The organism is Marinibactrum halimedae (genome assembly GCF_021234875.1).
GTDB lineage: Bacteria > Pseudomonadota > Gammaproteobacteria > Pseudomonadales > Cellvibrionaceae > Marinibactrum > Marinibactrum halimedae.
The window spans coordinates 1-57,671 of the sequence record NZ_JAJQVM010000032.1 but is presented as its reverse complement, the minus strand read 5'-3'; the positions used below and the strand labels follow the sequence as shown (position 1 = coordinate 57,671).

45 protein-coding genes and 1 pseudogene are annotated in these 57,671 nt (G+C 50.7%); 32 read left to right on the top strand and 14 right to left on the bottom strand.

The window, feature by feature from the left end:
• Positions 1-325 precede the first annotated feature (325 nt).
• A complete protein-coding gene (locus LU351_RS16655) occupies positions 326-829 on the top strand; it encodes a hypothetical protein (RefSeq protein WP_232595222.1) in 504 nt (167 codons plus the stop codon).
• A gap of 216 nt (positions 830-1,045) precedes the next feature.
• Here LU351_RS16655 and LU351_RS16650 read toward each other — a convergent pair whose 3' ends face one another.
• Both LU351_RS16650 and LU351_RS16645 read right to left on the bottom strand, forming a co-directional pair.
• On the bottom strand, positions 1,046-1,477 hold the full coding sequence (locus LU351_RS16650) for a TraR/DksA C4-type zinc finger protein (protein WP_232595221.1): 432 nt from the start codon (positions 1,475-1,477) through the stop codon (positions 1,046-1,048).
• Between the two features lie 221 nt (positions 1,478-1,698).
• The gene (locus LU351_RS16645) at positions 1,699-2,673 is read right to left on the bottom strand and encodes a hypothetical protein (protein WP_232595220.1); all 975 of its coding nucleotides are present in this window, start codon (positions 2,671-2,673) and stop codon (positions 1,699-1,701) included.
• Positions 2,674-3,199: 526 nt separating this feature from the next.
• On the opposite strand from LU351_RS16645, the gene LU351_RS16640 reads away from it, so the two are divergent.
• From LU351_RS16640 to LU351_RS16535, 22 genes are all read left to right on the top strand, one after another.
• Positions 3,200-3,796, top strand: coding sequence for a Pvc16 family protein (locus tag LU351_RS16640; protein WP_232595219.1), 597 nt, complete (start codon positions 3,200-3,202; stop codon positions 3,794-3,796).
• 12 nt (positions 3,797-3,808) lie between these two features.
• Complete coding sequence (locus LU351_RS16635; RefSeq protein WP_232595218.1) at positions 3,809-4,588, top strand: hypothetical protein; 780 nt, start codon at positions 3,809-3,811, stop codon at positions 4,586-4,588.
• A 22-nt stretch (positions 4,589-4,610) separates the two neighbouring features.
• Entirely contained in the window at positions 4,611-6,779 is a 2,169-nt protein-coding gene (locus LU351_RS16630; protein WP_232595217.1) for a phage tail sheath subtilisin-like domain-containing protein, read from the top strand.
• Between the two features lie 99 nt (positions 6,780-6,878).
• A complete protein-coding gene (locus LU351_RS16625; protein ID WP_232595216.1) occupies positions 6,879-7,337 on the top strand; it encodes a phage tail protein in 459 nt (152 codons plus the stop codon).
• Between the two features lie 110 nt (positions 7,338-7,447).
• On the top strand, positions 7,448-8,995 hold the full coding sequence (locus tag LU351_RS16620; RefSeq protein ID WP_232595215.1) for a hypothetical protein: 1,548 nt from the start codon (positions 7,448-7,450) through the stop codon (positions 8,993-8,995).
• A complete protein-coding gene (locus LU351_RS16615) occupies positions 8,988-9,533 on the top strand; it encodes a phage tail protein (RefSeq protein WP_232595214.1) in 546 nt (181 codons plus the stop codon). The genes LU351_RS16620 and LU351_RS16615 overlap by 8 nt, the downstream gene beginning before the upstream one ends.
• The gene (locus LU351_RS16610; RefSeq protein WP_232595213.1) at positions 9,530-10,801 is read left to right on the top strand and encodes a CIS tube protein; all 1,272 of its coding nucleotides are present in this window, start codon (positions 9,530-9,532) and stop codon (positions 10,799-10,801) included. The genes LU351_RS16615 and LU351_RS16610 overlap by 4 nt, the downstream gene beginning before the upstream one ends.
• Positions 10,802-10,889: 88 nt before the next feature.
• Positions 10,890-11,057, top strand: coding sequence for a hypothetical protein (locus tag LU351_RS16605; RefSeq protein WP_232595212.1), 168 nt, complete (start codon positions 10,890-10,892; stop codon positions 11,055-11,057).
• A 51-nt stretch (positions 11,058-11,108) separates the two neighbouring features.
• Complete coding sequence (locus LU351_RS16600; RefSeq protein ID WP_332840163.1) at positions 11,109-12,161, top strand: phage late control D family protein; 1,053 nt, start codon at positions 11,109-11,111, stop codon at positions 12,159-12,161.
• Positions 12,158-12,799, top strand: coding sequence for a phage baseplate assembly protein V (locus LU351_RS16595; protein WP_232595211.1), 642 nt, complete (start codon positions 12,158-12,160; stop codon positions 12,797-12,799). Before LU351_RS16600 ends, LU351_RS16595 begins: the two co-directional genes overlap by 4 nt.
• 4 nt (positions 12,800-12,803) lie before the next feature.
• Complete coding sequence (locus LU351_RS16590) at positions 12,804-14,636, top strand: hypothetical protein (protein ID WP_232595210.1); 1,833 nt, start codon at positions 12,804-12,806, stop codon at positions 14,634-14,636.
• 50 nt (positions 14,637-14,686) lie between these two features.
• Complete coding sequence (locus tag LU351_RS16585; protein WP_232595209.1) at positions 14,687-15,112, top strand: GPW/gp25 family protein; 426 nt, start codon at positions 14,687-14,689, stop codon at positions 15,110-15,112.
• Positions 15,113-15,129: 17 nt separating this feature from the next.
• Complete coding sequence (locus tag LU351_RS16580) at positions 15,130-17,463, top strand: baseplate J/gp47 family protein (RefSeq protein ID WP_232595208.1); 2,334 nt, start codon at positions 15,130-15,132, stop codon at positions 17,461-17,463.
• An 11-nt stretch (positions 17,464-17,474) separates the two neighbouring features.
• Positions 17,475-19,919 carry a phage tail protein gene (locus LU351_RS16575; protein WP_232595207.1) on the top strand — a complete coding sequence of 815 codons (2,445 nt, stop codon included), beginning with the start codon at positions 17,475-17,477 and terminating at the stop codon, positions 19,917-19,919.
• A 32-nt stretch (positions 19,920-19,951) separates the two neighbouring features.
• Positions 19,952-20,857, top strand: a complete 906-nt coding sequence (locus LU351_RS16570) for a hypothetical protein (RefSeq protein WP_232595206.1) — start codon at positions 19,952-19,954, stop codon at positions 20,855-20,857.
• Positions 20,858-21,091: 234 nt separating this feature from the next.
• Positions 21,092-22,816, top strand: a complete 1,725-nt coding sequence (locus LU351_RS16565) for a hypothetical protein (protein ID WP_232595205.1) — start codon at positions 21,092-21,094, stop codon at positions 22,814-22,816.
• 68 nt (positions 22,817-22,884) lie between these two features.
• On the top strand, positions 22,885-26,820 hold the full coding sequence (locus tag LU351_RS16560; protein ID WP_232595204.1) for a hypothetical protein: 3,936 nt from the start codon (positions 22,885-22,887) through the stop codon (positions 26,818-26,820).
• A 30-nt stretch (positions 26,821-26,850) separates the two neighbouring features.
• Complete coding sequence (locus LU351_RS16555; protein WP_232595203.1) at positions 26,851-28,641, top strand: hypothetical protein; 1,791 nt, start codon at positions 26,851-26,853, stop codon at positions 28,639-28,641.
• Positions 28,638-30,701 (top strand): ATP-binding protein, encoded by a 2,064-nt coding sequence (locus LU351_RS16550; RefSeq protein ID WP_232595202.1) that lies wholly within the window; start codon positions 28,638-28,640, stop codon positions 30,699-30,701. The genes LU351_RS16555 and LU351_RS16550 overlap by 4 nt, the downstream gene beginning before the upstream one ends.
• A gap of 54 nt (positions 30,702-30,755) precedes the next feature.
• The gene (locus LU351_RS16545) at positions 30,756-31,751 is read left to right on the top strand and encodes a hypothetical protein (protein WP_232595201.1); all 996 of its coding nucleotides are present in this window, start codon (positions 30,756-30,758) and stop codon (positions 31,749-31,751) included.
• Positions 31,673-40,789 carry an HNH endonuclease signature motif containing protein gene (locus tag LU351_RS16540; protein WP_232595200.1) on the top strand — a complete coding sequence of 3,039 codons (9,117 nt, stop codon included), beginning with the start codon at positions 31,673-31,675 and terminating at the stop codon, positions 40,787-40,789. Before LU351_RS16545 ends, LU351_RS16540 begins: the two co-directional genes overlap by 79 nt.
• A 51-nt stretch (positions 40,790-40,840) precedes the next feature.
• The gene (locus LU351_RS16535) at positions 40,841-41,236 is read left to right on the top strand and encodes a hypothetical protein (protein WP_232595199.1); all 396 of its coding nucleotides are present in this window, start codon (positions 40,841-40,843) and stop codon (positions 41,234-41,236) included.
• 64 nt (positions 41,237-41,300) lie between these two features.
• Here LU351_RS16535 and LU351_RS16530 read toward each other — a convergent pair whose 3' ends face one another.
• Genes LU351_RS16530 through LU351_RS16520 form a run of 3 tightly spaced genes read right to left on the bottom strand, consistent with a single transcriptional unit; the run spans position 41,301 to position 42,193 of the window.
• The gene (locus LU351_RS16530; RefSeq protein ID WP_232595198.1) at positions 41,301-41,705 is read right to left on the bottom strand and encodes a type II toxin-antitoxin system YafO family toxin; all 405 of its coding nucleotides are present in this window, start codon (positions 41,703-41,705) and stop codon (positions 41,301-41,303) included.
• Positions 41,706-41,708: 3 nt separating this feature from the next.
• Positions 41,709-41,888 (bottom strand): hypothetical protein, encoded by a 180-nt coding sequence (locus LU351_RS16525; RefSeq protein WP_232595197.1) that lies wholly within the window; start codon positions 41,886-41,888, stop codon positions 41,709-41,711.
• The gene (locus LU351_RS16520; RefSeq protein WP_232595196.1) at positions 41,879-42,193 is read right to left on the bottom strand and encodes a hypothetical protein; all 315 of its coding nucleotides are present in this window, start codon (positions 42,191-42,193) and stop codon (positions 41,879-41,881) included. The genes LU351_RS16525 and LU351_RS16520 overlap by 10 nt, the downstream gene beginning before the upstream one ends.
• 584 nt (positions 42,194-42,777) lie before the next feature.
• On the opposite strand from LU351_RS16520, the gene LU351_RS16515 reads away from it, so the two are divergent.
• Both LU351_RS16515 and LU351_RS16510 read left to right on the top strand, forming a co-directional pair.
• A complete protein-coding gene (locus LU351_RS16515) occupies positions 42,778-42,978 on the top strand; it encodes a hypothetical protein (RefSeq protein ID WP_232595195.1) in 201 nt (66 codons plus the stop codon).
• 363 nt (positions 42,979-43,341) lie between these two features.
• The gene (locus LU351_RS16510) at positions 43,342-43,623 is read left to right on the top strand and encodes a DUF427 domain-containing protein (protein WP_232595194.1); all 282 of its coding nucleotides are present in this window, start codon (positions 43,342-43,344) and stop codon (positions 43,621-43,623) included.
• Positions 43,624-43,708: 85 nt separating this feature from the next.
• On the opposite strand, the gene LU351_RS16505 is transcribed toward LU351_RS16510, so the two are convergent.
• The 9 genes from LU351_RS16505 to LU351_RS16465 form a co-directional block, all read right to left on the bottom strand.
• Entirely contained in the window at positions 43,709-44,077 is a 369-nt protein-coding gene (locus tag LU351_RS16505) for a GNAT family N-acetyltransferase (RefSeq protein WP_232595193.1), read from the bottom strand.
• A gap of 391 nt (positions 44,078-44,468) precedes the next feature.
• Positions 44,469-45,413 (bottom strand): leucine-rich repeat domain-containing protein, encoded by a 945-nt coding sequence (locus LU351_RS16500; RefSeq protein ID WP_232595192.1) that lies wholly within the window; start codon positions 45,411-45,413, stop codon positions 44,469-44,471.
• Between the two features lie 315 nt (positions 45,414-45,728).
• A complete protein-coding gene (locus tag LU351_RS16495; RefSeq protein ID WP_232595191.1) occupies positions 45,729-46,478 on the bottom strand; it encodes a polyamine aminopropyltransferase in 750 nt (249 codons plus the stop codon).
• 136 nt (positions 46,479-46,614) lie between these two features.
• Positions 46,615-47,406 carry a hypothetical protein gene (locus tag LU351_RS16490; RefSeq protein WP_232595190.1) on the bottom strand — a complete coding sequence of 264 codons (792 nt, stop codon included), beginning with the start codon at positions 47,404-47,406 and terminating at the stop codon, positions 46,615-46,617.
• A 172-nt stretch (positions 47,407-47,578) separates the two neighbouring features.
• Positions 47,579-49,288, bottom strand: coding sequence for an alpha/beta fold hydrolase (locus LU351_RS16485; protein ID WP_232595189.1), 1,710 nt, complete (start codon positions 49,286-49,288; stop codon positions 47,579-47,581).
• A complete protein-coding gene (locus LU351_RS16480; protein WP_232595188.1) occupies positions 49,285-49,965 on the bottom strand; it encodes a TIGR01621 family pseudouridine synthase in 681 nt (226 codons plus the stop codon). The genes LU351_RS16485 and LU351_RS16480 overlap by 4 nt, the downstream gene beginning before the upstream one ends.
• Before the next feature lie 54 nt (positions 49,966-50,019).
• The gene (gene egtD / locus LU351_RS16475; RefSeq protein WP_232595187.1) at positions 50,020-50,991 is read right to left on the bottom strand and encodes an L-histidine N(alpha)-methyltransferase; all 972 of its coding nucleotides are present in this window, start codon (positions 50,989-50,991) and stop codon (positions 50,020-50,022) included.
• A gap of 142 nt (positions 50,992-51,133) precedes the next feature.
• A complete protein-coding gene (egtB, locus tag LU351_RS16470; protein ID WP_232595186.1) occupies positions 51,134-52,783 on the bottom strand; it encodes an ergothioneine biosynthesis protein EgtB in 1,650 nt (549 codons plus the stop codon).
• A gap of 596 nt (positions 52,784-53,379) precedes the next feature.
• Complete coding sequence (locus LU351_RS16465) at positions 53,380-53,634, bottom strand: hypothetical protein (protein WP_232595185.1); 255 nt, start codon at positions 53,632-53,634, stop codon at positions 53,380-53,382.
• Here LU351_RS16465 and LU351_RS16460 point away from each other — a divergent pair.
• From LU351_RS16460 to LU351_RS16430, 7 genes and pseudogenes are all read left to right on the top strand, one after another.
• Positions 53,626-54,255, top strand: coding sequence for an acyltransferase (locus LU351_RS16460; RefSeq protein ID WP_232595184.1), 630 nt, complete (start codon positions 53,626-53,628; stop codon positions 54,253-54,255). The two genes, LU351_RS16465 and LU351_RS16460, sit on opposite strands and share 9 nt — an antisense overlap.
• A 98-nt stretch (positions 54,256-54,353) precedes the next feature.
• Positions 54,354-54,914, top strand: coding sequence for a DUF3806 domain-containing protein (locus LU351_RS16455; RefSeq protein ID WP_232595183.1), 561 nt, complete (start codon positions 54,354-54,356; stop codon positions 54,912-54,914).
• Positions 54,915-54,951: 37 nt separating this feature from the next.
• On the top strand, positions 54,952-55,782 hold the full coding sequence (locus LU351_RS16450; protein ID WP_232595182.1) for a mechanosensitive ion channel family protein: 831 nt from the start codon (positions 54,952-54,954) through the stop codon (positions 55,780-55,782).
• A 39-nt stretch (positions 55,783-55,821) separates the two neighbouring features.
• On the top strand, positions 55,822-56,067 hold the full coding sequence (locus LU351_RS16445) for a hypothetical protein (RefSeq protein ID WP_232595181.1): 246 nt from the start codon (positions 55,822-55,824) through the stop codon (positions 56,065-56,067).
• Positions 56,068-56,175: 108 nt separating this feature from the next.
• Positions 56,176-56,679: a hypothetical protein gene (locus LU351_RS16440; RefSeq protein ID WP_232595180.1), complete on the top strand. Its 504-nt coding sequence runs from the start codon at positions 56,176-56,178 to the stop codon at positions 56,677-56,679.
• 326 nt (positions 56,680-57,005) lie between these two features.
• Positions 57,006-57,371, top strand: coding sequence for a hypothetical protein (locus LU351_RS16435; protein ID WP_232595179.1), 366 nt, complete (start codon positions 57,006-57,008; stop codon positions 57,369-57,371).
• A gap of 140 nt (positions 57,372-57,511) precedes the next feature.
• Positions 57,512-57,671: pseudogene (locus LU351_RS16430) on the top strand (IS256 family transposase); the annotation flags it as partial.

Below are 57,671 nucleotides of genomic sequence, written 5' to 3'. Positions count from 1 at the left end.
CCAAATTACCAAAGCCTTTCGATTAGACAAAAGACATGTCTAGGCTCATGACGAGCATTACAACCAACGACGATTTCTTTTCTTTTTTTACGACCAGAAATAATATGACCAAAGCATATTGGCTCGTGATTTTTCCGTGATACTTTTTAAAAAAGTAAGCTTTATATTCTCTTGGTCAAAACCTGATAATTCTTAATAATAATTCTTACAATTCATATGGAACTTTAACAAGCCTTTACATTCAAGGAATATCCGAGAATGCTTTTTGATTTTTGTTCGGTGTTGACATATTGCCATCTTAAACATCTATCATGAGGAATTTACAATGAATAAAGTGACATCCATCTTTAGCTCTGTTTTATTTGCAATGTCTTTTGGTAATGCGGCGTTTGCAGAATACCCAGATGGGGTTGAAATCCCCCAAAATTTAAGATGCGCTGTTTTTGGCACTATTGAAGAAACTGCAACAGGTCAAAAAAGCACATTCGGTAGACGAGTTCAATCCAACGCTATTTGTTCAGATGTTCCCGTTATGCAAAGCCAGGTAATCAATGGCACTCAATATTTTTTCAAAGCAGATATAACTCCACGTATAGGCGAATTTGGTTTTTTTAATATACCCGTTCATGAATGCACAATGACCGTCGCCAAAGGAACCCCTGAAAATGTTGTTTTTGAGAATAAGGCTGATGCCACTTTTATTACCAGTAGTCCATTTGGTGGAAGACAATACTTTGCATGTGACACAGGTAACTCAAGCACTCGTCCACTCTTTGCAAATTCTGATTTCACCTTTTCATTTACGGTGTTTGTTAGAGAACGTCGTTAATAGTTAACAATAAATTGCGCCCCAGCAAGGGTCATCTGGGGCGCTACGAAAATCACTTCAGGTAAACCATTGTAAACTATGAAAGTAAAGCTCTTGTTTTATACCCAGAGCCAACACAAAAACCACCTTTATTTAAAAACTGATTTCATACTGGGGTGGCAATAATCAGTTTTTTTCAAACCCATCAAATCTTCATTGTTATCGTCCAGAAAAGACTCAGGCACGATAAGCATTTTCCTTGATCTCTTTTACCGCCTTTACCTCAGCACAATATTCTGCCGTCGGCCTCGCTAAGAGGCGTTGTATGCCAATAGGCTCACCGGACTCTAGACAGTACCCATAAGAGCCTGACCGAATCCTAGACAATGACTCCTTAATTTTTGGCAACAATTTTTGTTCTCGTTCTAAAATTCTTAACGACATATTAGACTGCTCTTCCCACGAGGCCCGATCATTTTCATCATTGACTTCAGGCGGGCTGGCCATCAGCTCTTTGGCGGCTTGAATGCGTTCGTTGGTTGTATTGTAGAGTTCAATCAATAAACCTCTAAAAAATTCCAGTTGTGCTGAATTCATATAGTCTGATTCAGGCGCTTCCAGAATTTGCTCGGTACTTAGTTGAACCAGATCAACATTAGGTTGTTCCATACAATTATTCTGCCTCGTAAAACGCTTTCTTAATAAATGTAATTTTACCGTAACGGTTTAGCCTGAAAGAACGGTTATAGGGGGTACCGGGCCATTATTGAGTATGCTTTAATTCTTGGCCTTAATGTTATGTTATAACATAATAAAACGGGAATGCAATAAAAATGCCCGCCTTGACGATCAAATCAGGGGCTTAAAGAGAACTAAATTACTCTACGTCTTTAGCGAAACTGAGCAGGAGGAAATGCACCCCCACCCATCGGTTTATCATAGTTATTCATCATATACTGTTTAATATCTTGAGCCATATCCTCCACCATTTTGTAATCTAATTTAGCTCCTATGTAACGGCTTGCTTGCCCAGCTTTACGGTACAATAGAGGTTCGGCCACAAGGTCACCGGTAGCGGCATCCACAAAGGAAACTCGCACCGTCATCCAAGATTCTCCTGCATGCCCTCCAATCATGACCCGTGCGGCGTTACCAATGAATTTTATTCTCTCGACGTTAGGTCTAATCACTAAAGCTCGATCAGAATTGCTATGGCGTTGCCATTGAGCAAGCTGCGGCATTAAAGTGTTGTCTAAATTGATGGTTAAATTCCGTGTTGCCCCATTATGTTGAGCTACATCGTTATACCCTTCGGAAAGCGTGGCCGCTTCTAGTTGAAATTTACCGAAAGCGGAGAACGATTCTTTTGGTTTTGCATTTTCAGTGGCATCATTAAAGGCCCTAGGTCGTGCAGGCGGTAAGGGCTTTGTTTCAAATTTAATCGGCGTGTATCCCTCCCCCATTGCTATATTTCTGGCGATTTGATCTGCCAAAGATTGCGTCCAGGGCATGTAATTTCTATGAATGTGTTTTTTCCCTTTCTTTTCTTTGTATTTCAAATTCACACTATCTTTGTATTCGAATTGTATCTGTGATGAAGTGTAGGAAATTGCCATCGTCAGTTTATGACTTCGTACTGAGTAGGACGCCTCAATCAATTGATCTATTTGATTTTCGACTTGCCAATTTTTTTCATCAATTGCCCCTTGAATGGCCGTTTGTATTTGTTCTATCGTGGTGCCTTCAGGAACAGTAATGGGTGATGGGTCCACTAACTTTGCTGCGTAGGCATTTAACCCGCACAGAACAATAAAAAGAGCTATTAAAAATTTATACTTAGAAAATACAGGTAATAAATTAACCATTTGCGTATCCTCGATACATTTTTGTACACCAAAGCATCTCAATGTTATCAAACAGCATTTTGTGTGACAGTTAAGACACACTCAATTAACCTAACATAAAGATAGGTTAATACTTATTGAGCAAAACCGTTAAGAATAAACTGGCTGATTTCTTTTCATGAAAAATCTTTCCTCCTTTTATCATTTTCTCATTAAAAAAGTGCCTCTCAATTCCGCTTGAGACTGACAAGAAATCCATGAACGTAATTAATCACTGAAAAAAAGCCAGAAAAAAATAGACAAGAAATTTAGGCGCCATATTCATAGATTTTCAAATTCCCTGTCCTGAAAAATCGATTTTGTCGGTACTTTAAGAATGTACTATTGTGAATCCTATTATTCGCATAAGCGAAAACAGGAACAATAAAATTAAAATAAATACGACAATTAGAAAAGGATGACATGACTCCACCAAACACACCGTCTATTTGAAATACCGTTATGTCTGATTGCGTCACAACAAAATAAATTTTGTTGAGGGAGTTTTATGGCCTCATATAAAGGGGTTCATGGTGCATTAATTGCGCTGGAAAATTTTTTTAAACAACGTTTGCCCGCAGAGTTAAGCGCTGAGCCCACCAATGCCACCGTTAAGTTGCTGGGCAGTAGCGATATTGCCGATACCCTTTCTGGGAATTTATTGGGTATTTATTTGCATCGCATTGCCATTGATGATCATGGTCGCACCCGCTTTTTTAAACAACAAGGCAGCGCGAGTAATGAAGGCCCGAGCCCGGAATTACCGGTGAATTTGCACTTTTTATTAATTGCCAATTCCAATAGTGCCACCGTCGAAGCCGACTTAATGGCCTGGGCGATGGTGGAAATTGCCAATCACAGTCAAATTGATATTTCACACGTACAAGATATAGACGATGAGTGGGGTCAAATGGAATTACTCAATATTACACCGGACGAGATGTCGATTGAGGATTTAATGCGTATTTGGGATGTATTCGAATCGCCCTACACCTCAACCATGCCTTACACCGCAAAAACCGTTCGCTTGCGTTTGAATCCACAGCGAACCGAAGGTGGCGATGTTAAAACCCGTGTTTTTCCTACCGGCCGATTAGGTAAGTGAGGCGTGAACGCAATGGACATTATTCCTCTAGAAACCAACGTGTTGCATGCCTCAGATGTGATTTATTGGTTGGACGGAAGCTCAGACGCGAACCCGGATAATATGCGCCGCCTAAATCACACCATTGAGTTGCAATTGGACACCCGCCCCTCGGATTTACGAGTGATCAATACCGCTGGAAAAACTGGCTTATTGCGTAACCCGGTAGGGGAAATCATTGAAGGCCGAGCGAGTGAAACCCAACGGAATTTCGTGGTGACGGCACCCTACCCGCTGTCTGGTCACATCCATGACCCCAGAGGACGTTATAACCCCCGTTCGTTTTCAATTAGTGTCGGTACGGCGGAGGGTCGTAGCCTTATTCTTTACCCCACCCCCATCGGGGCTCGTGTTACAGCGGTCGGTGGGCTGTTTGCCTCGCTGCGGTGGCAATCCAACAATGAGCCTGCCGTATGGGCGCTGGCCACATTGACTATCACCGTACCGGGCCTAGCTCAACCTCAGCAGTACATCGGACAAGCGGACTACCGTGGCGAACTGGTGATCCCCTGGCCACAGCTACCGCCGCTGGCGGAGGGCCAAACGCACTACAACGCCACTCTGTCTATTCAGGCACAAGATTCTATTGATGGCACAACGCCCATCGACCCAACCAGTTTGCCCGTCGCCCATATCGAAAGTCCGACCGACATTAACGATTTTATAGATCCCATCGGGTTAGAGGTGATTCCCGGTGACCGTTTGATTGTGCGATCTGCAATGCGAGATCACTTAACACTCAACCCCAGTTGACCCCAACTGAAAGGAGAAAATCATGCCTGAATATCTTGCACCGGGTGTGTACGTCGAGGAAGTCAGCTTCCGCTCAAAATCCATTGAAGGTGTCGGCACCAGTGTGGCAGGCATGGTGGGGCCAACCCGTTTTGGGCCGATTCGAGGGCGGCCTGAAGTAGTCACCAGTTTTAACGAATTTCAACGAATTTACGGGGATATCAGCAACCTCAACTACAGCGACAGCAGTCAGCCGGTGAATTACACCGCACTCGCCGCCAAAGCGTTTTTTGATGAAGGCGGTAAGCAGCTGTTTGTTGCTAGGGCGTTTGCCCCTGACGGCGGGTCAGATGGCCGATCTGCGGTGAGCGACAGCGATGGCCATGTAACGTTTCGTTCACGCTTCCCAGGCGCCATGGGCAATTTCACGCTAGAGGTGAACTGGGCCGACAGCGAAAATCTGTTGGTGTCGGTCATTACCAGTGCGCCAGCCGAAGACGATATCGTCTTCATTGATGCCACCGGGCTGCCTGCCAATGCCATTGCCAATGGGAGCGTCGATGGCGCACGCTTTCCCATGGGTATTCAGTGTATTGCCAGACGTGTTGGGGGGAATTTCCAAATTCTCGAAGATCTCGCTGAGATTACCGCCGCTGACGCCACGGCCACCACAGCGGCGGATATCGTCGATGGTGGCAATCATTTAGTGATCGCTAATATGGTGAACGGTGGTGGTACCTCAATTACTTATACACGCGTTACCGCACGACGCCCGTCGGTAGGTGAGCTTGTGTCTGACACAGCAGCAATGTTGACCTTTAGTGAACCGACGAATCTATCAAGCTTTTACGGAGGAGATAGTTGGGGTGCTTTAACCCATCTTTATGGGACCCTTAATAGCGCTGGAACAATATTCACCCTAGATCACAATGGTTTAAACGACGGCATAACGACTTCCAGTACCTTGTATTTATCCGCCCTAGCAACAGTGGCCCCGTCTGTTCGCTTAGAGCTCGCCCAACGCACCTTTTCTGTTTCCGTCCACAATGGCGATAAAGATGACCCTATCATTTACACCTACGGCCCCATTAATACGGGTCACGAAGGATCGGGCTCATTAATTGACGTGATGCCCATGACGCCAAACAAGCGCATTGATGCTCTATCAAGCCCTGTAGGCGTGGAATTCGCCAATGACATTGCTGCTGGAGAAGTCATGACCGCGTTGTACGACTTGTTCAACGATGACGCCATGGCCCCCTCCGACCCAATGGATCTAGACGGCCCTCGTTACCTGATTACCCTCACTGGTGGCGACGATGGCGTTGAACCAGAAACCACCCACTATACCGGTGTTACCGATGAAGTGGACGGCTCCACCGCTTTTGCAGCGCTGGAAGACATTGAAGACATCGCCATCATTGCGACCCCAGCCGCAGCGGCCTTGTCCGAAACCCATCACCGAGGTGTCATCACCGAGATGCGCAAGCACTGTCGAAAAATGCGCTATCGCGTGGGCATTGTCGACAGTCGCGAAGGTATGGCCTTATCAGAGGCCCGTAATCTAGGAGCCGTATTTGATGACTCGCGTCTCGCCATGTATTACCCCTGGGTCGTTACTACCGACCCTCGTGGCCTTACCGATACCCTCGCTCTTCCCCCTTCTGGCTTTATCGCTGGGGTCTATGCCAACACCGACGTGCAACGGGGTGTTCATAAGCCCCCAGCCAACGAGCCGGTGGTGTCTGCACTGCGATTTGCCCAAGACATCAACCACTTCCAGCAAGAATTGCTGAACCCGGCGGGCATCAATTGCTTACGCACCCTCACCAGTGGCGGTAATCGGGTGTGGGGCGGTCGCACCCTCTCGACGGACCCGGAATGGAAATACGTCAATGTGCGGCGCTACTTTCTGTATTTAGAGCGCTCCATCGAAAAATCCACCCAATGGGTGGTGTTTGAACCCAATAACGAGCGCTTATGGGACAACGTTCGACTCACTATCGATGGTTTTTTGTACAACGAATGGGCCAATGGCCGATTGTTGGGCACCGACAAAACCGCGTATTTCGTCCGTTGCGATCGCAGCACCATGACCCAAAACGACATCGATAATGGCCGATTGGTGTGTGAAATCGGCGTGGCAGCGGTGAAACCAGCGGAGTTTGTGATTTTCCGAATCGGACAGAAAACCGCAGACGGCAATGGTTAGACAACCGTAGTTAGATGACCATAACGAGATAGCAGTGGTTAAGTGTGGACGGCTCTAGTGTGGCCGGCCTCTCTATGAATATGGATTGGAGATCCCCTCATGGCACAGTTTCGAGAAACTCCGTACAGCGTTTTTAACTATTTAGTGGACCTAGGCGATGGCACCGAAGGCGACATCGCAGGAGGCTTTTCAGAAGTCTCCAACCTCAATGCCGAAGTCACCATTGCCGAATACCGCCGTGGCAACGCCCCTACCAATTATTGCACCAAAGTGCCGGCCATCAATAAAGCCGGCGACGTGACCTTAAAACGTGGCGTTGTGGGGGCCAGTAACATCAACAGTTGGCTGGATGAAGTGCGCGCCGGTGTGATTTCCAAAAAAGACGTCACCATCAAACTCAAAAGCGAAGACCCAACCAGCGATACGGCAGTCGTGACATGGAAATTAAAAAAAGCCATGCCCATCAAATGGACCGGCCCCACTCTCACGGCCAAAGGCGGCAGCGATGTCGCCATTGAGGAATTGGTGCTGTCAGTTGAATACATCGAGCAAGAGTAGTTCAAGCAAACACAGCTCGAACAAGAGCAGTTCTAGCAAAAACAAGGTTCATTTAACGCGATTAACGAAAGCTCGATTAACGAAAGGCCATACACGGAGGCCATCAACGAATGACACAGGAACGATTCGCCGCACGCATTCTTCTCACGCCACGGCCCAACCGGCCAAAAACAGTGGCGTTAGAGGTGGCGTTTCTTGGGCACTGCCCAGGGCGTGTGAATGTGGATCGCTTGTTGGCCATGCCTACGTTACTGGATGAACTCGAACGGGTTGGCTTTGGCGATCACGTGCGTCAACTGCAATCCGGGGTGGCTCAAGAACCTTTGGCGTCGCTTTCGCACCTCCCCATTCCCATTTACAGTCGCGCCGAATTTCATGACCTTTTTCCCTCCGCCCTGAACGGTCGCACCCAATACCAAAGTGTGCTGGCGGGCGGTCGTCCTTGGCTGGCGCCGTGCGTGGATGACTTTTTTGCCAATGGCGGCGTCAAACTTTGGGTGGTCAAAATTCCAGAAGACGAGCGGCAAGCGGGCTTTTTCCCAACAGAGCAGACCCAACTTCACGATGTACAAACGTTGCGAGGGTTGGCCACCCTGTTCATCCTACCTCGTATTGGCACGGTGGCCTGCCCAGACCTTGAGCGCTTGCAAATACCGGCTCAGCTTCCGGATGTGCCTCGGGTGCGTCTCGCCAACCCCGACCCACAATTTCGGCCTTGTGCTCAAGTTTACAATCAAGTGACGCAAGACAATCACCGAGAACGTCGACACAGCAATGAACTGCCCGATGCCCCTGACCCCTTACCGTTTTCCGATGTACTAAAAGGTTTACTGCAACGGAGTGCAAAGGCGCGACCAGATTGGCAATGGGTGCTCTCACTGCCACTGTCCTATGCGCCCGTGGCGGAAAATGCCGCGCAATCACCGCAAGTCGACCCCACCGCGACCGAGTGGCTCGAACAGCTGAAACAACGCAATGATGCCCACCGATTACGGCAATTGCAGCTGGTCTTTCCCTACTTGCGCGCACCCGATCGCCCCCTGCGCAGCAGCGTCGGTATTATCACCGGCAAGCAAGCCGCCATGGCCCAGCGAGAAGGTATTTGGGTATCCGTTGCCGAAGCGCCACTGGTCGCCTCTGCACGTCCTTTTCCTCACTTGTCGCTCTCACAAGCGTTAGATTTACGCCACGCTCCGGGGGTGAGTGTGCTGCGGTTTCACCGAGGCGCCCTGCGCTTGGACGACGAACGTTTATGTGTACCGGCACTGCCACCTGAAGACATCAACACCGGCCTGAACGACCGCCGTTACGGCGGCTATCGCTCAGCGGAAGTGCAACGGTTTTTGGGCTACCTGCAACGCTCCCTTCGAGCGTTGGGAGAACAGCTGATTTTTAATGTGGATTATCGCGACCCGAGACCACGGCTGATTTTAGACACGTTCTTTCGGAATCTTTATCAACGGGGTGCCTTGCGTGGTCGCACTGTTGACGAGGCCTTTCATATTCAACCTCACTTACCCGCGTCAAACGAGTCTGGCGACGGGGTCATGGTCTTTGAGATTGCCATCGCCCCCGCGTTGCCCATTGAACGCATCCGTTTAACGTTCAGTAATGCCAGGGGTGCGTGGAAGACTTCAGGAGGCACTGGCGATGTCTGAGTTCGTCCCGTTTCGCTTCCGCGTGAGCCTCTATCAAAGTGATAACAATCATTTGTTGTGCAGTGGTCATTTCAGTGAAGTGACGGGGTTTGAAGTCACCATGGAACCCAAAACCCTCAACGAAGGCGGCCGAAACTGGGGAGAACTGCAACGCATAGGCATCACCAAATTCGCCCCGATGATTCTGAAACGAGGGGTCACCACCATGAATGATTTGTGGTCGTGGTTTGACGCCACCACCCGTGGGGCCAACTATGGCTATCGCCTGCATGGCGAAATCGAAGTACTGGGTAACCCAACCGCCGTTCAACGCACCTCAGGCTCCAACAATAAAACCGAGCTGAAAACCCAAGAACAGGTGGTGATGACTTGGAAGCTCGCGGGCGTACTACCCACCAAATTCAAAGGGCCTGATTTAAATTCCACGGCCAATCAAGTGGCCATTGAAGAAGTGCATTTGGTGCATGAAGGGTTAGAACTGGAACGCGCGGCACCCGCACCGGCCGATGACACCAGCTCTGGGGGGCAAACGCCATGAGCCACCCCGAACGCGGCAAACTCATCCCCGTCACGGGCAATAACGACACGCCCCAAACCGACGAGGCCATCGACGTTCAGTTCAACCCCACCTCCTTAAAGGTGAGCTTATCGAACACGTTGAAAGAAAATCAACGCAACGGCAACAGCCGCGCCGCGCAATTTGTCGACAAAAGCTCGTCGACCTTAACCGTTGAATTACTCTTTGATACCACCTATATGGCGTCTTCAGAATCAACGGAAGAATCGGACTCTACCGGCTCTGGCAGCGAGGCAAGCAGCAGCCCCACCGATGCTGGGTCTTCAGGCAGCCGTGCCAATCAAATTGAGCAGGGTTCGGATGTTCGCAACCTCACGAAAAAAATTGCCGAGACCTTCCTTAAACCTCAAGCGGCCTCCAACAATCGCAAAAAAGCCCCCAAGCGCTGTTTGTTCCAGTGGGGCAGTTTTGAGTTTGTGGGGCTAATTGAAAGTTACGACGAAACCCTAGATTTCTTCTCGAAAGAAGGCCGCCCCTTGCGCGCCACCTTGTCGTTAAAACTGAAAGAAGACCGCTTTCAATTTCGGCAACGAACCGACGGCGTGGCGGCAGCCGAAACCAGTGACCCGCCAACGCTCACCCCTACGGGCAATAATGACGACAAATCCGGTGCGGGGAGTGGTAACCCCGGTGGTGACGGTGCGGGCGGAGACAGTGCAGTAGGAGACAACAGAGACGGCCCCGGTGGTGGAGGCGACGAAGCACCTGCCGGTGATGCGCTGACCGACGCAGAAGGCGCCGGAGCCGAGAAAGCCGCCGCACTGGCCCCCAATCAAAACACACAACCTCTGCCCGGCAGTAGTGGGAACCAAAAAGCACAACCTTGGCGGGAAACGGCGTTGTTTAATGGCTGTGAAAACCCGCGTTTTCCCAGTGGCCCATTGGTGGCCGTGCCCTCACAGCCCATGTCTTCGGCGGTACAACTAAAAGGAGTCGGTAACAGCCAAGGTATTCCGTCTCTACCCGGTCAACCTCATGCCCCTACCCCGGCGTTTCGATTTGGCGCCTCAGATCAATTGGGCACCAACATTCCGGGGGCATTCAGCCCAACGGGGGCGTCTTCGACAGGCGGAGCAAAAGCACACCCTCTGAATGCCGGTGACATTATTAATAGCAGCACGATTAATGGCAGCACGCCATTACGCGATATTCCACAAGGCAGTCGTCCTTCACGTGATTCATCAAATCGGCCTCCACCGCCCATCCCACCCGGCGTGGGGTTTGACTGAAGGTAAACAACAAAAACGACAGTATCGAAAACGAATAGCGAATAACGAATAACGAATAACGAATAACGAATAACGAAAGGAATGACAGATGCCTGTGTTTATTAATGAAGTGATCGCCGATATTCAAGCGCCCGTGGTGGAGTCAACGGAAGCCCATCCTAGTGCCCATCAACAGCCGTTATCGGTGGCGGAAATTGAGCTCTCTGAGACCCTTGATCGCATTCGCCAACGCCAAGAACGGCTGTTGGTTGACTGAACCTCATCGAACGCTCACTTAAGGAACCCCAACTTTAAGGAACCCGAATTGATGTCCGACGCCGCTTTTGTCAGCACCCGACCCAACTTCCGCGTGAATGGCGAAACCCGCGACGATTTGCACGATGCACTCGTGGGAATGGTGGTGAACCTTCCCCTCAGCGGCTGTGCTCACGCGGAATTAACCCTAAGTAACTGGGGCCGACCAGAGGGTGAAGACGACCCGGATTTCACCCTCGCGGATTTATCGCTGGGCACCGAAGTGGAAATTCTCATGGGCGAAGAGGACGATACCTCACTGTTTATCGGCGACATCACCGCCATTGAAGAACAATACGGCGAAGGCGCCCCCACCCTTGCCCTGCTGTTGCAGGACGGATTGCACAAACTGGCTCGCACCCGAGGCAGCCGAGCCTTCGAAGATATGAGCCCCAACGACGTCATCTCAGCCGTGGCCAGCGATGCCGGCCTAACCCCGGATGTGAATGTCTCGACATTAACCAGCCACTGGCACCAATTAAACGAAAGCCATCTCGCGTTTTTACTGCGCTTACTGGCTCGATTCGATATTGCTCTGCGGTTGGAAAATGGCCAACTACGCGCGAAGCCTGAGCAGGAGGACCCAGAGCCCGTGCAGGTGGATGCCGACGATAACGCCCTGAAAATCAAACTACTCGTCGACGTCAATCATCAACCTACGCTGACCACCGTCTCCGGTTTTAACGTCGCCGACAATGAAGAAACGAATTACGAAGCCGAACAGATCGAGCCGGCTCCGGCGGCCACCAGCGCTGCGCATCAATTGCATGAGTTGCAATGGGGCAGCGATGAGTCGGTTCCCCACCCCTTTGCTCGCAGCAACGCCGAGGCCGAAGCGTACGCGAAAGCGCATTTTCACCGCCAAGCCAAACGCTTTGTGCAAGGTTCGGTGGTGTGTCAGGGGGAAGCCCTGTTGCACAGCGGTCGTGAAGTGGAGATTACCGGTGTATCGCGCCGATTAGCGGGCCGATACCAGGTGGTGCATTGCACCCATCGGTTTGATAACGACACCGGCTTTGAAACCCACTTAAAAGTGAACCGCGCAGACTGGGGGGCCAACGGATGAACCCTCATACTCTGGGGCAATTAAATACCCTGCAACTGGGCCGTGTGATCGATAACGATGACCCCGAGCAACGGGGGCGTATTAAGGTGCAATTGCACAGCGTCCAAGTGGCGCTGTGGGCCAGTGTTGTCGCCCCCTCAGCAGGGCAAAATTATGGCGTCAGCGCCCTACCCAAGTTAGAAGAAACCGTGGTGATTGGGTTTTTAAACCCCGACACCCCCCTGGTGCTGGGGAGCCTTTGGTGTGGCAATGCCAGCACCCCCGAAGACATCACCTCGCACGAAGAACAATACGTGATACGCACCCCCGCCGGGACCGTGGTGGAATTCAACGATGAGCAAGGCCCCAAAGTGGAGATGCGCACACGATCCGGTTATCGAGTTACCGTCACCGAAGACGGCGGCGGCGAAATTCAGCTCGAACGGGGCGGTCAATCGGTGACGCTCAGCCCGTCGTCCATCGACATCAATGCCAGCGGCCCGGTGAACATCAACGCCTCACAAGTGAGTGTGTCGGCCAGTATGGTGCAGGTAGATGCTGGCATATCGCGCTTTAGCGGCGTCGTGCAAGCCGATACCGTCATCGCCACCTCCGTGGTGGGCACCACCTATACACCGGGGGCGGGCAATGTTTGGTGAAGCGATGACTCAACTACATGCCGTGCGTTTAAAAGCGCCCTACTTTTCTCATGAAAACACTCATACAGACGCTTATGCAAACAGCGCTCTGCTGCGGTATCTGGATGCAGATTTCATCAATCGTTTTCGCCAACAAATTCAGCAAGGACAACTGAACTCGACCGATACCCAAGCGTGGCTTGCGGAAGAGCAACACAGTGTTCATGACCAAAAGCCCGTGTTGCGCCTGCCGTCTCATCGCGCTTTTCACGTAGTGTGTTGCGAGGCGGTGTGCCATCGTTTTGGTGAACCCGCCCTCGACCCAGCTCGAATTACCAGCGCGGGCTTTGTCATTCGCCGGAAAGATGGGGGCCAAGAGAAAGCGTGGATAATAGAAGACGGCGAATCACTGGGCTGGTTGCCCGCCCCAACGAGTTTTCGTGACCCCGATTTAGATCGGCGCCTGTGCCCGAATGGTGTGGTGCACGCTCGCGCCGATAAACCGGCTTACAGTGGTGAAGCCACACACCCGCTTCACCCGTTGGATGCCTACGATGAACAAGGCAAGCGACACACTTTGTTGTTTGGGTATTTACCTTTAGGCGGATTTTATTACGAGCGCAATAGCCTCGCGGCCATTGATGGGCCATCGTTGAGTCAAACACAAGACTACGTTGCGCGGGCATTACCTTGGCCCTTTGGCTATCGCAATGGCAAAGGGCAGCCGTGGTTAAGCCAACACGATAAACCGATTGTCAAAGGCGTGCCGTCTCAAGGCATGTTCGAACTACTGAGGTTGTTGGTTACCCGCTACCATCTCGGAGAAAGACGTCTTGAAGAAAGCCACCTCGGCCAAACACCCCCGCAAAAGCCCAATGCGGGTTTGGAAGCCATTGCCACGCGCCTGAATTTTATTGAGCATCGTTTTTTTGAGCAACGCGTGCTCGGAGCCACATCTTTTGGTTTTCAAACGACCTTTGGTTTTCAAACGCCATTGGGCTTTCAATCCCCCTTTGGCGTTCAGCCTAATCCGTTCTTGCACTCAAGCTTCCAATTATTAACCCCCGCCGAGCGTCTTCATGCCCAACAGCGGCAATATCGAGCACAATTATTCCAGCGCCATAAGGTCTTCCAAACCTATTCATTGTTGGCCTATCTGCAAGGGTGTTTTCGAGCCAAAGAGAACCCGCTCGTTCCTTGGATTGTGACTCAAGAAGCCCGTTTAGCAACCAATCCAAATGCGGTACTCACGCCCTTGCCTTCGGTCGAATCCATGAATATGACTGCGTTCACCCTGAGTATGACCGCCAGTGATGCCGATGAACTGCGCCACGAGTTAAATCAGCGCTATCGCACCCAAACGCTGGCCAACGCCAAAGAGATTCCTTTGCCCAAATTTGGCCAGCGCGCCGAAGACGTTTTTGAAGTGGTGCCGTTTGTGCGCGCCCTGAACGACGGCGGCAAAGAACAAATTTACTGGGCTGAGCGTGAAGCGCGCTCGTTGGCCTTTCGGGTGGCCGCCCCCTTCGACCCAGAAGCCAGTCGCCCCTCTCTGATTCAAATGCCAAGCCTTCGGGATTTAAAGCGGGGCTTAGCGAAAGGGGCCAGCTTTCTTACCCCCGGCGATACCTTCGATATGGTCAATAGCCTCAATACCAAAGACGGCATCGGGCCGGATTTAGTGAAAGACACCCAAAACGCCGGGCTCGGTTTGCAATGGATATGCAGTTTTAGCCTGCCGGTAGTCACCCTCGTGGCCATGATTCTGTTGATGATCATGGTAATGATTTTAAACATTGTGTTCTTCTGGCTGCCCTGGGTAAGGGTCTGCTTGCCCTTTCCGAAGATCGGTAAATAAAAAACAAACAGCGAAAAAATAAACAGAGCAAAAAGATAGAGAAATAGATCATGAGCCAATCTGCCATCGCATTACCACGCCCCACACTCACGTTGCCGCACGTGCGCAGCTGGCCGCTAGAGGGTGTGGGTGCAGATGGCTCGGTGCGTTGGGCGCGAGACGACGACAGTATTCGTGAAAGCCTACTCAATATTTTACTGACCCGACCCGGAGAACGTTTGCAACGGCCCGATTTTGGCGCCGGGCTCTTAAATTTCGTGCATGAGCCCAACAATGAAACCACCCGCCACCTAATGGCAGGCGTGATTCGAAAGTCGCTACAACTGTGGGAACCGCGCATCGTGATTGAGCAAGTCTCGGTCAGCCCCAGCCCACAACACCCGGCGGATGTGCATCTCCACATTCGTTATCGCATGAAACACCTGAACCAATCAGACGAATTGGGCTTAACCCTGAGCTTAGGGGTAAGCCGATGAAACAGGGAGCGTAAACCATGCCGTTACCCGTGCCGAATTTGGATGATCGACGCTTCGACGATTTAGTCGCTGAAGCCAAAGCTCGGTTGGCCGCGCATTTGCCAGAACTCACGCAGGTATCGCCCGGTGACCCCATTCATACCGTCATCGATTTATTTGCTTGGCTCACCGAAACGCTGCTGTACCGCGCCAACCTCATTCCGGAGCGCCAGCGCCGTATTTTCTTAAATTTATTGCAAATTCCATTGCGACCAGCCCTGCCCGGCCAGGGCGTTGTGTGCATTGACGCCAGCCCCAGCAGCGCCCAACTGCCACCACTCGTGGAAGCAGGCACACAACTGCGCGCCGGCAAACAACCGTTGACCGTTCTGGGAGAAGTACAGCCCACGCCGTTAACCCTGCAAGTGTTGATAAAACAAGCGCTGAGCACCGACGAATTGCGGGCGCTGGGCATGACGCTGAACGACCTCCATGAACAATACGGCCTGCGCCGAGGTGAAACCCCTCAGCCGTATCTCCCGAAACGTTTGGTGGTGGGACGAGACACCATTGATCTGTCACAAGCGCTGGATACCTCGGTTTACTTGGCGGCCATCGCCCCCAAGCAATTGGACGATCACATCGCGGCACTGCGGGACAACGTTGCGGGTATTCGAATCAATATCGCGCTAGCACCGGCTGATGATCTAATCGCGGCGGATACAGTAGTGGCAGATGCAGTCGCCGATAGCGTCAACCCTCAAGATGCTCTCCCGAGAATCCTCGTGTGGGAGTTGGTCAGTCAGTTGCCCAACCAAGACGGCAGCTTGGGCGTCCGTCATTTTCCACTGGAGGTGATATCCGACACCTCCATGGGCGGTCGCCAAGTGGGCGTGGTGCGTTTAAGGCTCCCCAATAACAGCGGACTCTTCGCCGATTTCGCCAACGCCGACCCTATGTTTGATGGCACCAAGGCGTTCCCGCCGGCGTTGGATGACGCCGTGCGTGCCCAGCGTGTGGTGTTTTGGTTACGACTGCGCTGCCCACAAGAACCCACGTTGCAACTAAGTTATCTGGGTATCAATGGTATTGATGTCGCCGCCCAAGGCCAGCGCGTTGATCGCATGTTAGGGGTGGGCACCGGTCAACCGGATCAGGTCATGGCCTTGCCCGATGGCAACGTCGACCCCGCCACCTTAGTGCTCGAAGTCGAAGATCACGGCAGTTGGGTTCCTTGGCGAGCGGTAGATGTTCTGGCCAATCAAGGGGAGCACGCCCAGGTGTATCAACTAAACCGAGAAACTGGGTTGGTTTACTTTGGCGATGGGCAACACTCAGGCAAACGTCCACCTGTGGGTGCTGGCATCCGTATCGCCACTTATCGTTACGGGGGCGGCGCCCATACCAACTTGGCGGTCGGCACCATTAAAGAACTTGTCGAAGGCCACTCTCGCCATAAACTGCGACACGACTTACCCTTGCAAGGCGGCCGCGACGGCGAAACGGTGCAGCAAGCCGAACAACGTATTCCCACGTTTCTCACCCACCGTAATCGCGCCGTCACCGTCGATGATTTTATCTTTATCACCCTCAACAACCCGGTGAATACCGTGGCGCGAACCGAGGTGATTCCCGGATTCTTACCGGGCATTACGCTCGACAGTGCACGCTTTGAGGTGCCAGGCACCGTCAGTGTGTTTGTGCTGCCCCCAGCCGAACGCGCCATGGGCAATACCCCTAAGCCCACGAAAGGCTTGCTGAAGGACGTGTTTGATTATTTGTCGGTGCGAACCTTGGTGGGCACCGAACTGTATGTACTCAGCCCTCTTTACCAGCCCATCGCCGTGAGCGTGATGGTGCAAGTGAAGGACCCTCAAACCGAACAAATGACCCTCAATGCCGTGCAACACGCGCTCGTAGAATACCTATGGTTACTGGCACCAGGCGGGCGTGAGGGCCAAGGTTGGCCCATGGGGCACAGTGTTCGCCCACAAGAGTTACTCACCCAAGTCGCGAAAGTGGACGGGGTACTCTCTGTGAATGGGCTGGCCCTCTTTTCAAAAGAAACGCTGTCCATTACCGACCTAAGCACCAAAGATGCGTTGACCAAAAGCAAAAGCAAAAGCAAAAGCGCATCCAAACCCCCCGCCAAATCCCTCACTACGGCTCGGGGGGTTCCAGTGAAGACGGTGTGGCGCACGGTGTCCAACCCACAAGGGCTGGCGTTAGCCCCCTATGAACTGCCCGATTTGCAGGGGGTTCGCGTGGCCATCGGCAATGTAGGCGATGCCCTCAAGCTCCCCGCAGAACTCAATGATGTGGACGAGGCCGGCTCGGCCATCGCCGTGCCCGTCATTCCGGAAGTGTGTTAACGGAGGCGGCGATGGATACGAATCATACCCGCTACTTTTTACTGCGCACCGCTGAAGAATTCGAACAGGGCTCTAGCCGCCTGCATTGGCACCCGACCCATCGGGCATTGATGTTGACGCAAAACCAAACCTTGCGGCTCCCTGCCAGTGAGCCCGCGACCGCACTGGCAGCATGGGAAAACGCTACCCCATTGCTGGTCGACCGACATGGCCAAATTGCTCGACTGCGAGCCGACCGACAAGGAGTGGAATTCAACAGCGGACGCGGCTATCTGCCTTTACTGGACGATGAGTTAAACCCGATTGCCCCTCAAGAAATGGTCCCTTCAGAAATGGCCCCGCCAGAAGGGGAATTTACCGATGCGTTTCTGAGCCAAAGCAGCCAAATGGTCGTAGGCTTCAGTAATCAAAGTGATCAACACGGAGTGGTGGTATTTGATCTGCAACGACGTTGGCAATCCCATTGCGCCCTGCCCTTTGCGCCGTTTCGGGTTTGGCTCGATACCGAAGGCCAAGTGTGGGCGCTGGGCGATACTCATCTCATGCTGTGCCAGGGCCAACCATTACCCTTGCCTTATTCCCCCCAGGGCACTCGGTTTGAACCTCACGTCGTCAACCCGAATGCGCTGTCGTTTTCGTGGAGCCAAGCGCTTCCCGCCGACTGGCATGGCTTATCGATCCATGGCACCCACTCGGCGCTGTTTCTTCTCGTCCATAACACTGAGGGCGCTCAACGGATTGGGGTTCGAACGCTGAGCGATGTGTCACGTCCTATCCACTGGCATCAAATGGACGCTGAACTCCCGTTCGCCATTGATTTGCACCCCCTTGATTTGCACTCAACGAAGACACACCGACTCGCCCTGCTCGCGCCGCGGGAAGCGGCGGACAGTGGCTTTTTACGCCGAGATTGCCCTGTTATAGAAATCAATTCATCTACAACGACAGCTTCGCACACCCCAGATCAACCCAGTGCCGCATTGCCCGTCGCCACACTGGTGCACGAACGCTTCCCCATGCTTTCTCAAGCAGTGCCCCGATTTTGCGCCAGCGCCGATGGCCAAGTGCGTTATCAAGCGGAGTCGGACGAAGATTACCCTGTGTTTACCGAGCGCCCACGGGAACTTCATGGGCTGCGCCAACCCCACTATCACTTGGAGGGCGGCGCCCTGTTGCAAACGGTGCTGGACTCCGGTGCGGTAGACACGCTCTGGCATCGGGTTTATCTGGATGCCTACATTCCCACCGGCTGTGCAATTTCGCTCTCTGCTCGGGTATTTCACGCCGAAGCGCACCGTGGCGATGCCGAGATTATCGAACAACCGCAACCGGTATGGACGTCTCTGCCTTCGGAAATACCGTATCAGCAACCTTTTTCTTCACAGCCGCTTTCTTCACCACCGCCTTCCTCTGCACGCCGTGAACGAGGGGTATTTGAAGTGCTCCTGCAACGGCAATCGGGGGCGGTGCGCCAGCTTCGTGGCCGATACTTGCAACTGCGCATCCAATTAAACGGTAACGGCAAACAAAGCCCCGCTTTACACGCGCTGCGGGTGTACTACCCCCGCTTTTCGTATCAAGAAGTTTATTTACCGGAATATTTACGCCAAGAGCACCCGGTCGACCCAAGCGATACCACGTCAACCGCGAATGGAGCGGATTTTCGGGAGCGCTTATTGGCCTCATTCGAAGGCATGCTGACCCCCATCGAAGGTCGCATCGCCGCCAGCGATCAACTATTGCACCCCACCGCCGGCCCCATGAGTCACATGCATTGGTTGGGGGAATCGTTGGGCGCGCCATTGCCTCGCCATTGGCCAGAAGCCCGTCAACGCCGATGGCTCAAACAAGCCACCTTAGTGCAAGCCTTTAAAGGCACCTTGTCGGGGTTGCGGCTGGCGTTAGACATTGTCAGCGACGGCGGTGTCGAGCGCGGCGAAGTGGTGGTGATTGAAAATTTTCGGCTGCGGCGCACCCTGGCCACCATTCTTGGGCGACATATGGACGACCAAGATCACCCTCTGACCTTGGGCACCGGCATGAGTGGCAATAGCCTGATCGGCGAGAGCCTGGTGTTATCGGATTTAGACTCACAATCCTTTTTTGCCCTCTTTGCGCCCGAGTTGGCCGATGAAGAAGAGGCGCTGGCCGTAAAGCGGTTTTTCAAAGAGTACGCCCACCGGTTAAGCATTGTGCTCAACGGGGCCGGTCGCGACAAACGGCCTGTCATTGAGGCGTTTCTGCCCCAGCAGGTGCCCGCCCATGTGCAGTGGCAGATTATTGAAACTGATCAACCCTTTGTGCTCGGCACCTCGCCGTTGTTGAGGGTAGATACCTTTATTGAAGACACGCCGAAACCCAATCCGGTAGAACTGAATTCAACCCAGGTTGGGCTGGGCGATGTCGTACAAAACCCGGCGGCATTTTCGCCCAGAGATGTGAATGCGCAGGCCTAATTTAAGACACAACATTCAGGAGCAGCGGGACCATGACCGATCATGATGATTTACCCACGTTGGAACAGGACGACGACCTGGCTGAGCCCTTGCGGCGTGTGTCTTATGAAGCCGGGATGATGCTCGGCCTAGAGGCCACCCGCGACGAGCAAGCCTATCACCGACGGCGCTTGAATCGGCACCAATACTGGCTACACGGCTTTGGTACGGTCGCCGGATTGCACGTACGTTTGGAGCCGGAGTCCCACGAGAATGACACCGACACCGTCAATGTGCATATTCACGTGACGCCCGGCATCGCCTTAGATGGCTTAGGTCGCGAAGTATTGGTCCACGAAACCTATTGTATCGACTTACAGGAATGGCTAGACGCCCAAACCGAGGCCACCTTAGCCGAAGGCTTTGCCCTGGCCGACGAGCAACTGTGGTTGAAAGTGACCCTTCGTCATCGCGATTGCCCCATCGCCCGTCAGCCCGTGCTCAGCAGAAAACTCAATTTAAGCACAGACCCAGTCCAACCCAGCCGCACCGCCGACAGTGTGTACTTGGAGTTGATTCCCGAATTGCCTCCGGCCACCGAGACCCGTTTTACCCCTTGGGGCAGCCACACCCCCATCAGCGACGCCGAACCCACGCTCACTGACGATGAAAACACCTATTTGAATAATGTGGAGGGCACGAGCACCGAAATGGCCGAGCGCCTGCGTCTGCATTCTCGATGTTTGCGCGGCTTAGACGCGCGTGGTGTGGCTACTGAGAATGTGTCTGACGAGTTGGAGAAAGGTGCGCGAGTGCTATTGGCGCGATTACGAATCAACACCAACACCCTAACCGACATTCTCGTGAACCCAGAACGTATCGGCGTGAATAACTTGGTACGGCCCTTTGTGGTCACCGCCAGCCAGTTAGCGTGGTTGCGTGATCACTCTAGTGATTAACTTTATATTTACATTTAAAACAATGACTTAAGAGAAATAATTAAAGTAATTTAAGAAATATAAATTGGTCAAAGAGCAGACGGACACAAGAAATGGTTAGGGAAACGAAAAGCGTCACCAGAAAAGACCACGACCTGTAGAGGAACGATTATGAGCCATGTCACTTTCCAGCCTCTGGGCGACCCCTTGGCCGCCGGAGAGCGACTTGAACACATCGCCGATATTGACCCACGGATGACCCGTACCCACTACTTCGATGGTCGATTACTCACTGCGGAAGATTTAGAGCGCGACCAACGCTACCTAGACGAGCGACTGCGGGAAGTGGGAAAAGTCCTAGGCCACGGTATCTTGAGAGGGTTGGACGTCCAGTATGATCGATTCACCGGCCTCCTAACCGTGGAAGCCGGCCTTGGCGTCACCCCGGCCGGACGAGTGCTGCAACTGAGCAGCCGACTGCTGGTGGATTTGGGCGATCGGGCACTCATCAGCCAACTGAATCATGGCCGCTATCGAAAGTTTAACCGAGCCCTGTTTGCCATCGTTTTAAAATACGTAGAAGTGGCCACGGATGTGGCGGAGGTCTTCCCCACCGACCTTGCCGCCAAACGCGGCGCCGACTATGCATTGATTACGGAATCGGTGCAATTGGGGTTAGTGGAGTTACCCACCACACTCAACCAGCAAGATCCGCTACATATGCGAAGTCAACTTATCCGTACCTACTTGGGCGCAGCAAAAGACACGAGCGATGATGGCAGAGACAGCGGGTACCTTCCTGAAGAAGATGGGGTCACCTTAGGGGTGATTGCCATTGCCAACGACAGCCCCCAATGGCTGGACTCACAACTGCTGAGACACCCCCTGCGCGATACTCTTCGCCCCGGTGACGTGCAAGCGGATTTGTCTCGCTATTACGAGTCCCTCTTTGCCGAGGTATTAACCCGCCGCCAAAGTGGCAGCTTAGACAATAACTTCACCGCGCGGGACTACTTTGACTTACTGCCGCCCGTGGGCAGCTTACCCGTTGACGCCATCGACCCGGTCAGTGGTGTACAGCGATTTTTTCCGGAACACTTCGACGTGCACATTGCCCCCATTCGCGAGGCCGAGCTGCCGCTCATTCAAGCGGAGTCCATGGCCTTGCCGAACATTGACCTCGCGAAAAAAGACGATGCCGACATCGTGGTGCTGGTGCCGATGAGCAACGCGGACTTCGGGCATTACGCCGGTCAGTTAGAACGAGACAAGTTACATCCCGGTCCTTTCAACCCAGGTCATCCACTTCACTCTCGTCGCTTACCGCAACTGGATTTATTGCGGCTGAAACTCTATCCCACCCGGCCCGTGCATCGCATTGATACCGACGCGACCGTGTGGCAAGCCATTTGGGATCAGCTCACCGCCAACACCCTCGTCTACGCTCGTCGCCCCGTGCGCATTGCCGAAACCAGCGTTAGCGGCATTGTGCTGGCACAAGGTTTTACCCCGCCCGCACCGGTCACCCCCCCCATCAATGATACCCCGCCAACCCCCACTCCTGGGGATGGCGGGAATAACGATGGCGGGAATAACGTTATTGAAGATGAAGACACCGTCTTCCTAAGAATGATGAACTTTAAACACCTCGCCGAAATGCGCCCACCCAGCTCCTCCGAAAGCGATACCGCTTTTGAACAGCTTTTGGATAACTTCGGCAACGACGCCCGTATTGTGCGCCAAAGCGCGGCCATTTTACTCAAGGTAGAGCGTTACTATGACCCCGTGATCTGGCAGACACTGAGATTGGCGGCCGAAACCGACGGACTGCAAGCTGTCATTGAGGCATTTCAGGACCTTGAACCAGACATCACGGCCACCGGTAGAACCATCGTCAATATGGCCGACGATCTGCGCCTGCCCCGAGCACTAACTGAAGAATGGGAAACCTTAGCGGAACGCATCGGTCGTCGAAGATAGCGACAGGTGAAAATAGCGAAAGGTCGAAGATAACGACAGGTCGAAAATAGCGAAAGAGGAGAAGCACCATGGCGTTTATTGCATTGCATCGCCCCGTTGCCAGCGACGCTCGGCTTGAGCGATTGCATTTGTTTGCAGGGCGTCATTTGGGGGAAGAAGAATTCGACCGGCAACAAGCCTATGCCGATGCCCGTATCTTACCTTTGCTGTCGCCCGCCATCGCCGCCTCTCCCACACTCCCCTTGCCACCGTCAGGGAGCCAACATGACGGACAAGTGGGTATTGCGTACGGCTTAACCTTGGAAACACCGGTCTCTAGCCGCCCATCTGCCGCCGTGCTGGCCAGCAGTGAACACCTGGTGGTTAACGTCGGGCTCGGAGTCACAGGCAAAGGCCATACGGTGTCGATTTCGCGCCCATTAAGGGCCAACTGGCAAGCCATCATCGACGACTATTTAACCCGAACCGCCACGACCGATGCCACCGGCGTGTATTACTTGGTATTACGCCAAAGCCAAAGCACCCTCGATAGCCCCGCCGTCGACCCTTGCCAGCGAGCCGAGTTTGACCCCACCCGAGATTCTCGCTTGGTTACCCTATCGTCCATCGAACTCAGACGTATTGCCATCGCTCCAGCTCTGGTCACCAGCACGCCACCTGAGCAACTGCAAAACTGGATTGTGGCCGAGCGAGTCGACAGCGCCTTTTTGGCCGGTTTCCCCCATGCATTGCCGTTAGCCATGGTCGCGGTTAGTACCACGCCAGGTGCCACCCCCGCCGAAGATACCCACGCCGTGGAATGGGTTTCTGTGGCGGCAGGCCGTTATGAGGCCACGCCCCACAGCGGCTATCGTGCTTTGATGAATCAAGTGCATGAGGCGATGGAAGGCGCCATGGCGCGTTTCGCCAATTTACCGCCCCCGCCCGACAACACCACCACTACGCCGTTAGAAACGTTTCTGGACAGTGAACTGACCTTGGATTTTCTCCCCGCTGCCGGCAAATTACCTCTGCGTTGGTTGCAGGCTTCCGACAGCCTCACGCCGAGCCTACTGTGGCTCCCCAATCATTTGGGCATCGACATGGTGCCGGTGCCTTCGAATACCGTTCACGATCTGATGCGTCGGCATTTGCCCAGACGTGCCGTGGATTTACGAACTCCCACCGGAGATCGGTTGCGGTTACTGCTGTCCATCAACGAAGCACAATACCGGCCCGACTTGTTGGATATTCCGCCCATCGACGAGAAGCTGGCAGAAGATACCCACCGTTTTTACATGCGGGCCTACCGTGCTTGGCACCGCTGGCGTCAGCAGTTCGATGTGCTTTACCACGTTCACCCCTCCTTCGAACCACCGTTAGACGCCCCGGATGATGTGATTGAACATGCCGTGCTTGACCCAGAGCAGTTCAAGCAAATGGATTTGCCCAAGCCCACGCTGCCACCACTCACCCCGGAAGCTCTGTTCAATAACGTTCGACAAAGAGCACTCTCTGAATTCGGGGCCAGCCCCGCGCCCTACCCGTATGATTTACCCAACCCAACACCGCCGCAGGTGTACACCGATTGGTTGGTAAATGTCGACGGCTCAAGCGTACCGCCGCCGGTGCCTGAACCGGACGAAGACGGTTTGGTGGTTCAGTACGCAGTGGCCTTGGTGGAATTGGAATCTATCGAGAACCAAATTCGCGCCATTCGCACCCGCTTAGAAAAAACCCGCGACTTGGTGCTGTTACAACGGCAACAACTGGATACTCAAACCGTTGCTCTGGCCTCATTGGCTGGGGGGGTCGCAGGGGATGGTAATGGCTTGCAAGTGGCACGATGGCTACCCTACGCCAGCCTGAATACCAATATTGTTCCACAAGAGTTAGACCTGGCTACCGCCCCACAAGCCAATTCCCCACAGGCCAATGCGGCCGCCACAGAGTTGACCGCCGAACGGGCCTTAGAGGCAGAAAACCTAAGCCTCAATGCCAATGCACTTATGCTGGAGGCGAACTTTGCCAACAGCTTTGCGACAAATACACTCACGCAATCGTTTGCCGCACGACAACCCATCATGATGGCCACCTACGGGCAGTCTACCCCCATGAAGGCCAACTTCGCGCAACAGCAGTTCAGTCAAAACCTGTTGGCATCAGCATTGAATAACAACGCCAAAGCGAAGCAATCGTACTTAACCCGAAAACCTCAAACCTATTCCGCCTTTGAGCTGGGCATCAATAAAAAACGATTGGATTTGCTGGCCAACCTCAGTAAAGCCCCCATCAGCAAACCGGCGTTTCAGCCCAAAGAGTTTCGCTTTGGGGTGTTGGACCATATCAGCCCCGAAATCAATGAGTACCAAAAAGCCTACTACGGCATGCAAGACTTACTCTCGACGCTGTCGGATTTGTTCGACGCCACCGACGCCACCGCCCTGCGCACCAAACTGCGGGCAATATTGTCTGACACCGCACTCAAAGACCCAAGCGCCCTTGAGGAAGACATCACCGCTGAGGCCAATCGCTTGCTCAGCACGCTCCCTTCACCCCAACCTGCCTTTGAAAAAATACGCGGGCTGGTGGCCAGCCAATATCGTTATGGCGCGCTGTTTAACGCCGGCAAAATTCTCACCCAGTGGATTGCCCTGTGCGAGGCGCGTTACAACAATATCGAGCGCAAACTCCAAGGCAAACTTCGTGAACACACCCGCCAGCTCGCGCACATCGATAAACTCAGCGGCTTGGTGCGTGTGGCGCGAGAAACCTTGGAAAACCTCGATCGATTTTTCGATGAACAGGTGGGCGACTACGGCGTGGCACAACGGCTGATAGAGGAAGACTGGCGGCGAGCCTACGACGAACATCAAGAGCGGTCGCGCTTGCTTACCACCGCCGTAGAGGGCCTTTATTACGTTCGAGAACGGGCCACACCGATCACTCAAGCGCTGACCGATCCACTCAAGTTGCGACACAGCCATCCCGGCGATTTCGTCCCCGGTTGTGACATCAACGGCGATGCGGAAGTCCCCGATGAGCTGAACGACTTTATGGACACCCTCATTGAATTGCCCATGGACGACTGGGCCGTACTCCAGCCCCTAAAACCCAAGCTACCGCCTTTTCATCGTTTTGAGTTTTTGAATCAACTACGCTACGCCCGCTTCCACGCTCGTCCCAAGCGTGCCATGGCCTTTCAGCCAGCCTCAACTCAAAACGGTCTCGTTCATGACAACCACCACCAGGGTTTGGCGTTTCGCGCCTCGGATACCTTGCACGCTCGGTTGCAAGTGGTTCATCAACAAACCGCTACTCTTCTCCATCATTGGTCGGCAAGAGCCCTGCCTATCGTTCAGAGTGCGGGTTATCAAAGTACACAGCGACTCCAGCAAGACGCTGCCAAAGTGTTATCACTGGAAGATTTACTCAGCCAAGGTCGTGGCCCCCTGCGTCGAGAAGCCCAAATGCTGCACCGAAAGCTGGAGCAATGCGTGGGCTGTTTGCTGGAGAACCTCGCATTGCTACCGGGTTCGCTGCGTTTAAATTGGGGGCAATTGGCGGAGTCAGATCGACTCAAAGTGGACAATGTCGCCTATTGGCCGGGGTTAGACACCGCCGAGCAAGACGACTTTGTCGTCACACGCACCTTGTCTGAACTCATTGCCTGGCTCTTCAAGCAACTGGCCGATGACGCCGAAGCGGAAAGCATTGCCGCCGTGCGCAATGTCGTCCGTGCGGTGCTGATTTACGCCTCACTGGGCGACCCGCAAGAAATCGTGCGCGGGCAGGTGTTTTTGCCCCCCAAACGCGCACGAGTTGGCGAGCGTTTTCGCGTCAAGCTCAATCGTCGATTACTGCAAGGGGCACAACTCACGCTTTTGGATGATCAACAGCAGGTGGCCGCCGAGCTTACCGTCGAAGACGACGATAACGACACCACCGAAGTACGCATTACCCATCTGGTGATCCCGAATTTTGCCATCACCAGCCACACTGCTGTCGTGGGCAGGCGTCAATAATGCGCGCACAACGATAAGGGATGAACAACAATGACCCGCCGAAGGACAACGGACACAGGCACACACATCGGGCGCCTTCGGCTCATCGGGCCTCAAGGCCAGTGCCCGAGGCTTGAGAAAACTCTGTCCTTGATGGAATGGCCAGAGCCCAACGACGGGGCCTGGGTGTTTGTTCATACCTTGCACGTCAAATCCACCCCACAGCGAGTGGCTGCCAGTACCCAACAGCAAGCCCAGCGGTGTCTTCAGCAGCGCTCAGAGTCCAGCAATGTCAAACGCTTCGAGACCCTAAGCGACTTACTGACCGAATTTATTCACGACCTCTTAGACGGCGCGGCGGCATCACGCTGGTATTGGCGCCAGTGGTCGTCCTTAATGGGCGAACCATTGGGAACTGCGCAAGCAGGAACATCGCCGGCCAAAGCACGAGCGCAAGCGGTCGCGTCCTCTCTGCCCCCTCACGCTATACCCGCACTGTCGATTCAGCTGCGCCGTGTTTTCACCGCTTACCCAGACCAAATGGCAGCGGTGGTTGAAGGGTTGTTTCATCGAGGCGACGGCCCACGTCTTTTGCAGACGATCAATGAAGAAGATGCCCGAATCATCACCGTCGAGTTAGCCCACCAAGGGGGCTACGTTTATGTTGAGCCCCATGAATTGGGCGCAGAAACTGGGGTTTCTCTGCCCACCTATTCAATCGCTCCAGTGTGGAAAACCGCCCTGTCTCTCGTTACTGAGACCAGCACAAAAGCCCATTGGTTACATTGGTTGATTGCCCAACAAGCATGGCCGCTGGCACTGGCTCAATCCCCCACAGACACCCTAGAAGCCGTCAAAGTGTGGTGGCGAAATAACCGTTCAGACCTCACCCAATCAGCGGCACCAACCAATGGCCAAAACCTCTCTTTTGAGAGTAATGAAAATGGCTTGAGAACCACTCTAGAAAAAGAAAATAAATCAAATAAAATCAATAATTTAGAATATATACCTAGAAATCACTTAATTCATAAAACAACCGATCAGAATGAATTACCATCAACTCCACATCCGCAGGACCTGCCCCAAAGCACTGCCAATAAAGGACAAAAAACAAACGATCAGGTCAATTTAAAAACAGAACAATCGTCCTTAGGCACCCCACTTCCTGAAGCACTCCCTGCTAAATCACTAACTGACCACGAATCGAATTCAAATCAGGCATCGCCCTCCCAGCACCCTTCTGGAACACCAATCACTGATGCGCCTGTAAAAAATGACAACGCACTGCTTGGCACCCATACCCTTCACACCCAACAGGGGGGCTTGCTGTACCTGTTGAACGTTCTGCGTCGCGACGGCTTGCAGAGCATGATGTCGGATTATTGGTCGGTGTATCCCTCAGGGTGGTTTTGGTTATTTCGGTTGGGGGAGCTGCTGGAGGTCGACCAGAATGATCCATTGACACAGTTCGTCTTGAGTCAGTGCTTGGCAGAAGCCGAGCACGATGCCGCTTCGCCGCCAACACATTTACTGCCCGCACTGCCCGAAGCACAACGACTGCGTGCTTTGCTTGCCCAATGGTATGACCCGTCCACACTGTGGAATCCGGAACTCTTGCGTTTACCCGCTCGAATCGTCTTGAGTTCAAGCCATATTGACCTGTTTGCCCCACTCCATTGCGTGCGCGTGGACGTGCGCTTGGCGGGCCTAGACGTCGACCCCGGTTGGCTACCGTGGCTGGGGCGTGTGGTGCACTTTTATTTTGATGACGACGGGCAGTTTAACAACGGACAGTTAAACCACGAGCAATTTAATAACAGACAAAACGGTGAGCCCCAATGATACCGCTCTGGCAAGGGCTAGCCGCCATGGTGCGTTTGGGGTTAATCCATTTTTGGCGCCAAGCCCTGCCCAATAACGAAGGGTTATTACCCCTTCTGCAACAAGAAGCCGAGGCATTGCTTGAGACCCCTGAGCTCAAGTCATTGGATGCAAAAGCACTCTTTGGCCGGTTAGATAAACATGTACATCATGCCCAGCAAGAAACCGACGACTCCGCTGACTTCTCTCATGATCCGCTCTTTGCGCTTATCTCGGATTATGACTTGTCCCTTAACGATGCATTATTGCTGGCCCTTCTCGGTGAAGCTGAACGCTCCCATGTGGTGACCTTGGCCATTCACCAACTGCAATCCCCCACCTCGGCCACCCACCCCATGGGGCACTTGATTGAATCTTGGCTTCAGTCGCTAACCTCATCAAGCCACACTGATTTTTCCGTGTTATCAGGACTTCAGCATCCATTGGTCACCCATGGTTTTGTCCGAGTCTTCGGCAATGGGCCGGCGCCACTGAAACAGTGGGCAACCTCACCGGAATGCTGGGCCGTGTTGACCCAATCCTTACCCTTATGGCCTGGCACAACACAACTTGAGCCATTGCAGTCTGAAAGAAAACTCGGTCTCGACCTTCTGCCCCATAAGGTACAGAACCAACTTGCCGCGATGGTTGAGCGATTTCAGCAACCCGGCACAAGCGCCTTGGTTTTACGGGGTCTGCCTCTTAGTGGACGACGTTTACTCACACTCGCCATCGCCGATCGGCTGGGCTTGAACGCCATTGCCGTTGATGATACTCACTGGCAAGAGAATGCGTTAATCCGCCATATTGCGCCTTACGGAGATTGGTTACCGGTGCTGACCCCGGCCATCGGCCCTGGTGAAACTTATCGGCCGGTTTTGCCCGACGCTTTTTGTAAAACTCCCCGTAAGTTGATCATTCATATGGGAACCGATGGCGCCATTGAATGCCCCGGTGCCATGGAATGGACATTACCCCTACCTAACCGCCCCCAACGGCAAACACTGTGGGAACACTTTTTGGGCGATACCCAACTGGCCGAGCGCGCCTCCATGGCGTTACTCAGCGGGCCCAGTATTCAGGTGTTGGCACAACGGGCTCAAAGCCTTGCGGCGCAGCAAAGCGAGCCCGTCCATCACCGGCATCTCGTTCACGCTCGCTTGCAACACGGTGCCGAACAACTCAAACGTTTGGCCCAACCCGATACCCGCGCCATTCCCCGCGATGCCATCGTCCTCCCGCCATTGGTGGAGAGCGAGCTGGAACAATTAGTTGCCCGCACCGAACAGCGAGAGTCGCTCTGGCCAGGGCTCGGGGCCACACTCACGCAAACCCAAACCACCGGTGTGCGCGCTTTGTTCGTAGGCGAAAGTGGCACCGGTAAAACACTGGCGGCCAATTTTATTGCCACCCGGTTGGGCTCCCCCCTGTATCGAGTGGATTTGGCCTCGGTGATGAACAAATACATTGGCGAAAGCGAAAAGAATTTATCAGCGGTGTTAGACAGAGCCGCAGCCAATGACGTGGTGCTCTTATTCGATGAAGCCGACTCTCTGTTTGGCCGACGCACCGACGGCAAAGAAACCGGCGAACGCTTCGCCAATATGCTGACCCACTTTCTCCTAACGCGCCTCGAACATCACCCAGGTATTGTCGTGCTCACCTCCAACAATCGTGAGCGGATTGATGCGGCGTTTACCCGACGGCTGGATTTCATCATCGAGTTTCCCCTGCCGGGTTTTGAGGCTCGGCAACAACTCTGGCAAAGCCATTTAGGGCAACGGGGGCCCGGTGAAGAAGTGTATGCGCTGCTGGCCAGCTACTGCGATTTTACCGGTGGACAGCTTCGCAACGTCGTCTTAACCGCCGCCACCTGTGCCGAAAATGGCCCTATTACCACCGACCATTTACTGACCGGATTACAGGCCGAATACCGAAAACTGGGCAGAAATCTGCCAAATAAATTATTACAAATCAAATATTTAAAAGAACAAAATAATGTTATTTCTCAAACTTTAATAGACGAACAAGCAGACGAATAAGAATAAATAGACGAATAAACGAACGATTCAAATCACTTGGACTGAGATCAAACAATGGAAGATTATGCACTGGGTCAATCCCTACTGATTCAACCTGAAACCCCCTTCGACCATATTGCCAATACGCTAATGGAACTGGGGTGGCAACGTAGCCAAGATAAAGCCAACAGCCCGCTTTTGGCCAACGAACCGGAATACTCCAGTTGGACCTGGCGCGGGCAAAAGCCCATTTTGATTTACAGCTTCAACCCGCTGGTGAAGCTCAGAGTGTTGGACGTGGCCACACTGCCCCCCGCTCTTCGAGGTCAGTTGGCCAGCCACCTCCCGCTGTTACAAGAAACCGATGTGAATGATCTGCTCTTCGACCCAGAACCCACCCAACGGATGCTGGCACTGTGGGCCATGCAAGAAACCGAACGGGTCGACCTCAGCCCGCAGGCACATCGGCTGTGCCACGACACCAACCGCCAAGTCGCCGAGATTGCCAAGCAAGTGGAAGCACGCTTAGAAAAAATGCAGGAATCCCGCGATGCCCTCATGCTGACCTTAACGCAACTGGCACAAGTGGCCGAGCCGGTCATTGCTGAATTGAATAACCCTGCCGCCACCGCGCACCTGAAGCCCACCCACGACGATCTCTGCCAACTCTTTGACCCGGCACTGGCCGACGCCATGGCCCGAGAAGTGGAGCTTGCTTATGAAACCGCGCCCATCGCTAACCCCGGCATGGACTACCCGCACCTGAAGGTAACTGCCGTCAATGCCGGGTTGCTGCGTTGGCCCAATGAGTTCAGTCGGCAATTCCCCCAGGGGTATCGCAATATCGCCGGCTGGATGCAACCGCAATGGATTTGGCTTGCATGGCGCTGGTGCAAAAGCGATGCCCCTGAAGACAAAAGCCCAGAAGGCAAAAACGAGGAAAACCACCATGCAGCAGTAGCGTTTGACGGGCTGGTGTGGATGAAAACCCGATGGATCTGGCTACCCAAAGCCTATCGCCTCGTCTCCCACGCACTCCAAACCGCCCACCGACCACCGACGCTGCATTAGCGATCAACGAGGGATTGGTCATGCCGGAATCGAGTCAACAGTCTCGTCAAGCGTCTCAGCAATCGTCCCAACAACGATCTCATCAGACGACCAGCGGTGATGCCTCAAGCACCCATCGCCGACGTGCCTCAGAATCAGAGCACTCAACCACCGACCCTTGGTCCTCTCCAGATCAATACCCCCTTTGCTCCGTACCGCAATACATGAGCACCCCGGCACCGCTTTCAAGTCAAGAAGGCGATACCGAACCACCTCGGCTCAGCAGCGAGCTTGCCCCAGGTACGAGCGAAGAATCCCAAAGCACCGATTCCGAAACCGCCGCTTCAGAAACCACTCCACTAGAAGCAACCAACAGTGGAAATACCTCTAGTTCAAGTGAAACCAGCTCAAGCGGCGAAGGCGGTGAATCTGTATCAGAGGGGGCTCCTGAAGGCGGTGTGTACGATGAACAGTCGCAGATGTGTTTGCCGGAAGCAGACAGTGAGTCCTCTGCAATGGAGGGCCAAGGTGAACGTGAAACCGGTGAAAGCAGTTCAGGGGCTGACTCAAACACACGCGCTGGTGGCGCTCAGAAAAAAGCGACCCTGCCGCCAGAAGTGATCGCCCGTACCGGGCAGATTCGCGCCCCACGAGTGCCCTATGCCCCGGCGGCGGCGATTAAGCGTCGTGCCCAAATTCAGCAACAGACGGGCGATACCCCTGAAATGCACCACGCCAAAATTCAAGTGGCGGTATTGCGGGTGGTGGAGGCCGCACGGGATGGACAACGCCAGATTGTTTGGCGCGTGGGGAATTTGGCCCGGGATACCAAAAAATCCTTTGAAGAGATTGCACAGGAAATTCTTGCCTTTACCGGCAGTTGTGTCGCTCGGATACGCAACGCCGTCACCCAAGCCAAAACCGACCTGACCACAGCGGTAGACCAACAATTAGAACACATTTCCGATATGGGCACGGTAGAAGACGACTTTCTGCAAACCAGCCGCACGGAAGCCCAGGACCAAGTCATGTATGAATTGGTTGAGCCCGGAACCGAGCTGGAAACCGCCCACCTCACCTTGCAAGCCGAATTCGAACCCTATTTGAGTGAAGCGAAAAACAACATTCGCAGCCTGGAAACCAATGGCGCGGCTTTTACAGTGAACCCACCGGAAGGAACCGGCGCCCTACCCGCTGACCCCAACGCCCCGCCGCAAACCTCAGACCCGGCCAACGGCCCACAGCAGATCATGCCCGATGCCAAAACGGATCTCGATGGAGAGGTGACAGCCAAGGCCAATCGTGATGCGCTCGGGGCTTGGTACGCCCACCGAATCCAACCCGTGCTCGACAGCAGCTATACCCGACGCCACGGTGAATTAACCGACAATCTCAACAGTCAAGCGGATGCCCTAGACAGCTACCAATCTGAGTTCTCACGGGCGGCCATGAGTCTTTCCACCCCCATGGCCGAATCCTTTCGGCAACGACAAGAACAGGCCGAAGGTCAGCTGGAAGTGCAAATCACCGACGATCGCCATAATTTAGCAGTCTCATTGGGCGAGCACGGGGAAACACTCATCACCAAGTTTGATGGCGTCATCGCCTATTTGGATGAAGACCTGCAACCCAAACTCATCCAAGGAATGCAAAAAGCGGGGAATCAAGCGGCTCGCGCGTTTCGTGACCAAGGTGCCACGAGCGAGCGCATGATGAACAACACCGCAGCGGCCTTAGCGGCGGCCTACCCAGAGCTGGTCGCTCGGGTGGCCGAGATGCTTCCCGAAGGGCAGTTTTTAAACGAACGAGAGCTTGGCCCCCGGTTAAAAGCGGCCTGGGAAAGTGCACTTCGTCTGCCCGATCAACAATTTGCTCAAATGCTGACCCAAGCCGAAACCACGCTTGCCCAAGCCCGTGAGTCTGCCAGTAAGCAAATGGTGAGCCTCGGCGAGACGGCCGATAAAAGCATCCAGCAAGTCACCGATACGGTGGTTGCCAGTCAATTTGATTTTGAAACTTTTGGTTTTCAAGTGACCGGGGTGATGCGCGAGGGCGGTTGGGCCGCCGTGGATAATGCCCGTGGTTACGCCTTGCGCATGGCGGAAAATATTCTCTCGACCCGCGATGAAGAAAACGGTGCGCTCGACCGACTTTTGAGAAACTTTGTTATCAACCTCAACCGCAATATTGGGCAGGCCAGCCGCCGTTACTTCAGTGGCGTTGAGAGTTTCAAAGACGGCATGAACAGCGGTGCCGACAGCGTGTTTTCTCGGGTGGAAGCGGAATGCGATGGCATCTTGAGCCCGAAAGCCCAAACGTTGGACGAAGAATTAACCGCCCCGGATCCGGATGTGACCACAGGGCTGGTGATACTCAATGTGGCCTCACTGGGCCTTACGACCAGTGTCACTGTTGGGTATCTCGCCTACTCCGATGCGGATGACGATGACATTTTCGCGGCGCTCGGCGATTTACGTTGGCCCTCGCAGCCGGCTCTGAAGTTTTATTTTGAAGGCAGCGCCCACGCCAATAAAGGCGACTTATTTGGCCGATTCCGAGAATGCTTAAGCAGCGATGCCTATCAACGCGCCACCGGCTTGTTTTCCGCCAACAGCGAAACGCGATTCAATGCCCGCCGCGATTCCATCCGCGATTCTTTGGGCCTCGTGTTTGGTTTAGACGCCGATGCCCGCCGTGCGCTGACCCAAGGCATGGACGAGACCGAACGAGCCGCCGCTGGCGATGCGCAAATTGATGCCTTAGTGGCCGAAATCAACGACAGTTGGTCGGCCTTCTTCCAACGGGGCACCGAGCGCCGTATGGATGAAGGCTATCTGCGCGGCGACATGGGCATGGTGCTTTCCGCCCGAATGGAGCAAGATTTGGCCACCGCCCGCAGTCGTGGCAGTGATGACATCTTCCAATCGGTCGAACGTATCGAACAGATGGCCCGAGAAGAGCTGCAACGAGGCCAGTCTTCATTGATGATCAAGAATGAAGACATCCAAGCGCTGACCGACCAAGCCATTATGGACTTTGCAGAGCGGCACCGACCTCGCAGTGGCGCTCAAGGCACTACCGCCGATGGCTCCACCCCAGCGGAAGATCAGTCACTTACCCTAGAGCAAGCCCGAGAAATTTACCTCAATCGTGCCCTGGCGGATCGTGTCGTTGCCACCGGGGAAACGGTTCAACATGTTCCTGTGGATCAGCGGGTTCAAGACTATGCCCGCACCGTTATCCGGGAAGGATGGCAATCTGAAAATGCGTTGGCAGCCAAACAAGCCTACGAGTTCTCCCGCGCAGAAGGCAGTACCTTTGGGCCCTCCGAAACCGACACCAATCGCGTAACCCGTTCGTTTGTCGACCCTGAGCTCTCCGACATGGAACGGCAAATTCGCGAACACCCCGAACGGGCCGATCAACTTCAGCCCCGATTAGAAGAGTTGCGCCAACGGCAAGAAGAGCGAATGGCGCGGGTGGCTCGCCGACTCGACCCCACCCTCACCGACGATGATTTGGCCCGCGCCGGTGGGGCAACACAATACATGGCCCAACGCAGCGCCCGTATGTTCTCTGGTGGCGAAGAGTATGAGACCGGCACAGCCTCTGGTGATCGTCGCACCCACGCCCAAGAGGATGCCCAGTATGGCTACGAGCTGATTACCGAAGGCCGCGCCAGCCTCACCGCCGGTATTCGCATGGCCACTCGCGGCGCAGGGACCAACGAAGATTTGCTGCGCATGACCTATCAAAACCGCAGCAAAGCCGAAGTGGCCCAAGCCAGAACCGACTGGAACGATCGCTATGGCGAAGACTTAGATGAATACCTAGGCATTCAACATCGCTCCAGAGCCGAAGAAGCTCGTATCGCCGCAGACCCACTGTACGGCTGGCTACAAGGAGGCGAAGTTTCCGGTGACTTGGCCAATGACATTCAAATCCTCGCCCGAGGTAACCCAGAAACCGACCAAGACCACATTGAGCTAGCAATACTTCGTTATCAACAGCAGCGGCGCCGAGGCACCGGTGGCTTAGCGCGGATTACGATGTCCGGGACCGATGAAGCGCAGACCATTGACAGCCACAACCGAGACATGGGCCAGGCATTACTGGACGAGGCACGTCGGCAACGAAAACAGCGTTTGCAAGACCCGACCGTCTCGGCAGACGCCTTCCCCCTGCCCGATCGCCCTGAAGACGTGTTTACCCACGATGGCCGCATCAACCCTCAAGTGGCGGGCCTGGTCTTCGTGCCCGGCCCCAGCCGGGATGGCCAGGCCTCACCACCGGTATTTTCTGGGGATCGCGCCCACGTTCTCGACCAAGCGAGACAAGTCTCGCTGGCAGGAGATCGCTACAAATCGGAGTTAGATCGGCAAGAGAGCTTGATGCTGGCGGGGATTACGGCTTTGGCCATTGCCGCCACCGTGATTTTAATGGCGTGCGGCGTCGGCGTGGTATTGGCGGGTGTGATTGTGGCGCTGGGTTCAGGCTTGATGACCATGGCTGTGAAAAGTGGCATGCGCGGAGAACGCTATGGCTGGGAAGAAGCCGCAGTGGATGCTGCCAGCACGGCTGTGGAAGTTGCCGCAGCCGGCGCAGGTGGTGCCATCGCCAAAGGCATGGGGGCCACCGCACAAATTACCGGGCCCCTTTCGCGAATGGGGGCAGCATTACAAAACACTTTTGGTCAATTTGGCGGCATGATTGCCCGAGAAGCCATTGTCGGCGGTGTAAGCAGTGCCGCCAACACCGCAATGCAAGACGACACTTACAAAGATGGCCCCGGCAATGCCTTCGGGCGCATTTTACTGGGCGGCGTGAAAGGCGGAGCCATGTCGGCAGTCAGTGCTGGGGTGTCTGAAGCGGTGGGTGATCGTGTCAATAATCGCTTGCTCAAGGGGTTGGATAATCTGGACGATGTCTCGCGCCTCTCCGGCCTGGGGCGTGCCCTCGGGGCGAACGGTCGCACCATCGTAAAAGAAGGCATTGCCGAAGGGCTCGGTGGCATGGCCGGCGAAGCTGCCGGTATCGTCATCGAAGTGGGTTCGGGTACGTATAAAGGGGGGCTGAAAGACGCGCTAACACGCATGGGCCAGGCAGGCTTAAAAGACATGGTCAGTGGTGCTGGTAAAGCCGGAGCTAATGCCTACGGGTTGCCGGCCCGCAGGCGGCAACGCTTTAATGATTTAATGGCCGAGGCCCGCCGCAACGGCGATTTAACCGACAGCGACATTAATGCGCTTAGACTGGCAGCCCAATCGGCGGGAGAACCCCTTCCCTCTCGTCAAGATATTACCCAACGCCTTAACGCTGACCGTCGTATCCTGGCCCAACTTCCCCCTGACCTGCGTCGCCACGCAGAAAGCCTAGATAGCCAATCTTTACAGCAGTTGGTTGGCATGATGCAAACCGGCACCTTAGCCGGTACCAGCAGTGAACGCCGAGATCTTTTGGCCAGCCTCGCCGAAGCCAATCCACGGCTGGCCGTCGACGAACTGCTCACCCACATGGAACATCATAGCCAGCGCATGCAATCTGAGGTTTCAAGTGATCGTCACTCGATAAATGCCGACCTCTCGATTCGCAATACGCTTCTGCAAGATCTACCCGAACCGGTACGCAACGCCCTGAAAGACCTCCCAGTAGAAGGTTTAGAGCATCTGCCTAAGGCCGATTTACTGAAACTGGCTGACACCATGGCCCATGGCACCCTTACTCACCGAGACAGTGACCAACTTCTGCAAGCGGCCTTAAAACAACATCCTAAACTGGACGCCATTTCGTTTCTCAAGCAATTACACAGTGCGGTGCAATCCGCCCAGTTGGCCCAAAGCGCCCATCGCCGCGTGGTCGACCAACAAAAAGCCGAACTCTTAAGAGACGTACCCGATGGCGACGCCCCACTCTTCTCGCGCTTACTGGATTCTGAGTTGACCCACGATCAATTCACCCAACTGAAAAACGCCTTTGAAGCAGGCCAGCTATCGAACGCTCAATCCAATGCCCTCTTTAACAATGCATTAAAGATCAACCCCGGTTTGGATCGCAATGACTTTGAAACAAGCCTTCGAAAAACCTTAGAAAACCACCAACATCGGCGCCATCAAGCCAGCCAGCAACGGCAGGCAGCCCGTGAACAATTACTGAAAACACCCGCCGATGACTCGATGGCATTGCGCAATGAACTGTTGGCCATGGCGCCGGCAGAGCAACGTCATTTGCTGAAAGACGTTCCCATTTTGGTGGTGAGCGACGCCGACTTTAAACGCTATACCCAATCGGACTCTGGCAACGCGGTGACACTGATCATCAACGGCAAACCAGTGGTGGTACTGCGCGAGGGCGCCGACCCGAAAGTACTGCGGGAAGAAGGCCTGCACGCCCTGCAAGCCCAAGACCCTCGCTGGGCAAAACACATTGGCAGTTTAGAAGAAGGCCACCTCCAGCGCTGGGACGACCTACCCGTGGCCCTGCAAGTGGCGCTTTACCGTAATAAATTAGACTTAGAAATCGACGCCCATGATCGCTTAGTGAGTGAGCTGACCGATCAACTCCTGAAGGCATCCAGCCCAGAAGAACAACAGCAATTGCGTTTAGAACTGGAATTGGCACAACGCACATTGGATAACCTCACTCAACGTCTAAACGAAGTCACTCAACTCTCACCGTTAATGCAATTGCAGATGCAAGCGGGGCTGTTGCCAAAACCTCAGTATTTAGATCAGCCGGCGCGGATGTTTAATAAAGCCCAAGACACCCGAGACCAACTCATTGCACGAGCCCTTCAAGCAGGCTCAAAGGGAAAACGCGACAAGACACGGTTAGAAGCCGCGTTAAAAGACATCAAAGGAGCGGATTTAGAGAAACTCGCTGCCCTTGATCTCGATCCGTTCCACGTTCGCCGTGTATTGCTCTACACGCAACGCGGCAACTTATCCGATGTGTTAGACAGCCTTCACCATATCCAAGCCACCTTGGCCGAGGCTCACCCTACGCTCTACGCCACCGCCATGGGCGTCATTATCTTTAAGAAACACGAAGTCAGTGCATTGGCACACTCCCTGTCTTCCTACCTAAAACACAGTGATGAGTTTTCCCTTGCGCAACTGGCGACATCAGGCTTAACCCCCCGCCAAATTGTGGACATCATGCGCGATGCTGACTCGCCAGAGAGTGTCTTTACCACACTCAAACAGCTCTCTGAACTGGCGGCCCAGATTCCAGAAAGCCGGCGGAGTGATTGGACAGCGGCGCTCACCAAACTCAAACCCAAGCCCACCTCACTCATCGTCGCGAATTTGCATGAGAGTCTGTTGGGGTTCGTCAGTGCCATCGGCGGGGTGCCAATAACAGGGATACCAACAACAGGGGCTCAAGCACAACCGCGTATTGCAGAAGACGTATTGAAGAAATTAAGCGACTGCCTCAATGTCGATGCCAAACGCGCAGGCAGCATGGCAGACACCCTTCGCCAGCTGGTAGACACCGCCAGCCCCGAACAATTACGAGCGTTGGCCGATAACAGCATCGATAGCGATCAACTCAGCCAAATTCTTCGTTCAGACTTGGAGCCTCAAGCGCAAATTGAACGGCTACAACAGTTAGCTGAACTCAGTGCTCGATTAAACGACACAGATCGAACAGAAACACTGAGCAGACTGGCCAGTAAAAATGACTTTGTTGAGCTTATTGGGTTATTGCATACCGCAACGGAGGGCATCGGCGATTCTCGCACGATAAATCAATTGGTTGCCACAACCGCTAATTTAACGAAGCACCACATCGGTTTCGCCAAAAACTTAGTCACGTTTATGAGATTGGCCGACCCAGACACCAAAACCCGACTGGCGGAATCATTATCGCAATTAAGCCCCCAACTGGCGCTGTCCACTCTACATGCCTTCGGGTTCGCCATTAGCAAAATGGCTGATCGAGAGCAACAACGGCAGCTCACCAATTTGGTTGCCGATACACATTTCAAACAAACCTTTCACGAATTCCGTAATGCTTTAAAACATGCCGTCTCCGACGACATGACCCACTTGTTGGTTGAGACCATGCTCAATGCATCAGACGGCCATCATCACCTTGCCGAACTCATGGCTAAGGTGATGAAATCGGCGACGCCCGCATTCCAACAACAGTTATTAGCGATAAACCTGTCTGCCGACGTGCTGCACGATGTCTTTCTCAATAGCAACAACGACACCCAAGCACTGCATTATTTGCAAAGTATGGTGGACATTACCCAAACGCTACCGGCTTCGCTGCGCGCACAAGCACTTGATCACTTGTACGCTAGCCCAGACTTTCCCGCCAGTGTGCCATCACTGGTCAAAGCACAATCATTAATGGGAAATACCTCTACGTTTATTGCACTGCTGCAAGCACTGCCAGAGCACGATAGTCATACTTCTGGAATGAGTGCCAGAGACTTAGTAAATAGTTTAAATCGTGCGCTTAAATCCGCCTCCAGCGATCAAATCATTGACTTTAACAAGCAATTATCCGGCTTATCTTCCCCTACTGAGCGTTTACGCTTTATTCACACTACACTGGATGCCTTTAATACAACCAAGCTGGAATTTAAAAAGCCAAATCAAACCTTTATTGATCAACAACTGGCCACCCTCCCCGCCGCCGATGCGGCACTCATGCGTAAGTACTTAGATTTGGTTTACTCTAATAAAGGCGATTGGTCATGGGACCATATCGCCAGCAATTTGCCCGACAGTAAACGCAGTGAAATTCGAAACAAAGCCAAAGAATTGGATTTAGTCCCCGATATTTACGTAAACCCTGATACTGATTACGCCAAGTTTGATCAATACGCCATTGAAGATATCACCCTACCACCCGAATATTGGTCGAAAAGCGACCCAGTTCAGTTCCGCTATTTGGACGGGTTAATTGGCGGCGAAAAAGAAGGCTACACATGGCATCATCACGAAGAAGACGGAAGAATGTTGTTGGTGCCCACTGGACTCCATAAAATTTACGGGCACAAAGGTGGACGTTCACCGGGGCATTGGGGTGAAGATGGCCGGCCATAAATCGTAAACAACAAACCGGTAGGCAATAACAAAACAAAAAGAGACCAAAAAATGACAACGAAAGTATTGGCAACTGCCGGTTACCGTTATGGTGGAAAAGGTGAAATTAATGAGAAAAACCTAAACGAACAAGTAAAAAAACTGGTAGAACAATTACGACAAGAAGAATTCGATACCCCTGACGATGAACACACTCAGGTATTCATCACCCGCCCCGATGATATGAGCCTAACCGGTTATGTGGATGGGCTTTTAAAACTCGAACACCTTACTGATTTTTCTATTCAACCTTTATATTGTTGTGCGGATACTGCCGATGAAATGCACTGTTTTTTTGAGCAATTTATACAACAAACATTGAAATACGAAATGCTTACGAGCTGGTCAGGCTCTCATCACGTGTTATCACTTCCGGGAAAAGAATTTAGAATCTATCCTGCAAATTAAAAATGAAATGGATAGCTAAAATTTTTGGTTGAATTAATCTCCAGATACCCGTCAACTTTTTACGTTAGAATTTTTCTCGGAACCCTTCTGCAATCGTTTCCAGTACCGACATTAGACTGGTATCTCGATCTGTTCCCACCATATCATTTGGCTTTCTGTGATCCCAATGCTTGATGATCGCAATGAGAAGGTAAGTGTTTGGATTAAAGAAGCCTGGGCAATATACAAGTACATACCCACTTGTACGTCGGAACTGCACAAGCTTAAGAGGAAAACCGCTTTCCTTAAAATGCAGGTGCTGTAATTCAAGATAGGAACGGTTGTGGGTAAAGTCGTAAGGAACATCTCTGCCAAAGGTGGCTGGTAAGCCTTTCCCTTCTTTGTAAGCTCGGAAGTCATCAACCAACGATTTGGTTTTTTGCTCGCCAAGAGAATCTTTCAGGTCTTTGTGCGTAAAGATTCTAACCATCCGCTAACTCATTTTATTTTTGGTTAATGATTTTGCCATTTTATCAGCGACTTTCTTCAATTCAGCTTCCCCAGCGATAAAATGACCGGTAGTTGTTGGCGCCTCTTTCTCTTCGAACTCGCAAATAACCAGTGGCTTGTTTTGCCCCTTTTTCGGGGGAATTTGTATGTTTTTTACGGCCATTCTTCGTAGTCTCCAGACGTGTTATTTTTAAGCTTTGTTGCCATTTCATCGGCAAATTTTTCTATGTCTAAGCCTTCACCTGTGAATTTGGCAGGAATGCTTTTTAACTCAGCTTCTCCGCGCTGAGCGTATTCACAAAAGGCTGTCATTTCTTCAAAAAGTGCAGCGGGCACAGCATAGAACTGGATCTCATTATTAGAAGAAACGGCGATCGCATCGCCTTGGGCTTCGTTCATAGCCGCACTTGGATTGGATTTAAATTTGCTAATGGGTACGGTGTAACCACACATAACTTTCTGCAACATATTAACCTCCAGGTTTCGCCATTCAAATACGTAGTCAGATATAGAGCCAAGTTTAGCTCTATATCTGACTGAGTTCTAGCATTCTACCGTTGAGCGACCTATCTTCAACTGCCTAGCAATCTCTGTGGCACGCTGTGAAGAATTCGCTGGCGATCAGTTGTCAAAAAGTGAGTTAAAGGTGTGTTTCAAAATAGAGTTTGAAAAGGGGTATGGTTCTCTTCCTCCTTTGTGAGTCTTTGGGGTGGGTTTAGTAAGAATCCACCTTTTCTGAGCCTACTGTTCTCACTCCAATTTGGCATGTACTCCGTCGGTCGAACCCCATCACCCCTATTACTCTCACTTATAACCATTCATTACTGTCATTACTGTCATATGTAATAAAAATAGCAGTGACGCGTATTTCTTCTTATTTCCGTAATAGCGCAAAACCAATTCTTCGATAACTAAAAATATCTACAATGACTAGGTCTATCACCGCCAATTTTTCGTGATTTGTTTCGCAGTTCAAAAAATGACCAACTCTAAAATGGTCTCCCATCAAAGTTACTCACACACATTTCACTATTAACCATTGGATATACGCAATGAAAAGTCTTACATTGTTGTACAGCCTTTTTGAGGTGTCTGGGTTTTATCTTGCCACTGATCTTTTACAAATGGCCTTAGCTGTCTTTGTGTTGTTGATGACGGTGTTTGGGGAGGTTATTCGAAGACTGAGTTTCTCGTTGTTCTGGGAGGGACGTAAAGTGGTCATTGAAATCAAATTGTCAGATCGTAAGAAATAAGTTGTTTGGCTGGCCCATGAGCTTTTTTTGAGTTTGTGGGCCAATTTATTGCGGCGTCAAATTTAGGCATTTAGAAATTTTTTGTTGTTTTTCACGAATCACTTTGTTTCATTTTTGGAGTGCCACACTCTTTATGTTGCTCTCCATAATTTTGTATTGCCCAGTAGTGATTTTCATCCGTGTATTTTAACAAAATATGTGAATTCTTTCCCCTAGGAGATTTCATGGCTGACTCGTGCCAAGAGTTTCTGTTTGTGTAGGGGGCAACCAATCAACATCAACAGTTTCTGATGCATCCACTTCTCACCCCTTTGCGTACTACTACATAGATTTTATTTTTATATACTGCCTGCAGGAGAAACCATGAAAGCGATGTGGAACGGTAAAGTCATTGCTGAGAGCGATGACACTATTGTTGTCGAAAACAACCATTACTTTCCCGCCGAAGCACTGGAGAAGGCGTGTTTTGAAAACAGCGACACTACAAGCAGTTGTTTCTGGAAAGGTAAAGCTCACTACTATTCCGTAAGCGTGGACGGTAAAACCAACAAAGATGCTGCATGGTATTATCCTGATCCAAAGCCCAAGGCAAACAAGATAAAAAACTATGTGGCGTTTTGGCGTGGGGTTGAAGTGACGGAATAAGGTGTTACTGAAGCAATTTGTTGAACTATCCGCCCACTGCGGAAGTACGTTGATATGACTCTAACGACAGCACACCCGCACTGACTTACTCTTCATACAAAAGCTCAAACTCACAATCATCTTCTTGAATAACCTTAAAACCGAGATCTGTATAGAATTTTATTGCAGGGTTACTTTTTAAAACACTTAACCCCACCTTAGCGCCTTGACTTGAGGCTCTGTCGATTAAAACTTTAACCAGATGGCTACCAATTTTCTTATTTTGAAAATCGGGGTGTATTTGAATTTGAAACAAATACCACTGATGACTATGAGGCAAGTAACTTGCTTTAAATAATCCTGCTAACTTGCCGCAAAACCCTATCAGCTGAGCATCTTTAAAATTGTAACGTATACGGTTGAGATTCTCCTCATCTGTATTTGGAACCCCATCCTTCTCAAGATAACTGCCCATAGTGAGCCTTCTCAACTCTAGTAAGTATGGGACATCACTTTCTTGAGCAGCCCGTAGAGTTATTCTCATACTCGATACCTCATACCCCTTGTACCCTCCCGATCTCTCTCCTCACAGACCACCGGGCATATGGATCACTGACTGCAGCGATTTGGGCTGAACGCACTAGAAGTTCGTTAAAGTATGCTTTATCGTTCATAATTACTTATCTGTAATGGTTACAACTGAATCTGACACTTCTATTTGCAAAAAACGAGCGCTTCTGGTTTTGAGGCTGGTATCGAATCAATTTTTGACAAAAGAAGCTCTCGATATTCTACTCTAACATTCGTTCAGCACCTTCTCCAAGAAGAGAATTTAGAATGTATCCCGCTCGTTAAAAATAAAACTATCAGTAATAAAAATGAGAATTAGATGCAAATTTCTCAAGTTTCTTTAACCTTTTTTTTGAGCCTCTACCAAAAGGGTTACCCCTCAAATAGACATGCGACTGTTCGCCCACAACCCTTTCTAAACCAACAGGAACTTCAGATAAAAGGTTATTGTTAGCAAAAAAATACTTTAGCGCAGCGTTATTAGAAATGTTAAGGCTAGTAAGTCGGTTATCATTAACTCGCAGATCAACTAAGGCAACATTAGAAGACAGGTCTATCTCAGTCAGACGGTTACCATTCAGATGAAGCCCTGCCAACGAGGCATTCTGGGAGGTATTTATTTTCGTTAGTTGGTTATTGTACGCAGAGAGCTCTGTTAATCCAGAGTTGTGTGAGATATCTAAATAAACAAGATAATTATTTTGAATACTCAACACCCGTAATGCTGTGTTCTTCGAAACATCAAGATGCATAAGTTGGTTGTTACCCACATAAAGATCGACTAACGAAGTATTAGCTGAAATATCCAAGTGCGTAAGCTGATTGTGTCCGATCCATAAGTGCGTTAAGGCTGTATTTTTGGAAACGTCGATTCGATCAATACTGTTCCAGTTTAGATTAAGCCTGGTTAATGCAGCATTATCAGAAATATCAAGATGAGCGAGGTCATTATTCGACAAATCTAAATTTTGTAAATTGGTTAAATAGCGAAGTTGTGAAAAATGATGGATATCGTAGCCTATGCAACTGAGCGATAGCATCTGGTCGGTATAGAGATTATCGCCCTTGTTGTCATTCAGACAGCGCTTGGCATTCTCATCTGATTGCCAAGATACCACATCGTCAATAAGTACCCGACTCTTGGCTTGCGAAACGGATATAGCTGGCAGCTTATTCTCACTGTGAACTGTTACGGTGAAAACAGCCAAAAACACAATCGCCATTAGTGGGTTTACCAACATTGAGTTTTCTCCATAAATAACCTCTCATACACATCTCCTTTTGCCCACTCAACGCACTACCATTCGTGGAAAGGCCCTGCTGATTCCAATAATGCCCCATATTGTAGAATGAAGACAATTACCCTAAAGCACTAGAACTTTGGTATTAAAAGGTACTAGCTGTGCCAGCAATACTAAATCTCTATTACACAGAAAAAATATCATTTTTACCATAACACCAACAGACAACTTCTCAGCCCAAACGACCCTATTTTTTAATCCCTATCGATACAAGCCATCAACAATACGGCCTCTAGCCTCAACAAACAAATCAAATCAAAAAGACCACACAGAATGCCGCAAGCGACACCCGCGATAATCGGCGTTTAGTGCTTTTATTTTTTTAAGGCGCGAAGCAAAATCGTTTTCATTTAATGATGCCTCACTGGCAACAACAATTTGATTTAAAAACCCTTCCGTCGTTAATGACTTTTTATTGATAAGACCTAAACGCTTACACGCGCTTTTATTTGACAGCACAGAGCCATGGGCTTTTTGTGTTGTATCAAAATTAAAGGCGAGCACGCCATTTTTTCTTTTCATGTTATTCAATAAAGCGACCCAATCTTCATCTACCATAATGGCTCGCTCTGGATCGGATTTTAAGCCACCAAAAACATCGTCAATAATGACATCAAAAGGCTCGCCAGAAAATTGTTCTACCCATTGTTTTGCACAATGCTCATGTAAGGTGATTTTCTCACCCTGAACACCGAACCAATTCTGAGCAACATCGAGGTGTACTGGGTCTTTTTCTACACCATGAATCTCCGCTTCAGGAAAACAATGCATTAACATACGCATAACGGCGCCCCCTCCTACTCCGAGCACCAACACACGGCGAACTTGTTGGGAAGGAAGAAAAAAGGCAGGCAACAATAATAAATCCCACACGGCACCACTGACCAAAGTCTGTTCATTAAATTGGCTGTGGAATATACCGTCTCGATACAAACGTAAACTGTTACCGGCTTGAGTCACTTTATAATGGGTACGATTAAGGTGTTGCTGCCAGAGAACCGCCATAGGAATGAGCTGCCTTTTTATTGATGCGCATAGCACAGATGCACTGGGAAATTAAATCTAGGAAAAGTAAAGGAGATAGTAAAGAGAGGGATGAAAAAAACCTTGAGAAAGCATGCAATGCAAATAAGGTTTGGCGCTATTTTCCAAACATATCCAACTGCTCTTCGCGGATGGCTTGGGTTCGTTTTATAAACTCGCGTTTCGGTTTACCAAGGCCGGGTAAATAACCTTGTTCCGGTATACCGGTGTGACGAACGTTATGATTGGATGTTGATGATGAACGATTCACTTTAGCATTGCTAGAAACCGATTTTTTGGTGGTTAAATGCGTTTTCTCATCGGCGAATAATTCCCCCGAAAACAATTCACTTGTAAACAAAGGAACGGTTTCTCCTACCGCCAGAGAAGGTGGTACGGTTTCAGCAATAGCCTCAACTACTGTCTCAACGACGGTCTCAACGACGGCCGTATGGTCTGCATCAACGAGCGGAGTATCTTTCTCGCCTTCGTTTAGGGAAGTCACTTCTTCACAATCGGGTTCTTGAAACTGAACGTGAACAGGGCGAGATTGAGATTTTAGGGTAAACTTTTTACACCAGCGATACGCCGCTTCAACATAAGCCGCCCCTTTAAGACCCCGAATAAGCTTCAATTGGGTTTGCAACCATTGATAATCTAAAGCCAATTCTACGCAGCTAAAACGCAGCCATTGAGCCAAGTGAATCACTTTATGCTCCACTTCCAACCAATAAAAGCTGGTCTCGCCTAATCGCCACGCCATGCCCCGATCCACTAACGCTTCCGATAAATTGCGCAACGCCGGTTGAATTTTATCCACTTGGCTGCGAATAATCACGGCACCTGCCTCGGCCAAAGCCGCTTTGGCAATCGTTAGGGATTGTGCACGAACGCAGAGATAAAAATGCATGTAACCAGCCAGATGTTAACAACGGTATTGACGTTTTTTTGTTCTCATTGATGAATCCCATTTGGCGTATAAACCCAAATGGGGGCGCAATAATACCGAAAGCCTTATGGGTTTCAAGTGATTGATTTTCTCATCATAGTCGATTCGTTTCTATCCCGTACAGCACTCTAATTTAGTGCTTTTTTTCACCATTATTGTGAAACGCTTTTTTAAAAAGGCGGCAAAACGCATCATTCGCTGCGATGACTGATTCGGGTTGCATATCAAAATACACTGATGGGTCCATATCGGATAATGTCTTTGCCTCCTTTTGAAGCGTGTGTAAATCAGCTATCGGGGAAGAAGAGGATAAAAAAGGCTCAATCAAACTTTCCGGACAAAGGCTGCTACTGACAACACTGTGCCCCATTAATGGCACCGCAACCAAGGCCACAGTAGAAAAATACGCCGTCGCATTCGCGGCCTCTTCGATGGGGGTAATGGGATCAAACACACCATTTAACATCAATGTGGGCACCGATATTGGGGCATCGGCTTCATCATGAAAGGCTTTAATCACGCCTTCTTGGGTGAACAATGTTCTTTCACCTTGAGATTGAAGACGCTGCTGCATCAACGCACAAATATCTTGGTTGCCATGAAACACAACACGAGATGCCCAACGTTTATCCTCATTCGCAAACTCAAGAAATTGCGCTTCGTTGGTTAGCGCATTGTCTAAACACTGTGTGGTAAAAAATACCCAGTTATTAAATCCGGTATCTAACTGGCTATTGGTGTACACCTCTACCAACTGTTTAAGCCTACCTGAAGGGGTAAGGTGGTGTTCCATCAATAACATACCGGGAGGGGTATCGCCGCTGAGCACCAACACATCCTGAATAATGTCATTCAACATTGCGTAAAAGTATTGATCGTAAAACGCAAAAAACACGATGCCGATGAGTCGGTCTGCATTGATCACCACCGGTAAAACGCCGGGTTCGTCCCACAAAGACACTTCTACTGTCAGAGGTTGCTTATCCAAGTGTGCTACCGCTCGCCAAAAAACTGCTTCATCTAAAAGACATTGGCCATAGGACGTACAGGCTTGGAAAAAACGATTAAAAGCATGACGCAGCCGGTATGGCCACTGGGATTCGCTATTATCGTTAGGTGGGTATACTGAATCTAAAATTAAATGACTGACCCTCTCCGGCGCTTTTTGGGCAATGGCACTGGCCAGCCTCGTACCATAAGACACCCCAAATACACTAAAACGCTCATATCCCAAGTGCTGCATCATCCCCAGCGCGTCTTCCGCATTGGCTAAAGTGCCAAAATCCTGCAGCGCCTGCCCACGACCGTTAAGGCATTGAGATAATTGCTGAAAGCCTCGCTGATATTCTTCTTCAAGCGCCACGTCCCGCCGAAGTAGCCAAGCGGTATCGCTATCGAACGCTTTGCAGGCATACTGGCTGGGTTGGCTCACCCCTCTTGGATCAAACAACACCAAGTCACGCTTAAGTTCGGTAACCGCCAGCCAATCTTGCCAATCGCGCAGCGATTGCCCCTGACGTAAACGCAGACTTTGCCCCGGCCCACCCTGTAGGTAAAGCAGTGGCACCGAGGGTGTTTCCTCTGTCTTGATTAACCGAAAGACCACAAAAGGTAATTCATATGATTCCTTACTTCCGGGGGTGGTATAATATCCACACTCAATATTATGGGTTAAGACTTGTGCATTGTCTTGAACCCATTCCGGGCAAGGGGTATGCACAACGCTAGGTATAGTCGGCCCTTCAGAAATAATGGGAGCATCGAAAGATCCACTCAGAAACCACCCCAACAGGGCAATCAACACAACCGCCCCTCCCAACAAGCTGATGTTTGCCCTCTTCATTCTGTGCCTTTACCAACCGTCGGCCACAACAACTGATGAGGAGCTTGCCATTCCTTCGGTGCAAAACGCTCAACCATCGCCTGAAAGTCTTCAGTGGGCAATTGTTGATACCGACGCCACTGCCCTTCCCACTCAAAGCCTAATTGAAAGGCATGAAGATGCAAACGGGTCGATGGCTCACCCCCATAAAGCGAATCCCCCTCAATCGGAGCGGATAACGACTTTAAGGCGACACGTAATTGGTGAGTCTTGCCGGTGTGGGGTTTAAGCAAATAGAGACGACGCCCAGGCCCTGCTCCATAAGAAAAAAATTGCGTTATCGCAGGGTTCGTCGTCGTAGGAAGCAGTTTCCAACTGCCCCGCCGGCTGCGTGCCATGTCACCTTTAATTAACCCTTGCTTTTTTTTCGGACGACCGTGAGCGAGCGCAAGGTAAAACTTTTCCACCTGCCGCTCAGAAAATTGGGCAGACAATGCCGCACACGCCTGTGCAGAGGTGGCCACAAGCAATAATCCAGAGGTGGGTTTATCCAGCCGATGAACAGGCCAGAGGGGTTTGCCGAATTGGCGAGAGAGGCGCGACATAAAACCCGGCTCTCCGTCGCAATCATGAAAATCAACGTTGGCGGGTTTTAGGGTAATCAGGAAATCGGGGTGTTCGTCAATAACGGTAATCATAGAGGCGATAATAGTAATTAGAATACATCGCCCCTAGTGTAACAGATGCCGTGCTTATTGGACGGTACAGTAATGTACGCTGAAATACTGATTAGGATCCGTCCAAAAATCCACCACGCGATACCCTGTTCGGCTGAACAGTTGGTGTAAATGCTGGGTACTGTATTTGTAAGAGTTTTCTGTATGAATAGATTCACCTTGAGAGAAACGGAACTCTTGCCCGGCAATCTCAACACGCTGATCAACCTGGCTGCACAAATGCATTTCAATGCGATTATGCTGTTCATTAAAAAAAGCATTATGCTCAAACGACTCAAGATTAAAATTACCGTCTAACGCTTGATTAATTCGCGATAAAACATTTTTATTGAATTCAGCCGTCACACCTTCACGATCATTGTAAGCATCATGCAACACCTCAATGGGTTTGATTAAATCCACACCAATTAATAACCCCCCCCCACTGCCCAGTAATTTCGCAATGCGCGATAGAAAATCACTGGCCTGTTCAGGCGTAAAATTACTTAATGTGGAACCCGGAAAATACACCAAACGCTGGGACGAACGTAAAAACACCGGCATAGAGGGCCAAGGTTGTAAATAGTCACCACACACCGGATCAACCGTTAACGATGGGAACTCTTGTCGCAATTGCTCGGCAGAAGCCATTAATGGCTCGTAAGAAATATCCATCGGTGTATAAGAATGCGGCGCCTCAAGGCTCGTCAGCAGCCGTCGAATTTTCTCCCCCACACCGGAACCAAACTCCAAAATACTCGCCCCCGGCCCCACCAATGCAGCCATTTCCGGGATATAGCGCTCCATAATGGCTCGCTCAGTGCGCGTCACATAATAATCTTCGGTTTGGCAAATATCATCGAACAACTGAGATCCGCGTTCATCGTAAAAATATTTACAGGGAAGGGTTTTTTGCCGTTGAGATAAGCCATCTAGCACATCTTCGAGAAACTCATCATCGCTGGTGGCAAGATCTTGACGGGGTACGGCATTGGACTGAGTAATCACAAGGGGCTCCTGTTTGATACCTCTATATTGCACGTATTGATTGCTGCTATGAAAAACCATTTACACTGATCACGTTAACGACAAGCAGAACGGGTAAATAAGTGAATTGACGGTGATGAATAAACGTCTTCCGTATTTGTCGTCAGGGGGGTGACGTTGGCTGGGCCACATCTTGCGCGAGGCGAATACCGGTAAATTGCCATCGCGCTGTAGCAGGGAAAAAATTTCGATAACTCATACGCAAATGGCCGTTAGGAGTGACGCAAGAGCCACCCCGTAACACCCATTGATTGCACATAAACTTACCGTTGTATTCACCCACCGCCCCTTCAGCTGTTCTAAACCCTGGATAAGGCGTATATGGGCTTGAGGTCCATTGCCAGACACAACCAAATAATTGCCGCAGAGGTGTTGGAGAAAGCGCTCTTGGTAGCGACACAGTTTGCGAGGTCTCTTTTAATGCTTCTGAAGCGTTTGATAAAAAAGAGCAGCCACTGTGCTGGGTAGGATGAAAGCGGGCTGAGGAAAATACCCCATCTAAAGCTGGGTAAACTGTCCCATCATCTTCACTCCCCTGTTCTCCAGATGCATATTGAGCGTTGTTTGAAACACTGTTTGAAGCGTTGTTTGAAGCGGTAATTGAATGGAATGTTCGATTGGAGAACTGCGCCAGCGTAGCGGCATGCTCCCATTCTGCCTCAGACGGCAAACGACACCCCTTCCAATGGGCAAAGGCTTCCGCTTCAAAATAAGAAACATGGGTAACCGGATCATCCATACGCAGTGGCTGCGCACCGTATAACGTGAATTGCCACCACTGACCGTTTTTTTGAAACCAATAAAGAGGGTGTTGCAGGGCGTGTTGTTTTCGCCATGCCCACCCCTCAGACAACCAAAAAAGCGGGTTGTCGTAACCACCGGCTTCCATAAAATCTAAAAATTCGGCATTGGTAACCAAATCACAACACAAGCGATAAGGCTCCAGGTATACCTTATGGGCAGGCAATTCATTATCGAAACAAAATCCCTGATAGTCCGATGAATGATAGTCCGACGAATGATGGTCGGAAAAATGATAGTCCGACGAGTTTTGTTGAGCCTGTGCCGCCTGAGAGTTATGACCAATGGTCGTCAATCCACCCGAATAGTCTTGCCAAAGGGGCGACTTCTTTTCTTTCTCGCCCTGTTTGCTCTGTGCGTGATTCGTCTGAGCACAATAACTCGGCATTATGGGGTTAACAGAAAGCCCATGCTTGATATCGGTTAACAATAATTCTTGATGCTGTTGCTCATGATGCAAGCCCAACACCACCAACGAAACCACCTCTGCCGACGGCGTTTGACGAGTTAAAAAATCAATGAGGCGCTCATCCACCGTGCTACGGTATTGATACACCTCTTCTACCGTGGGGCGAGAAATCAACCCACGTTCAGCACGCGTAAATTGCGGCCCAACCGATTCATAATAAGAATTGAATAAATATTCATAGTCGTCGCAAACGAGACGATAATTTTGTACAAACGCCTTTAAAATAAACGTTTCGAAAAACCAAGTCGTATGGGCAAGATGCCACTTCGTCGGGCTCGCATCCGGCATAGATTGAATGCCGTAGTCTTCCACCGCCAAGGGTTCTGCCAAAGACTGGGTTTGCGCTCGAACGATAAGATAATCACCAATTAAGTGCTCGATGGCACTTCGGGCGGGGGCAGAGACAGAAAAGTGGGATTCATGAAACGCAGATAAAGGACGTTCTTTTGCCGTATTTTTTCGGTGAAGCACTGCATCAAACATAATATTTTTTGTTGTTTTAAAATGAGTGAAATTTTGAATGCAACAGAGTTAACACGTGCATGGTAACTCTTCACCTCGGCATACATTGACTTTTAGCATTGATGAGACCGATCAATTTGTCAAAAATGCACGTGGTTAAAAACGCGTTGATAAAAACGCATTGGTAAAAATAGGCCATGCACCTTAATCAGTCTCACACACCAATATGACGTTATTGCTTCATTTAAGCAGGCTTCACCAAAGAGAGAATACAGGATGAAACCAATATCACTCACGGCACACTTTATTTTATTCTTGTGATGGATGTTTTTTAATGAGTGTGAGCAGCAGGTGAACTTTCACTTATCACCTATTTTTTGCTCATCAATTTCGTTTATGGCAACACACAGAGCAAATAAAAATATTGAAGCGACACTGTTCGGAAAGTTTTATCAAACGATCACATTATGATAAGTCCGTCTTAACAGCACCACTGAGATTGCTACACTGAAAGGTGAGCGGTTTGGCCCCACTTTCACGCCCAGTGAACCGTTGCCAAACAGTGCTCTATGCGCCTGCCACAACGTCATTGATACGACGGGAACGCCGTAAAAAAGCTAATCAGCTTCCGCTTTTGTAAGGTGGCAACCGGTATTAGCCCAACCGTGTTGCAATTGACACCCTAAACAGAAGTATTGGCCCTTTTCAATCAACACTGGCAGGCGCTCTTTCTGGCTCACTGACTTTTCATCTCTTTTTACGTGCTCTTCTCTCCGTTTACACCTCTGGGCATAATGCGCCGATCCGTCGCTGCTGTTTCGTCCAAGTCCATAGCTGAAATCGTTATTTGAGAAAAAATCATCATGAGTCATCCCCCACATCACGCCCCCACTGCCGAAGACTATATTGCGCAACATAAACAACGACTCAATTACATGCCCTGGCTGTATTCGCGCTTAAAACCGAAACATTTAGAATGGGCCAACCCTTGGCAAGCAGCTATTCAACACGCTTTGATGCGTTTAGAAACCGTTCACATCGAAGACGCCTGCTTTATTGCCGAAAATGCCCAATTATTCGCCGAACCGGGCCGTCGCATTCACATTGGATCGGGCACTCATATTGCGGCAGATACGGTATTACACGGCCCTCTCCAACTTGGCAAACACGTCAGCATTAATCATCACATCACCATGGATGGCGGTCGGCAAGGCATCACCATCGGTGATAATACACGGATTGGTGCCTACAGCAGCTTCTATGCTTTTAATCACGGCATGGACGCTGATCGACTCATCAGAGAACAACCCGTTACCTCAAAGGGGATCACAATTGGTACGGATGTTTGGATTGGCGCACACGTGTGCGTAGTGGATGGCGTTACCATTGGCGATGGCGCCGTAATTGGCTCAGGCAGTGTCGTCACCAAATCGGTGACCGCCTACACAAAAGTGGCCGGCAACCCAGCACGAGTCATCGGAAAACGTGACTAGGCATCATGTCACAAAGGCTTATAATCAGCGCTAAAGATACGTCGAACAAGCAGAGACGAATAAACAAAACAATTTTTGATCGAAATACGAGGTTTTACATGGCAACAACATCACTGCCACTCCTTTCTTTTTTCTCTTCAATAAAGAAGTGTTTCTTGCTTCCAGCTCTCTTACTATCAACACTCATCAGCCTGCCAGCGTTCGCGCTCGATGAGGAAGAGCGCACTTGGCCACAATTACGTGACCTCACTTGGATGGAAAAAAATTACCTTTCTCGTCAACGAGAATTTGTAGATGAACTTGCCCGAGAAAAGCTTGGTTTACAATTACGGGAAAACCAAGACGATCTCACGCTATTGCAGCGTGTGATCAATCGGGGGCTCATCGAATCATCGAATTCACGAAAATTACAGGCGTTAGGTGTGGTATTGGGTGATCAATTTGTACGCGACTTCAATTTGGAATGGCGCCGCTATGAAGATGAACTGGGCGAAAGCACTGCTGCTTGCGTAAAAGACACTACCCACTGTTTATTCCCCATCACCATGCTTTCACGCCGCATGGAGGTAGGGTTAATGCCCAATGTAGAAAAAATCTACACCGACGCCTCTGCCATGATCACCCCTTACCTACCCAAACTGCCCTACAGCGTACAATGATGCGAATGCCCTTAATAGCGCACACAGAGATACCCGTATGATAGATGAAGAAATCGCTCAATTTACCGCCTTATATGAATGGCTAACCACTTTCATTATCACTTACAGCTTTCAAATCATTGGCGCCATTATTGTTTTGATGTTGGGTGTGCTCGTCGCTCGAAAAGTCTCTAATTGGGTGCTCACATTATGCACGCGCCATAAACTTGATATCACGTTAAGCCGATTTATTGCCAATACTTCTCGGTTAATTATCATCGTCATGGTGGCCATTATCGCGCTGGGCAAATTGGGTATTAGCGTGACGCCTTTTGTGGCCGCCATTGGTGCCCTATCATTAGGAGCAGGCCTCGCCATACAAGGGTTACTGTCTAATTACGGTGCCGGCTTAAATATTATTCTTACCCGCCCTTACGTGGTCGGAGACACCATTGACTTGTTAAATGTTACCGGCGTGGTAAAAGAAATTAATTTGGCCTTTACCATTCTCACCAACGAAGATGGCGAAGAAATCACCATTCCCAATAAACATGTCATTGGCGAAATTATTCACAACTCCCAAAACGACCGCGTTGTCGAACTGCTGGTGGGTGTGGCCTATCACACAGACATCGACAAAGCTTTGTCTATTTTAGAAACAACCATCACCAATGTGGAAGGCAATAGCCAGGCTCGATGTGCCCAAATTGGCATTGACAGCTTCGGCGACAGCAGCGTCAATTTAGGCATTCGGTTTTGGGCACCAACGGAAGTCTTTATTGAACAAAAATACAAAACCAACCGTGCGATTTTCGCAGCATTAAAAGACAACAACATTCAGATTCCCTTCCCACAACGAGAAATTCGGCTCCTCAACGACGCCGATTAAATTAATCCAATACGAATCAACACTCGATTACTAACTCATATGAACTATTTAAAAGCATTACGCAAACACGACATTACCAACGATGATATAAACCATTACGCACAACTACTAAAACAACGAGCTGATAAAACGGGATACAGCCACCCTGATGGGGTTTACCACACCATCGCGGTAGATATCGCCTTGAGCGCCATTGACATTGAAAAGGAAAATGATCAGCAACTGGGAAGGACTCATACCGTTAAAGAATGGGTTGAGATTTTGATTGGAGATAGTACAGAATAACGGACTACAACAAACCATTTTGCACTCAAAAGCGCACTGAAAACAAAAATACAGAATTGGGCCAGGGTGCTTTTACCAAGCCAATTTAAACGCAATTTAGGGTAAATCATGAACAAAATTAAGACCCGACCTTATATTCACTTCCTTTTTCTTTTACTGTTCACCCCTCAAGCCATCTCATCAGAACGCTTATCGCTTCACCCCGCTTTACAACAACTTGTTGGCCACTGGAAGCTTACGGAAGCGAAAGATCAAAACCCTATTCCCCAAATAGAAATCAAAACGCGAAAAACAGAAGACAACAACGGCATTATCGTTAACCTTTATGAAAAAAACGATCACAATCAATGGGCAGTAGCACTGACGGAATATATTACCTACGAGAAAAAACAAAGTAAGTTTTATGTGCTGTGGAATAATAAAGGCACCATTGGTAAAGGCGTTGGCCAATACTCAATCGACAATAACAGCCTTACTTTTTCCGACAGCACGATGGATGACAAGCCCACTCTTTCGGTTGTTTTCAAATTTATTAACAAAAACAAATACCTTCTTACGGGCAGCAATCCACAAGGAAAAGAGATTTGGTCGTTTGTTTATGAGAAAATTTAATATTTATAGAACTCATGAAAGAATCGCGCAATTTAGCACCAATCAACACTAAACTTAAATAAATGATGAAAAGAATGACAAGCCAAACTACCCTCTACACTGCCCGCTTCTTTGTAATAAAAATCCAGATGAGTTATGCGACCACTCATTCACTGACTAGCTGAATTGCCTCCAATAAAACAGGACGATTCATTGGCTTTTTTATTCAAGTATTTTAATAAGGACATCCAATGAGGAAGTATATATTTATTTTTCTTTTAATTTTCTCTTGCTACCTCAACGCTCTAGAAATTGAGGATTTCACTAGGGAGGCTGACTTACTCGACATGGATATTTCTCCCGACGGTAAGTATATTGCCTCTGTTTGGAACAAGGGTATAAAGCGATTTGTGACAATTAAAGACTTGAGCAAAAATAATATGCCTCAAGTTGCTTTTTTCGGAGGGATTGTTGAACGCCCCTCTCGTGTCAACTGGGCAAATAATGAACGCCTATTAGTCACTCTAAAAGTTCCTGTTAAAATTAACGTTTTCGAGAAGAAAATGAATGAGGATGGATTTAATCCTCACGACTATACAATGTATACTCGGACGATATCGGTAGATCAATATGGTAAAAATGCAGTTGTATTACTTGGAGGGTTAAATCGTTTAAAGAAAAATCAAATACCACCCGCAAAGCGGGTGGTATGATGAAAGCCCCCAGAGGGGGCTATTGTTACAATCCCGCCAAACTCATCTGTTCTTGGCGTTTCTCTTCTCGTTCTTGAGGTAGTGTTCAAATTTCTGTGTCATTTCTTTCATAAACTGGTTGTAACCAGAGGAGATGACACATGTCCAAATCAGACCTTCCTTTCGATCTCGAAGACGCTATTGCCCATATCAAAGCCGGAAAGCCTCTCACTGGCAAAGAGGGGCTACTCACACCACTCATCAAACAGGTGACTGAGGCTGCCCTACAGGCTGAGCAAGAGCAGCATATCGCCAATAGTC

Excerpts from the sequence above, each read along its gene's own strand:
- LU351_RS16570 (WP_232595206.1), top strand. The coding sequence starts at position 19,952 with ATGACCGATCATGATGATTTACCCACGTTGGAACAGGACGACGACCTG.
- LU351_RS16605 (WP_232595212.1), top strand. The coding sequence starts at position 10,890 with ATGCCTGTGTTTATTAATGAAGTGATCGCCGATATTCAAGCGCCCGTG.
- LU351_RS16645 (WP_232595220.1), bottom strand. The coding sequence starts at position 2,673 with ATGGTTAATTTATTACCTGTATTTTCTAAGTATAAATTTTTAATAGCT.
- LU351_RS16600 (WP_332840163.1), top strand. The coding sequence starts at position 11,109 with ATGTCCGACGCCGCTTTTGTCAGCACCCGACCCAACTTCCGCGTGAAT.
- LU351_RS16555 (WP_232595203.1), top strand. The coding sequence starts at position 26,851 with ATGACCCGCCGAAGGACAACGGACACAGGCACACACATCGGGCGCCTT.
- LU351_RS16525 (WP_232595197.1), bottom strand. The coding sequence starts at position 41,888 with ATGGCCGTAAAAAACATACAAATTCCCCCGAAAAAGGGGCAAAACAAG.
- LU351_RS16485 (WP_232595189.1), bottom strand. The coding sequence starts at position 49,288 with ATGAAGAGGGCAAACATCAGCTTGTTGGGAGGGGCGGTTGTGTTGATT.
- LU351_RS16550 (WP_232595202.1), top strand. The coding sequence starts at position 28,638 with ATGATACCGCTCTGGCAAGGGCTAGCCGCCATGGTGCGTTTGGGGTTA.
- LU351_RS16580 (WP_232595208.1), top strand. The coding sequence starts at position 15,130 with ATGCCGTTACCCGTGCCGAATTTGGATGATCGACGCTTCGACGATTTA.
- LU351_RS16630 (WP_232595217.1), top strand. The coding sequence starts at position 4,611 with ATGCCTGAATATCTTGCACCGGGTGTGTACGTCGAGGAAGTCAGCTTC.
- LU351_RS16610 (WP_232595213.1), top strand. The coding sequence starts at position 9,530 with ATGAGCCACCCCGAACGCGGCAAACTCATCCCCGTCACGGGCAATAAC.
- LU351_RS16445 (WP_232595181.1), top strand. The coding sequence starts at position 55,822 with ATGAACTATTTAAAAGCATTACGCAAACACGACATTACCAACGATGAT.
- LU351_RS16480 (WP_232595188.1), bottom strand. The coding sequence starts at position 49,965 with ATGATTACCGTTATTGACGAACACCCCGATTTCCTGATTACCCTAAAA.
- LU351_RS16450 (WP_232595182.1), top strand. The coding sequence starts at position 54,952 with ATGATAGATGAAGAAATCGCTCAATTTACCGCCTTATATGAATGGCTA.
- LU351_RS16435 (WP_232595179.1), top strand. The coding sequence starts at position 57,006 with ATGGATATTTCTCCCGACGGTAAGTATATTGCCTCTGTTTGGAACAAG.
- LU351_RS16455 (WP_232595183.1), top strand. The coding sequence starts at position 54,354 with ATGGCAACAACATCACTGCCACTCCTTTCTTTTTTCTCTTCAATAAAG.
- LU351_RS16465 (WP_232595185.1), bottom strand. The coding sequence starts at position 53,634 with ATGACTCATGATGATTTTTTCTCAAATAACGATTTCAGCTATGGACTT.
- egtB (WP_232595186.1), bottom strand. The coding sequence starts at position 52,783 with ATGTTTGATGCAGTGCTTCACCGAAAAAATACGGCAAAAGAACGTCCT.
- LU351_RS16585 (WP_232595209.1), top strand. The coding sequence starts at position 14,687 with ATGAGCCAATCTGCCATCGCATTACCACGCCCCACACTCACGTTGCCG.
- LU351_RS16640 (WP_232595219.1), top strand. The coding sequence starts at position 3,200 with ATGGCCTCATATAAAGGGGTTCATGGTGCATTAATTGCGCTGGAAAAT.
- LU351_RS16520 (WP_232595196.1), bottom strand. The coding sequence starts at position 42,193 with ATGTTGCAGAAAGTTATGTGTGGTTACACCGTACCCATTAGCAAATTT.
- LU351_RS16535 (WP_232595199.1), top strand. The coding sequence starts at position 40,841 with ATGACAACGAAAGTATTGGCAACTGCCGGTTACCGTTATGGTGGAAAA.
- LU351_RS16565 (WP_232595205.1), top strand. The coding sequence starts at position 21,092 with ATGACCCGTACCCACTACTTCGATGGTCGATTACTCACTGCGGAAGAT.
- LU351_RS16545 (WP_232595201.1), top strand. The coding sequence starts at position 30,756 with ATGGAAGATTATGCACTGGGTCAATCCCTACTGATTCAACCTGAAACC.
- LU351_RS16515 (WP_232595195.1), top strand. The coding sequence starts at position 42,778 with ATGAAAAGTCTTACATTGTTGTACAGCCTTTTTGAGGTGTCTGGGTTT.
- LU351_RS16635 (WP_232595218.1), top strand. The coding sequence starts at position 3,809 with ATGGACATTATTCCTCTAGAAACCAACGTGTTGCATGCCTCAGATGTG.
- LU351_RS16625 (WP_232595216.1), top strand. The coding sequence starts at position 6,879 with ATGGCACAGTTTCGAGAAACTCCGTACAGCGTTTTTAACTATTTAGTG.
- LU351_RS16590 (WP_232595210.1), top strand. The coding sequence starts at position 12,804 with ATGACTCAACTACATGCCGTGCGTTTAAAAGCGCCCTACTTTTCTCAT.
- LU351_RS16500 (WP_232595192.1), bottom strand. The coding sequence starts at position 45,413 with ATGTTGGTAAACCCACTAATGGCGATTGTGTTTTTGGCTGTTTTCACC.
- LU351_RS16620 (WP_232595215.1), top strand. The coding sequence starts at position 7,448 with ATGACACAGGAACGATTCGCCGCACGCATTCTTCTCACGCCACGGCCC.
- LU351_RS16440 (WP_232595180.1), top strand. The coding sequence starts at position 56,176 with ATGAACAAAATTAAGACCCGACCTTATATTCACTTCCTTTTTCTTTTA.
- LU351_RS16575 (WP_232595207.1), top strand. The coding sequence starts at position 17,475 with ATGGATACGAATCATACCCGCTACTTTTTACTGCGCACCGCTGAAGAA.
- LU351_RS16540 (WP_232595200.1), top strand. The coding sequence starts at position 31,673 with ATGGATCTGGCTACCCAAAGCCTATCGCCTCGTCTCCCACGCACTCCA.
- LU351_RS16510 (WP_232595194.1), top strand. The coding sequence starts at position 43,342 with ATGAAAGCGATGTGGAACGGTAAAGTCATTGCTGAGAGCGATGACACT.
- LU351_RS16655 (WP_232595222.1), top strand. The coding sequence starts at position 326 with ATGAATAAAGTGACATCCATCTTTAGCTCTGTTTTATTTGCAATGTCT.
- LU351_RS16490 (WP_232595190.1), bottom strand. The coding sequence starts at position 47,406 with ATGCATTTTTATCTCTGCGTTCGTGCACAATCCCTAACGATTGCCAAA.
- LU351_RS16650 (WP_232595221.1), bottom strand. The coding sequence starts at position 1,477 with ATGGAACAACCTAATGTTGATCTGGTTCAACTAAGTACCGAGCAAATT.
- LU351_RS16505 (WP_232595193.1), bottom strand. The coding sequence starts at position 44,077 with ATGGGCAGTTATCTTGAGAAGGATGGGGTTCCAAATACAGATGAGGAG.
- LU351_RS16560 (WP_232595204.1), top strand. The coding sequence starts at position 22,885 with ATGGCGTTTATTGCATTGCATCGCCCCGTTGCCAGCGACGCTCGGCTT.
- LU351_RS16460 (WP_232595184.1), top strand. The coding sequence starts at position 53,626 with ATGAGTCATCCCCCACATCACGCCCCCACTGCCGAAGACTATATTGCG.
- LU351_RS16530 (WP_232595198.1), bottom strand. The coding sequence starts at position 41,705 with ATGGTTAGAATCTTTACGCACAAAGACCTGAAAGATTCTCTTGGCGAG.
- LU351_RS16595 (WP_232595211.1), top strand. The coding sequence starts at position 12,158 with ATGAACCCTCATACTCTGGGGCAATTAAATACCCTGCAACTGGGCCGT.
- LU351_RS16615 (WP_232595214.1), top strand. The coding sequence starts at position 8,988 with ATGTCTGAGTTCGTCCCGTTTCGCTTCCGCGTGAGCCTCTATCAAAGT.
- LU351_RS16495 (WP_232595191.1), bottom strand. The coding sequence starts at position 46,478 with ATGGCGGTTCTCTGGCAGCAACACCTTAATCGTACCCATTATAAAGTG.